This window comes from Streptomyces sp. NPDC034086 (genome assembly GCF_055575515.1).
Window position 1 is genome coordinate 345,202 of record NZ_JBVISM010000004.1, and the last position, 57,165, is coordinate 402,366.

Consider the following 57,165-nt stretch of genomic DNA (forward strand, 5'->3'; position numbering starts at 1 on the left):
CCGGCTCCGCGACGGCGTCGGCCGGTGCCGGGGCGGCCGCCGTCTTGGCCGCCACGGTCTTCGTCGTCGTCCGCTTCGCGGGAGTCTTCGCTGCGACGCTCTTACGGGGGGTGCGCTTGGGCGACTCCGCGGCACTGACCATCAGCGTCACACCCTCTTCCTCGAGGATCTGGTTGAGGCTGCGCAGAACATTTTTCCACTGGGTCGCTGGAATCTGGTCAGCCTCGAAGGCCCGACGCACGTCATCGCCGGCGATCTGCCCCTCGGCCTTGCCCCGCTCGATGAGCGCCATCACAGACTCGGAATCGGCGATCTCCGGCGGGAGCGTACGGGATGTGCTGGCCGACACGAACAACCTCTCGGAACGATGGGAACGGCTTCCGACCCCGGCGTGGTGCTGGACCGGAGCCGACGACCACCGACTGGGGATGGGCCGGGGGCGCGGGCAGGGGCCGGGGAGCTGCACAGCATCCCCAAGGGCTGCTGTCTTCCCTCCGTCGGCCATCACCTCTTAGTTCATCGCGTGACGTCGCGGAGCGTTACGCCCAATCTTCGTGTCCCGAGTGCGCCCCTCCGTGGCTTGCGTCACAGGGCGTGCGCTCCCCGTGCCGGTCGCGCGCCCGTACGGCCCGGGCCGGGGGCCGCTCCGGGGACCGCACGCCGATGTCGCCGGGCCCGAAGGACCCGGCGACCGGTGGTGCGCTCCCACGCCCCCGTGCGTCGGAGCGTCAGTGCTCGCGCGGTGCGGGGACCACGCGCTCTACCTCCGGGTGCACCGTCAGGAGCTGGCGCATGGCGTTCTCGGCACCCACGCTGTCGCCGGAGGCCAGGGCCTCGACCATGCGGGCGTGGTGCGCCACGCAGGTCTCGCTGGGGCGGTCGCAGGAGGTGACGGGGCTGCCGGAGACCTGGAGGGCGGCGGAGACGATGCCCGAGAGGTGTTCCAGCATGCGGTTGCCCGCGATCTGGATCAGGAGCGCGTGGAACTCGTTGTCGGCGCGCGCGAACGTGATCGCGTCCCCCTGCCCGAGGGCGTGGCCCATGATCTCGACCATGTCGGAGAGGCGCTGCTGGATGTCGGGGCGGTCGTGCCCGGCGGCGAGACGGGCGGCCAGCGGCTCGATCGTCCAGCGGAGCTCGTTGAGCTCGCGGCGCTGGTCGTCGCGCTGGGGGCCGAAGGCGCGCCACTCGATGATGTCCGGGTCGAGCAGGTTCCAGTCGGCGACCGGCCGGACCCGGGTGCCCACGTTGGGCCGGGCGCTCACGAGGCCCTTGGCCTCCAGGACCCGCAGCGATTCGCGGACGACGGTGCGGGAGACCTCGAAGCGCTGGCCGATCTCCTCGGGGACCAGGGGCCGGTCCGCGCCGAGGTCGCCGGAGACGATCATCTGGCCGAGCTGCTGGACGAGTTGGCCGTGGAGCCCGCGACCGCGGCTGCCGGTCGCCCGGCGGCCGACGCGGCTCAACTCGACGTCGCCCCCGTCCCAGTGGGGTGGCCCGACCCGGTCGGAGCCGGCGGCCTCCGCGTAGGGGTAGCGGTCGAGGTCGCCCGGGCCGGCGAGGCCGGTGTCGGCATGGCGGGCGGCGGTCATCATGGTGTGCGCAAGGGTACTCACGAATCCTTTGTCGGCCGTGCCTCCATGACCCTTGAGGTCTTTGCTGAAAAGCACACGAAAGGGTGATCGGTGCCCCCTACGCAATTGACGACTTATCGTAAGGATTCGGACCTCTTGCGGGGAGTTGTGGTCCGCTTCGCGTGATTTCGCGCGAAGCGGTCCCCTCCGGTCACCCGGCAGTCGCCTCCCGCATCGGAACGATCACCACCGGACTCGGGCGCGCAGTCCTGTGAACCCATAGGCGCACAACAGGACCATCAACGACAACACCAGCGCGGCGCCCACGGGTTGGGCCATCACCCGGAGGGCCCCCAGCACGAAGCGGTCCGCCTCCGCGGGCCAGGGCGCGGAGGCCAGGGCCCGCAGCCGGGAGGCCACCCCGCCCGCCGGGTACGCGGACCGCCCCTCCAGGGCTGCGCGCACCAGCGGGACGACCGCCACCGGTACGGCGATCACGGCCGCCATGCCCGCGAGGGAGGAGCGGAAGGCCCCGGAGGCGAGGACCCCGGCCCAGGCGCAGCCGACCAGCAGCCCGGCCCAGCTCGCGCCGGCGGCGGGCCAGCCGGCCGGCGCCCGCAGCGGTGCCGTGCCGAAGACGAGGCGCAGCGCCGCGGCGTCGACGGTGACCACGAGGGCTCCGAGCAGGAGGGCGAGGGCGGCGCACACCCCGAGCTTGGCCGTGAGCAGTCCCAGCCGCCGCGGCACGGTGCCGCGGTCGGCGGCGAGGGCGGGGTAGCGGTACTCCTCGCCGAAGGCCAGGGCGCCCAGCAGTCCGGCGCCGAGCGCCGCCGGGGGCAGCGGGAACGGCCGCGGCCAGGCGGCGAGGATCCGGTGGAGCGGGGTGTGGCCGGTGCGGGCAAGTACGAGGGCGGTGACGGCGGAGACGGCGACGACCAGGGCGGCCGTGAGGAAGGGGGTGGCGGTGCCGAAGACGCGGCGCAGCTCGTAGCGCAGCGGTCGCAGCGGGCCGCCCACACGGCGCACCGGCCGCGCGGGACGGGCGTGCCGGGCGCGCCCGGCCAGGGCCCGCCCACGCCCGGCGGACGGCTGGGCGAAGGCGGCGGCGGGGCCGGGGGCAGCGGCGGGGGTGGGCGGGGGTTCGGCGGGTGGTTCCGTACGGGGCCCGCCGGTGGGAACGGTGCCGGAGGCTCCGGGTTCGCGGTGGACGGCCGCGCCACCGCCGACCGCGGGGACGCCCGGTCCGGTGCGGACCTGGGCGGCGGCCTCCACCCGCGCCTCGGCGCGGGCTTCCACCCGTGCGCCGGAGCCGGCTCCGGTGCGGGCCTGCGGCACCGGGGGGACGGGCGCGCCGGTGTCACCGGTCTCGTCGGCGAGCTGGTGGACCAGCACGCCGTGCCGGAACGCGGCCTCGCCCACCTCGGCGCAGTTGCTCCCGTACACGGAGAGCCGGCTGCCGCTCTCCTCGACGATCTCGACCACCCGGTGCGCGGCCCTGGCCTCGCGGCCCAGTACGTCGGCCAGCCGGGCGGCGTGCGGGGTGCGCACGGCGACGCGGGGCCGCAGCCTGGTGCGCGCGAAGTCCGCGGCGTCCTGGTCGGCCACGAGCCGGCCCGCGGCGATGGAGACGACCCGGTCGGCGCTGCGGGCGGCCTCCTTCGCGTCGGCCGTGGTGAAGAGCACGGCTCCGCCGAGGGAGGCGTGACCGCGCAGCAGGCCGTGCAGCCAGGCCCGGTCCCGGGGGGCCAGTCCCGCCGTGGGCTCGTCGAGGATCAGGGTGCAGGGGTCGGCGAGCATGGCCGCGGCCAGGCCGACCCGGCGGTCCATGCCGGCCGAGAGGGAGCCGAGCCGTTGGTCGCGCAGGCCGCCGATGCCGACGACCTCCATCAGGGTGTCGGCCCGGGAGGCCGGGACGCCGACGGCGGCGCAGAGCATTCGCAGCTGGCCGCGGACCGTCCGCGACGGATGTCCGGGGACGTCGCCGAGGAGGACCCCGACCTCGCCGGCGGGATGCGGGATCCGGTGCAGCGGGCGGCCGCGGAAGTAGGTGACGCCGCGGCCCGGTTCGAGTTCGAGCATGAGCCGCAGTGCGGTGGTCTTGCCCGAACCCGGCTCTCCGAGCAGGGCGGTCACGCACCCCGGGCGGGCCTCGAAGGTGAGGTCGTCCACGAGGGGCGGGAGATCTCGACGGGGTGTGCTGGTGAGTCCGATGGCCTGGAGCATCGCTTCTCTCGCGGGGTGTGAGACCGCTCTGCGGCAGCGTGAGTACCGCACGCAAGATAACGCGATATGTCCGATTTTGTACGCAACCGGCCCGGGTCCGTGTCGCTACGACCGCCGGCAGACCCCCGGACGGCGCACGACGCCGCCGGCGCGGCTTCGGCCGATCAGACCTCGGGGCGCAGCATGGGCGGGTTGAGCAGGGTCGCGCCGCCGGCCCTGAAGAGCTGGGCGGGCCGCCCGCCCTGACGGGTCGTCGTCCCCCCGGCGGGGACCAGGAACCCGGGGGTCCCGGTGACCTTGCGATGGAAGTTGCGCGGGTCGAGCGCCACGCCCCACACGGCCTCGTACACCCGACGCAGCTCGCCCACGGTGAACTCGGGCGGACAGAAGGCGGTGGCCAGGGAGGAGTACTCGATCTTCGAGCGGGCCCGCTCGACACCGTCGGCGAGGATCGTCGCATGGTCGAAGGCGAGCCCGGCGGAGGCCTGGTCCGGGCCTTCCAGGAGTTCGTCGACGGGAGCCCAGCGGGCGCTGTTGGCGTCGCCGCCGGCCCTGGGGGCGGGCAGGTCGGGGGCGAGGACCAGATGGGCGACGCTGACCACCCGCATCCGGGGGTCGCGCTGCGGGTCGCCGTAGGTGGCGAGCTGCTCGAGGTGCGCGCCGTTGTCCACGCCGGGCGCGGCCGGGTCGTGCGCGCACAGCCCGGTCTCCTCGGAGAGCTCCCTGGCCGCGGCGCCGGCCAGGTCCTCATCCCCGCGCACGAAGCCGCCGGGCAGCGCCCAGCGTCCCTGGAACGGCTGCTCACCCCGCCGGACGACCAGCGCGCAGAGCGCGTGGCGCCGCACGGTGAGCACGACCAGGTCGACGGTGACGGCGAAGGGCGGAAAGGCCGACGGGTCGTAGGGAGACATGCCGCGATCATAGTCGTCTGCTTGACGATAAACAGTCCTTTGGTGATCCCGAGGAGGGTGATCCGGAGCCCGGACCGGATCCTCCGCAGCGCGCGGGCCCACCTCCCGGCCTCCGTCTCAGCCTCCCAGTTGCAGTCCATCGGCGGCCTCCTCCACCATGCCGACGCCGAGGCGGCTGACCCGGACGGTGAAGGGCTCCCCCGCGACCCGCAGGCCGGAGAGGCGCAGGGCGCCGAGCGGGGCGCCCGCCCGGGGGGCCACGGCGACGGTGCCCGCCGGGGCGTCGGGGCGGATGCCGGCGAGGGCGGTGAGGGCGTGGATCCCGGCGGCTGCGGCCACCGCGGCCGGCCGGCAGGCGGCGGGATGCGGCAGCGGGGCGCTGCCCGCCGTGCGCTGCTCGGCGGCGTACATCTCCGGCAGCCGGTATCCGAAGGCCTCGGCCGCGTCGAGCAGGCCCCGCAGCAATCCGGCGGCCTCCTTCTCGAAGCCGGACTGGGCCAGCCCGGCCACCGCGAGGGCACTCTCGTGCGCCCGGACCGCTCCCGACCGGTGGCCGAAGGGGTTGTGCCCCGGCTCCCTGGCAGCCATGCTCCGCAGCCCCCACCCCGAGTCCATGGCGGGGGCTCCGAGCAGCCGGGCGAGCTGTTCGGTACGGACGCCGTCCAGCAGCCCGGGGGCGAGCCGGCCCCCGCCGAGCAGGCCCGTGTCCAGCAGGTGCACGGCGGCTCCGGTCAGCCGGGGCAGCGGCCGGCCGTCCGGGTGCAGGGCGGCGGCGGGGCGGCCCCCGTCCGGACCGTCGATCCAGAACCGGTCCCGGAACCTCTCCCGCAGCGCGGCCGCCCACTCCCGCCACTCCCCCGCTCCGCCGCGCCCGCACCCCTCCAGCAGGTCGGCGCCGAGGAGCGCGGCCCGGTGGGCGTGGGCCTGGGTCTCGCAGCGCCGCGGACCGGGATCGGGATCGGCCAGGAAGCCGTCCTCCCCCAGCGCCCCGCGCAGCCAGTCCAGGCACCGCTCCGCGACGGGCAGCAGCCGGGCCACGTCCTCCTCGGGCAGGCCCCAGCGCCGGGCCTCCGCCAGCACCGCCGGGAAGCCGAGGGTGGCTTCGGTCCCGGTGCACCCGGGCGGCAGCTGCGGTCCGGCGGCCCGCAACGGACCCGGGATCTTCCCCGCCCCGGGGCCCCGTCCCCCGGTCTGCGCGCGGGCCAGGGTCCGCAGGGTGGCGGCGGCCAGCCCGGTGCCGAGCGGCAGCGCCATCCGCGCGGCCCACAGCGACTCCGCCGGGGCGAGTCCGAGCCGCCACGGCACTCCTGCGGCGGCGAAGGCGTCGCCCGGTGCCGCGGGGTCCCGCAGGAGCAGGGCCCGGAGGTCCTCGACGCTGGTGCGGAACCAGGCGTCGGCCCTCGGGTCGTCCCCCTCGGCGCGGGCCGCGGCCAGCGGGTTCGCCACCTGCCCGGCGGGGGCCCGCGTGAGGCGGTCGGGGGTGGTCCGCAGCTCGATGGTGCGGGACTCCCCGGGACCCAGCTCGAGTTCCCAGCGCAGGAGCCCGGCCGAGGCCAGGGCGTCGTCGGGGGCCGGTTCGGCGGTGGTGACGGCCAGGACGTCCCCGGCGCCCCAGCGCAGACCCGCCGCGTGCACCGCGGCGGCGAGTTCCGGACCGGCGCGCCCCTCGGCCACCGCGGCCAGGTCGGCCAGGTCGGTACCGAGGGAGACCTCGACGGGCAGGCGCAGCGGGCGGGCGGCGAAGCTGCGCACGGTGATGCGCTCGGTGCCGTCGGCGTGGCGGACCCGCTCCACCCCGATGTCGGGGTCCGGTCCGGGCTCGACCCCGGTGCGGACGGTGGCGGTGAAGGCGGCCCGGTCGGCGCCGAGGCTGCGGCCGTGGAGGGCGACCGGGTCCCGCCCGGCGACGCGCAGCACGCAGCGGGACAGCAGCCGGCGCCCGGAGCGGTAGATCCCGTCGGTCCCCCGCCCGGTCAGCTGGCCGTGCTCGGGCGAGATGGCCAGGCAGGGGGCGGCGACGCAGACGACCGCCCCGTGCACCGGAGGCAACTCGGCCCTGCGCCCTCCACCGCCACCGCCACCGCCACCGCCGGATGCCTGCCCGGGCAGCCCGGCTCCGCCGTCCCGCCCCTGCCCGAGCGGGCCCGCACCCGCTCCGGAGGGCTGCCCCGAAGACTGCCGTCCAGGAGCGACGGCCCCCGGTGGCGGGCCCGCGGGGCGCTCCGGCGCGTGGCCGGGAGCCGGTTCCGGTGGACGGGGCGCCGGGGTCGGAGGGGGCCCGGGCGGGCCGCTTCGGGGTACGGAGGGAGCCATGTGCCGCCTTGTCTGCGCTCCGGCCGGTTCTGCGGGGCGGCGGCGCGGCCGGGCCCCCGCCACCCTCCCCCTGAACGTCCCGGCCCCCGCCCGGGTCACGGGCCCCGGTGGCGGCTGCCCCCGCCGGTCGGGGCGATCGCCGGACGGGGCCGCGCCGGCAGCCTGCCGCTGGGCCGCGGCACGGACCTGACGGGGGCTCACTGCGCGCTCCCCTCGGGGCGGCGGGAGGCGCGCCGGTGCCGTCCCGTGCGGCGGCCGGGCGGACGGGTGGCGGCGGCGCGCCTCTTGCGGCCCGGTTCGCGGCGCCTGCGCTCCTCGCGCAGGCACTCCCGCAGCCCCTCGGGGTCGAGGCCCTCGTTGCAGGCGTGGTGGAGGAGCTGCGCGAAGCGGTATTCGGCGTCGGCGCGCAGGGCCAGCCCGAAGGCGATCCGGGCGGTCGGCTCGTCCCCGGTGGACCACGAGACCCAGCCGGCCAGGGTCAGCGGGGCGGCCGCGTGTTCCCCGTAGGCCCCGACGCAGCGCCGGGCGAGGGCCCGCCACAGCCTCAGGGCGGGGCCGGCCTCCTCGTCCTCCATCCACTCGGCGGCGATGTCGCGGATCTCCCGGTCCTGGAGCCCGAGGATCACGGCGGCGGCCTCGTCGTGGCCGAGCAGCGCGTCGTCCCAGTCGTCGGCGCGGGGGCCGCCCTCCACGGGCGGGGCGAGGGTCAGGCGCCGCATCAGGGTCCGGGCCAGGGCGAGGGTCTCCGCGCCGACCTCCTCCCTGGTCGCCCCGTCGAGGATCCTCGGCACGAGGGCGGTGGCGGCCCGCTCCAGGGCTTCCTCCTGTTCGACGGCCCAGCTCCCGCCGAGCGGGGTCAGCCGGCTTTCGATCTCCTTGAGGGACCCGCGGACCTGGAGCCCCGCGAAGGTGGCCGCGGCGGCCATCACCGAGGTGCCGGGCGGGGCCAGCGGATTGCCCTCGGCCGGACAGCATCCGTCATCCCCGCAGGTGTAGGACCAGTAGCGGCCGGCGGAGAGGCACAGGGCCTCCAGGACCGGCACGTCCAGGGCCCCGCAGGCGATCCGCAGCCGCTGGGCGAACGGCCGCAGCCGGGTCATGACGCGCTGCCCGCTCTCGCCGTCCCGGGGGTCCTGGCAGAGGAAGACCACGATGCCGTCGGCCTTGTCGCCGCGCCGTTCGCTGCCGCGGATCAGGCATTCGGCGACCTGCCGGGCGGTGTCCTCCCATTCCGCCGGGGCGACGGGGATGCCCACGCGGAGCCTGCCGCCGAAGCGGCCGTTCTCGCCGTGCACGGTGACCATGACGAGGGAGTCGGTGGGGTGGAAGCCGAGCATGTAGGGCAGCGCGTCGGCCAGTTCTGCCGGGCTGCGCAGGGTGATCTGGGATGCGGAGGGTGCTCCGGAAGGGCTGAGTGAGGGCCGTCCGGACGGGCTGGGTGATGCGCTGTTCGTCGTCATGCGTCGACGGTCCCGTGCCCCGTCCGAACCGGAAACCCCTGTGGATAACTCATTCGATCTTCAACATCCACAAGTGGGGGGCCGCGTTGGCGCGATGTCACAGGCATCGGGTTGCATGGGGGCATGAACGCAGACCTGAGGTCCTCCGCCGATTCCGTACTCGCCCGCCTCGTGGGCGACCCCACGGGCACCGCACGGCTGCGCGAGGACCAGTGGCGGGCGATCGAGGCCCTCGTCGCGCACAAGCGGCGGGCCCTGGTCGTCCAGCGCACGGGGTGGGGCAAGTCCGCGGTCTACTTCGTGGCCACCTCCCTGCTGCGGGCCGCCGGGGCCGGACCGACGGTCATCGTCTCCCCGCTGCTCGCGCTGATGCGCAACCAGGTCGAGGCCGCCGCACGGGCCGGTATCCACGCGCGCACCATCAACTCCGCCAACCCCGAGGAGTGGGAGGGCATCCAGGCCGAGGTGGCGGCGGGCGAGGTCGACGTCCTGCTGGTCAGCCCGGAGCGGCTCAACAACCCGGACTTCCGCGACCAGGTGCTCCCCAAGCTGGCGGCGGCCACGGGCCTGCTCGTGGTCGACGAGGCGCACTGCATCTCCGACTGGGGACACGACTTCCGCCCCGACTACCGCCGGCTGCGCACGATGCTCGCCGATCTGCCGCCGGGCGTTCCCGTGCTGGCCACGACCGCGACCGCCAACGCCCGGGTGACGGCCGACGTCGCGGAGCAGCTGGGTACCGGGGCCGGCACGGACGCGCTGGTGCTGCGCGGGCCGCTGGACCGCGAGAGCCTGAGCCTGGCCGTCCTGACGCTGCCCGACGCGGCGCACCGGCTGGCCTGGCTCGCCGACCACCTGGCCGAGCTGCCGGGTTCCGGAATCGTCTACACCCTGACGGTGGCCGCCGCCGAGGAGGTCACCGCCTACCTGCGCCACCGCGGACACACGGTCTCCTCGTACACCGGCAAGACCGAGAACGCCGACCGCGAGCAGGCGGAGAGCGACCTCCAGGCCAACCGGGTCAAGGCCCTGGTGGCAACGTCCGCCCTGGGGATGGGCTTCGACAAGCCCGACCTGGGCTTCGTGGTGCACCTGGGCTCGCCCTCCTCGCCCATCGCCTACTACCAGCAGGTCGGCCGCGCGGGCCGCGGCGTCGAGCACGCCGAGGTCCTGCTGCTGCCGGGCCGGGAGGACGAGGCGATCTGGCAGTACTTCGCCTCGGTGGCCTTCCCTCCGGAGGAGCAGGTCCGCCGGACGCTGGACGTGCTGGCGCAGGCGGGCCGCCCGCTGTCGCTGCCCGCTCTGGAGCCGCTGGTCGACCTGCGCCGGACCCGGCTGGAGACGATGCTCAAGGTGCTCGACGTCGACGGCGCCGTCCACCGCGTCAAGGGCGGCTGGACCGCCACCGGCGAGCCCTGGGCGTACGACGCCGAACGCTACGCCTGGGTCGCCCGGCAGCGGGCCGCTGAGCAGCAGGCGATGCGGGACTACGTGGCGGCCACCGGGTGCCGGATGGAGTTCCTGCGCAGCCAGCTCGACGACGAGGAGGCCGCTCCCTGCGGCCGCTGCGACAACTGCGCCGGCGCCCGCTTCACGGCGGAGGTCTCCGGGGCCGCCCTGGACACCGCCCGGGGCGAACTGGGCCGCCCCGGCGTGGAACTGGAACCGCGCAGGATGTGGCCGACCGGGCTCGCGGCGGTGGGCGTGGACCTCAAGGGGCGGATCCCGGCCGGGGAGCAGTCCTCGGCCGGCCGCGCCCTGGGCAGGCTGTCCGACATCGGCTGGGGCAACCGGCTGCGCCCCATGCTGGCCCCGCAGGCGGCCGATCAGCCCGTTCCGGACGATGTCGTCCAGGCCGTGGTGGCCGTGCTCGCCGACTGGGCCCGGGGGCCCGGCGGTTGGGCCTCGGGCGCGGCCGACGCCCCGGCCCGGCCGGTGGGCGTGGTGGCGCTGCCTTCGCGCAGCCGCCCCCAACTGGTCGGTTCCCTGGCCGCGCGCATCGCCGAGGTGGGGCGGCTCCCGCTGCTGGGGTCGCTGGAATACACCGATCAGGCGCCCGAGTTCGGGCTGCCGTCCTCGAACAGCGCCCAGCGGGTCCGGGCGCTCCATCAGGCGTTGACCGTGCCGCCAGGGCTGGCGGCCAGCCTTGCCGGGGTCCAGGGTCCGGTGTTCCTCGTCGACGATCGCGCGGAGAGCGGATGGACCCTCGCGGTGGCCGCCCGGCTGCTGCGGCGGGCAGGGGTCGAAGGGGTGTTTCCGCTGGTGCTCGCCCTCCAGCCGTAGCGGAATGCGTCATCTCCGGTGTGGCGGGGCAAGGATATGAGCGGCATACCGGCGAATTCCGGTCCGCGGCCGCAAATGCTCATTGCCCCATCCTCGCGGGCCGCGCGAGAATCGGAGTGCTCCCGCTCGGCTCGTCGGCACTCTCCTGGGCCGCGCCGCGGCGCGCCCACACCTCAGCCGTGCCCGTACGCGGGCGTGTACCCGAAGGGAGGACCGTGACCTTCGGATTCGCCCCGTCCTCGACCACGTCACTGGCAGCGGCGGCCGGTGGCACGAGCCGACACGGCAGACTGCTCGAGCCCTCCGAGTGGACGGCGGCGGGGGTTCCCCTGCTGCGCAGTCCGCGCGAGGTGGTCAGCGGGCTGCACTCCCGGCACGGCCCGGTTCCGGCCACGGCCGTCATAGCCGTGCTGGGCCCCGAGGAAGAGCTCGTCGCGAGCGCCTCGTTCGTCCAGAAGTCCGTTTCGGCGGATGGCTGGGAGTACCGCAACGCCCTGCTGTCGCGCCTGCGCCGGATCATCCCGCACGACCTGCGGCGACGGACCCCGGTCCGGACGGCGGTACTGATGTACTGCCGTGAGGGTGACGAGCGGTGGACCGAGGAGGACGGCGCCTGGATGTGGGGGCTGCGTGACGCCTGTACCCTGCACGGGCTGCGCTGCGGCGCGTACATCACGCTGACCCGCGGCGGCTGGCAGGTCCTCGGTGACGGCCGGGGCGGGCGGCGGCCCGGATCGGACTCGCGTCCGGAGCCGCTGGGTTCCGTGACCCCCGATCTCTCACCGCTCACCCTGAGCACCGTGGGCGGCGCCTCGGAGGCCCTGCGCCGGACCGCCGCGCGCTGAGGCCCGCGTGGGCGGGCTTCCGGCACGGCAGCGCCCCCGGAAGCCGCTCGGCACCACCGGCACCGGCCGGCCGGGGGCGGCCTTCAGCGGGGCCGGCCGAGCGGCCCGCCCCGCCCCTCACCCGTGCGGGATACGGAGCGTCAGACGCTCGCGTTCAGCACGGAGTTGATCTGCGCGACGTCGCCGCACACGATCAGCAGCGCACCCGCCCGGGCGAGCGCCACCGGCAGTGCGGTGGAGGTCGCCCCGGCCGGTCCGCCGTTGGCCGCGAAGACCACGACGGGGCGGCCGGAGGCGCGCTGCACGTGCGCCGCGTCCGCGTAGAAGACGTCGTCCCCGGCGTCGTGCTGGGCCCAGTAGGAGGCCTCGCCGAAGGACAGTTCGTGAGCGGCCCACGGGTGCGGGTCACCGGTGGTGATCACCAGGATCTCGCCGGGCGCGCGCCCGGTGTCGAGCAGCAGGTCCACGGCCTCCTCGGCCGCGTCCAGCGCGCCCTCGGCCGAGGCCGGGATCAGCTGGACCTGCGGAACCGCCGCCGAGACGGACGGCGCGGCGGGGGCTGCGGGGACGGGTCCGGGGGTGGCCTGTGCCGCACGCGGCGCGGGCGGGCCGGGCCGGGGGGCGACACCCGCGGGGCTCGCCGCCGCGGGAGAGGGACCGGGGCGCCCGGGCCGCGGAACGGCTACGGGACGCGGACCAGGTACAGGGCGGGGGGTCTGCGCGGTGCGGCTCGCGGCCGGCGTGACGCGGGGACCCTGGGCACTCTCGTGAATCTGAGGCTCCTCGATGGCGGGGGTGAGAGGCGGGAGTTGATATCTATCAAACACCGGTACGAAACGTACCGGTCGGTGGCACGTGGGTGCGATCAGAAATCGAAGCCGAGTTGGCCTCCGTTTTCCAGCTCCATCGCTTCCTCGCTGCGGCGCACCTTCTTCAGGTGCCGCCACCGGGGCAGCGCGTCGAGGTAGGACCACGAGAGCCGGTGGTACGCGGTGGGCCCGCGCACCTCCAGTGCGGCCCGGTGCACGGGCGAGGGGTAGCCGGCGTTGGCGGCGAAGGCGAAATCCTCGATTCCGTCGCCCAGTACGCCGAGTTCGGCCATCATCCGGTCGCGCCGGACCTTGGCGATCACCGAGGCCGCGGCCACGGCGACGCAGGACTGGTCACCCTTGATGACCGTACGGACCCGCCAGGGCGGGCCGAGGTAGTCGTGCTTGCCGTCGAGGATCACCGCGTCGGGCCGGACCGGGAGGGCCTCCAGCGCGCGCACCGCCGCGAGCCGCAGGGCCGCCGTCATGCCGAGTTCGTCGATCTCCTCCGGGGAGGCGTGGCCGAGGGCGTGTGCGGTGACCCAGTCCTCCAGCACCTCGAGCAGCACGTCGCGCCGCTTCGAGGTGAGCAGTTTGGAGTCGGTGAGGCCCTCGGGCGGCCGGCGCAGGCCGGTGATCGCCGCGCAGACGGTGACGGGGCCGGCCCAGGCCCCTCGTCCGACCTCGTCGACCCCGGCGATGACCTTGGCTCCGGTGGTTGCGCGGAGGGAGCGCTCGACGGTGTGGGTGGGTGCTTCGTACGGCATGGCGCCAGCAAGGTTACGCCGCCCCGCGCCGCCTGCACACCCCGGCCCGGGGCAAGCGGTGTCCGGGGGCGCCCGCGGGCCGGCGCGGCACGCGTACGCGGTGGCACGGCGGGCGCCTCCGCCGGCTTCGCGGGGTGCCCGCTCGGGTGCGCGGGCGGGCGCCGCCGAGGCCGTTCGGAGGCAGCCGCGGAGCGCGGCCGCGGGGCGCACGCGGGGCGTCGGCACCCTCGGCCCACCGGCCGTCTCGGGGATCTCGGCCTGGGAGCATTCGCTCTCGCACACCCTGGCGGGGCACCCGAGCCTCGCCGCGACCATGCCGCCGAGCATGGCCCGGTGACACTCCAGCCCGCGTGATTCCGCGGAACCGCCCGCCGGTCACCGCCACGCTCAGGCTCACCCTGCCCTTTCCGGACGACGTCACGGAGCAGGCCGGCGCGCGCGTGATCGCAGTCGTGAAGGACCGCGCGCGCGACCGGCGGAGCGGCTCACGGGCCGGGGTACGTCACCCGGGCAGGGCCGGCAGCCACGCCGGGAGGGCCTCGGTCCGGTCCAACCACGCCCGCGGCGGCACCGTGTCCCCGCGCCCGCCCAGCACTCCGCCGACGATCGCGCAGGTGGTGTCCACGTCGCCGCCCACCTGGGCGGTGGTCCAGAACGCCCGCTCGTAGTCGTCCAGCGCCCGGGCCGCCGACCACAGCGCGAAGGGCACCGTGTCGTGGGCGCTCGTGCGCCGCCCGCAGCCCAGCACCGCGGCCACCGTCGTCGCGTCGCCGTAGTCCAGCATGTCCCGAGCCCTGCGCACCCCCGCGCCCACGGCACTGCGCGGCACGAGCGCGATCACCCCGTCCAGCAGGTCCTCGGCGGTCGGCACGCCGGTCGGGGACGCCGCCAGCGCGGCCGCGGCGGCGACGGCCATCGCCCCGCACACCGCCTCGCGGTGCTGGTGGGTGGTGTAGGCGGAGATCTCCGCCTGGTGCGTGGCCTGCTCGGGGTCGTCCGCGTACCAGGCCCCGAGCGGAGCGATCCGCATGGCGGCGCCGTTGCCCCAGGAGCCCTGCCCGTTGAAGAGCTCGGCGGCCAGCGTGCGCCAGTCCTCGCCCTCCCGGACGAGGCGCAGCATCCGGTTCACGGCGGGCCCGTAACCGCGGTCGAAGTCGTGGTGCGCGGCGAAGGAAGCCGCCAGCGCGTCCTGGTCGATGCGCCCGTGCGTGGCCAGCACGGCCACCACCGAGCAGGCCATCTCGGTGTCGTCGGTCCACTTCCACGGCTCGCTGCCGGCCGGCAGCTCGCGCCGCTTCAGCAGCGGATAGTTGACGGGAACGAAGTACTGGGAGCCCAGGGCGTCCCCCAGCGCCAGCCCTCGGAGGCTGGACAGGGCGCGTGCGTAGCGCGTCTCGGGAGTGGAGTCAGCGGTCATCGCGCGTCACTTTAGCCGTCCAGGTCATAAGGCTCGGGTGTGGTCCACCGCTCAAACGGGCGGTCCAGCCGGTACCGGCCGTCGGGTCCGAGCCGAAGGACGCGGAATTCTCCGTTCCCCGGGTTGGACAGGGCCTCGAACTCGGCCACCGACCAGTGGAACCAGCGCATGCAGAACAGCCGCATGGTCAGCCCGTGGGTGACCAGCAGGACGTTCTCGGGATGGTCCGGCGCCTCGAAGCTGCGGTAGAGGCTCTCCAGGAAGGAACCGACGCGGTCGTAGACGTCCGCGCCCGACTCGCCTTGCGCGAAGCGGTAGAAGAAGTGGCCGTACGCGTCCCGGTACGCCTTCTGGAGCTTGACGTCGTCGCGGTCCTGCCAGTTCCCCCAGTCCTGTTCGCGCAGCCGGGGCTCCTCGCGCATGCGGACCCGCGCCGGGTCCAGCCCCAGCTCGCGGAAGGTCTGCAGGGTCCGGCGGTAGGGGGAGACGTACGCGCTGATGGTCTCCTCCCCGAAGAGCTCGCGCAGCCTCGCCCCGGCCGCCGCGGCCTGCTCGCGGCCGGCACGGGTCAGCCGCAGGGCGTGGTCGGGCTCCCGCTCGTACACCGTGTCATCGACGTTTCCCTCCGATTCCCCGTGCCGGACAAGGACGATGCGCCGTGGTCGAACCATCCCCCGACCCTATTCGGCCTCCGGGGCGGGGCTGGCCCGGGCACGCCGGACGGGGTGGACGGCGGTCCTACGGTCATACCGTCCAGCTGGACTCGAGGTCGACCACGTCCCCGGTCAGCGCCTCGACGTCCGCCTCGGTCTGGGCGCGCAGCGACAGCCGCTCCACCCTCTCCTGCCGGTACTTGCCGTGCTCCGCCGCCGCCCGCCACATCGACAGCACCAGGAACTCCCGGCCGGGCGCCTCCCCGAACAGGCCGCGGATCATGCCGGGCGATCCCGCCATGGCCGGGTTCCACACCTTCTCCTGCATCAGCGCGAAGTGGTCCACGCGCCCTTCCCGCACCCGGGTGTGGGCTACCCGGACCACGTCGGCGTCACTGAAGCGCGGCTCGAAGCCCGTCTTCACGTCGAAGCGGTGGTCGAAGAGCGTGACCCTCGCGTCGGTGTAGGTGCCGTTCTGCGCGGCCGCCAGTCTGTCGTGCGAGCGGGCCATGAAGGAGTCGTAGAAGGACCGGCTCTCCCAGAACGCGAAGACGTGCGCGACCCCCTGCCGGCCCCTGCTCCAGCCGCCGCCCTGCCCCCGGAAACCGGGTTCGCCGGGCAGCCCCGCCCACTTGCGCTGCCCGCGCTCGAACCCGCGTCGGTCCGTCACCGTGCAGCGAATCCACTTGACCAGCACCGCGCCATCGTACGGGCCGGACGCGGCCCCGGTCAGTCCCCGGAGCGGTGGATCCGTACCAGTTCCGCCGCATCCCGTTCGGGCAGCCGAAGCCCGAACTCCCGGCCGAGAAGAGCGAGCAGCCGATCGGAGGTCACGGTCTCCCGCTCGGTCCGCCCGTCCGGGTGCAGGCGCGTGAGCTCGTGGTCCACGAGCGTCTTGCGCACGGTGTCGCCCGGGAGCTGCACGAGGGTCCGGCCCGCGAAGGAGGAGCCGGGGTGGGTGGAGCTGTAGTGGTTCAGCACGACGTAGTCGACGGGGTGGTACCGCTGCGGGGAGAAGGCGTACAGGTCCCGCCACTCCTCACCGCGGCGGGTGCGGAGCACGAGGACCCCGTCCTCCTCCTCGTGGACGGCGTACGCCCAGGGGCCCTGGCGCACCTCCGCGCCGGGCCGCGCGAGCGGGACGGGCTCGCGCGGGCCCATGTAACCGAACCCGGCGTCACAGAGCCACGGTTCGCCCTGGACGGTGACGACGAGCATCGCGTGCGTCACCGCCGGCAGGGACTGTCCCCGGGTGCGGTTGCGTGCCCCGCGCCCGGAGACCTCGTACCCGATCCGCTCCAGGGCGGCGGCCAGGAGCGAGTTCTGCTCGTAGCAGTAGCCGCCCCTGCGGGCGCGTACGAGCTTGTCCTCGATGGCCTCGACCTCCAGCGCGACGGGGCGGCCGAGCAGGACGTCCAGGCTCTCGAAGGGGATGGCGGCGGTGTGGGCGCGGTGCACTTCGTACAACGTCGTGAGGTCCGGCCGCAGTTCCCGCGCCGTCCGTCCCGTCCCCGCCCCGAGCCCGATCCGCTCCAGGTACGCGTCCAGGTCCAGTTCGTCCCCGCTCCACATGGTTCCACGCTCCCCCGCCGAAATCCCCGTGCCCGCGCAGATCCGGGCCCGCACAATGATCACCATGACCGCCCTGCACACCAACCCGCTCTTCGACCGTCTCGCCACGGCCCGGCGGATCCTCGTCGCCGGTGCCGGAGGTGGCTTCGACATCTACTCGGGCCTGCCCATCGCGCTCTCGCTGCTCCACCAGGGCAAGGAGGTGCACCTGGCCAACCTCTCCTTCAGCACCCTCGCAGGCCTGCCCGCCGAGGACTGGGCGGCTCCCGACCTTGCCGTCGTCACCCCCGACTCCTCGCCCCACCTGGCCTACTTCCCGGAACGGACCCTCGCGCGCTGGCTCCGGCTGCACCGCTACCCCTCGACGGTGTACGCCTTCCCCCAGGTCGGGGTGCGGCCGCTGCGCGCCGCCTACCGGGCGCTGATCGACCTCCACCGGATCGACGCGGTGGTGCTGGTCGACGGGGGCACCGACATCCTGATGCGGGGCGACGAGGCCGGCCTGGGCACGCCCGAGGAGGACCTGACCAGCGTGGCGGCGCTGGCCGCGCTGGACGACGTACCGGAACGGCTCGTGGTGTCGGTCGGCTTCGGGGTGGACGCGTACCACGGGGTCAGCCACGGCCTGGTCCTGGAGAACATCGCGGCGCTGGAGCGGGACGGGGCGTACCTCGGCGCGTTCTCGATACCCCGGGCCACGCGGGAGGGCGCGCTCTTCCTGGACGCGGTGGCGCACGCCCAGGACCACACGCCGGACCGTCCGAGCATCGTGGCGGGTTCGATCGCGGCGGCCGTGCGCGGCTCCTTCGGCGACGTGCGGTTCACCGAACGCACCCGGGGCGGCGAACTCTTCGTGAACCCGCTGATGTCCCTGTGCTTCGCCTTCGAGCTGCGCGGGCTGGCCGACCGCTGTCTCTACCTGGACCGCATCGAGGACACCCATCTGATGCGCCAGGTCCACTCCAGGATCGCGGAGTTCCGCGAGGACCTGGTCACCCGCCCCTCCCGCGCGATCCCGCACTGACGCCGCCGGCGCCACGCCGCCGCCGGAACCGCCGCGGGCCGGGAACGGCGGAGAGGGAGCCGCCCCGGGGGGCGGCTCCCTCTCTCACCCGCGGGTCAACGACCGGCGCGGGGGTGTTCGATCACAGAACCGGAACCGGAACCGGAATGGGAACCGATTCCGCTCCTGCTCAGCTGCAGCCGCTGGTGGAGCCACAGCCCTCGCAGATGTAGCAGGAGCCGGCGCGCTGCATCTTCGTACCGCAGGAGAAGCAGAGCGGGGCGTCGGCGGAGACGCCGAGCTGCATCTCGACCAGTTCGGCGTTGCTGTGCGCCGTCTTGGGGGCCGGGACCGGGACGGTCGGGGCCGGCTTCGGGGCGGAAGCGGTCGGGACCGACGCGAGCGGCGCCGACTGGGCGAGGGACTCGGTGTCGAGCTCCTCGTCCTCGAGCGGCTCGTAGGAGCCGGTGTCGAGGTGGCGCTGACGCTCCTCGGCGGAGTGGATACCGAGCGCCGAGCGGGTCTCGAAGGGCAGGAAGTCCAGCGCCACGCGACGGAAGATGTAGTCGACGATGGACTGGGCCATGCGCACGTCCGGGTCGTCCGTCATACCGGCCGGCTCGAAGCGCATGTTCGTGAACTTCGCGACGTACGTCTCCAGCGGGACGCCGTACTGGAGGCCGACGGAGACGGCGATCGAGAAGGCGTCCATCATGCCCGCGAGGGTGGAACCCTGCTTCGACATCTTCAGGAAGACCTCGCCCAGGCCGTCGTCCGGGTAGGAGTTCGCGGTCATGTAGCCCTCGGCGCCACCGACCGTGAAGGAGGTGGTGATGCCGGGACGGCCCTTGGGGAGGCGCTTGCGGACCGGGCGGTACTCGATGACCTTCTCGACCGCCGTGCGGATGGTCTCCTCGGCCTTCTCGGTGATCTCGGCCTTCTCCTCCTCCTTCTTCTTGGCGGAGAGGGGCTGGCCGACCTTGCAGTTGTCGCGGTAGATCGCGAGCGCCTTGACGCCCAGCTTCCACGCCTCGAAGTAGATCTCCTCGATCTCCTCGACGGTCGCCGACTCCGGCATGTTGACCGTCTTGGAGATCGCGCCGGAGATCCAGGGCTGGATCGCGGCCATCATGCGGACGTGGCCCATCGGGGAGATGGAACGCTCGCCCATGGCGCAGTCGAAGACCTCGTAGTGCTCGGGCTTGAGGCCGGGCGCGTCGACGACGTTGCCGTGCTCGGCGATGTGGGAGACGATCACCTCGATCTGCTCTTCCGGGTAGCCGAGGCGGCGCAGGGCCTGCGGCACGGTGCCGTTGACGATCTGCATCGAGCCGCCGCCGACGAGCTTCTTGAACTTGACCAGGGCCAGGTCCGGCTCGACACCGGTGGTGTCGCAGGACATCGCGAGACCGATGGTTCCGGTCGGGGCGAGGACGGAGGCCTGGGCGTTGCGGAAGCCGTTCTTCTCGCCCAGGCGCAGGACGTCCTGCCAGGCCTCGGTGGCCGCGGCCCAGATGGCGTTGTCCAGGTCCTCGGTGCGCGGCGCGACGGCGTTGGCGTCGGCGTGCTGCTTCATGACGCGCTTGTGCGAGTCGGCGTTGCGGGCGTAGCCGTCGTACGGGCCGACGATGGCGGCCAGCTCGGCGGAGCGCTTGTACGCGGTGCCGGTCATCAGCGAGGTGATCGACGCGGCGAGGGTGCGGCCGCCGTCCGAGTCGTAGGCGTGGCCGGTCGCCATCAGCAGGGCGCCGAGGTTGGCGTAGCCGATGCCGAGCTGGCGGAAGGCGCGGGTGTTCTCGCCGATCTTCTGGGTCGGGAAGTCCGCGAAGCAGATGGAGATGTCCATCGCGGTGATGACGAGCTCGACGACCTTGGCGAAGCGCTCGGCGTCGAAGGACTGGTTGCCCTTGCCGTCGTCGTTCAGGAACTTCATCAGGTTCAGCGAGGCGAGGTTGCAGGACGTGTTGTCCAGGTGCATGTACTCGCTGCACGGGTTCGAGGCGGTGATGCGGCCGGACTCGGGGCAGGTGTGCCAGTTGTTGATCACACCGTCGTACTGGATGCCCGGGTCGGCGCAGGCCCAGGCGGCCTCGGCCAGCTTGCGGAAGAGCGCCTTGGCGTCGACCTCCTCGATGACCTCGCCGGTCATGCGGGCGCGCAGGCCGAACTTGGTGCCGTTCTCGACGGCCGTCATGAACTCGTCGTTCACGCGGACGGAGTTGTTGGCGTTCTGGTACTGGACGGACGTGATGTCGTCGCCGCCCAGGTCCATGTCGAAGCCCGCGTCGCGCAGGGCGCGGATCTTCTCCTCCTCCTTCACCTTGGTGGCGATGAAGTCCTCGACGTCCGGGTGGTCCACGTCCAGGACGACCATCTTGGCCGCGCGGCGGGTGGCGCCGCCCGACTTGATCGTTCCGGCGGAGGCGTCGGCACCGCGCATGAAGGAGACCGGGCCGGAGGCGTTGCCGCCGGAGGAGAGGAGTTCCTTGGAGGAGCGGATGCGGGACAGGTTCAGGCCGGCGCCGGAGCCGCCCTTGAAGATCATGCCCTCTTCCTTGTACCAGTCGAGGATCGACTCCATGGAGTCGTCGACGGCCAGGATGAAGCAGGCGGAGACCTGCTGCGGCTGGGGCGTGCCGACGTTGAACCACACCGGCGAGTTGAAGCTGAAGATCTGGTGCAGGAGGGCGTAGGTCAGCTCGTGCTCGAAGATCTCCGCGTCGGCGGGGGACGCGAAGTAGTCGTAGTCCTCGCCGGCCTTCGTGTACGTCTTCACGATGCGGTCGATGAGCTGCTTCAGACCGGTCTCGCGCTGCGGGGTGCCGACGGCTCCGCGGAAGTACTTGCTGGTGACGATGTTGACCGCGTTCACCGACCAGAAGCCGGGGAACTCGACGCCGCGCTGCTCGAAGTTGACCGAGCCGTCGCGCCAGTTCGTCATGACGACGTCACGGAGCTCCCAGTTCACCTCGTCGTAGGGGTGCACGCCGGGGGTGGTGTGGATGCGCTCGATCCGCAGGCCGCCCTTGGCGGCCTTGGTCCCCTTGGCGCGGGAACCACGTGCCGAGCTGCTCGCCGTCTCTGTCATGCCGCCTGCCTCCCATATGCGGGCAAAAACGCCCTAAAGTGCCAGCGATATTCCGCGGCACAGTGCTGTGTGTCTTCTATCTGCGAATCTCGCCGTGCCGACGGGCCTGGCCGCGCTGCGCTGCGGCCGGGCGGTCAGTCGGCGGCGGAGGCGGGCACGGGGACGACCGGGGGGGTCCCTCCGGGCTCGCACTCATGGGGGTGAGGCCGCGGCTCGCGCAGTTCCGCGATGGCGGTCTCGAAGTCTTCAAGGGTGTCGAACGCTCTGTAAACGGATGCGAACCGCAGGTACGCGACGAGGTCGAGCTCCTGCAACGGGCCGAGTATGGCCAGCCCCACGTCGTGGGTGGTCAGCTCGGCGCTCCCGGTGGCGCGCACCGCCTCTTCGACCCGCTGGCCGAGCTTGGCGAGGGCGTCCTCGGTGACCGGCCGCCCCTGGCACGCCTTGCGCACGCCGGAGATGACCTTGGTACGGCTGAAGGGTTCGGTGACCCCGCTTCGCTTGATCACCATCAGCGAGGCCGTCTCCACCGTCGTGAAGCGACGGGAGCAGTCGGGGCACTGACGGCGCCGGCGGATCGACGTCCCGTCGTCGGTGGTACGGCTGTCGACGACGCGGCTGTCGGGGTGCCTGCAGAAGGGGCAGTGCATGGTTCCCTCACCCTCCTCTTGGCACGGTCGAATCACCCCACGGAGCCCGTCGACGACGGAGAGCGAGTCTCCGCCGGGGGCTCGTGAAGCAGCCACCAGCATATGCGATCCCGAGGACCTCAGCGGACCCGGGACCACAACTTCTGGGTGGCCGCGCCCATCCAACCACTAGATCTTGGGTTGGGCCGGATTTACACCACTCCGCGTGTCGCGGTGCCCGATGGCCGGATACGGGGACTCCCGGTGCCACACTGGGCCCACCGCCGGGCCCCGCCCGGGCACGGCCGATCCAACCGGGAAGGGTACCGTAAGGAGCGGACGCGGAGCCGAACCCGCGTTCGGCCCGACCGGTCGGCCACACGCCTCCCGGCCGGCCCCCGGACCGGCCACCCACGCCGGTGAGCGGCCCCGATCCTCGGACCGGGTCACCCATACACCCGCCCATCTAACCCAGGTGGACGATCCGCGATTTTTCACTCGAACGTGTGTTTGGCGCAACCTTTCGAAAGCAACTACCGTTGTCCAGCTAGGGAGAACATTTCGAGAGGGGCCGACGACGTGACCACCACCGCAGACAGTGCCACCATCACTGCCCAGAACCGCTCCCAGAGCCGACTCGAGCCGGTGCATGCCATGAATGACGCAAGTCAGAACCAGGAGGCGGAGGCCGTACGCCCCGCACGCTCCCTGCCAGGGCGGCCTCCAGGCATCCGCGCCGACAGCTCCGGACTCACGGACCGGCAGCGGAGGGTGATCGAGGTCATCCGGGACTCCGTGCAGCGTCGCGGCTACCCGCCGTCGATGCGCGAGATCGGCCAGGCGGTCGGCCTCTCCAGCACCTCTTCCGTGGCGCACCAGCTGATGGCCCTGGAGCGCAAGGGCTTCCTGCGCCGTGACCCGCACCGGCCCCGCGCCTACGAGGTACGCGGCTCCGACCAGCCCAGCTCGCAGCCCACGGACACCACCGGCAAGCCCGCGGCCTCCTACGTCCCCCTGGTGGGCCGGATCGCCGCCGGTGGCCCGATCCTGGCCGAGGAATCCGTCGAGGACGTCTTCCCGCTCCCCCGCCAGCTCGTCGGCGACGGCGAACTGTTCGTCCTCAAGGTCGTCGGCGACTCGATGATCGAGGCCGCGATCTGCGACGGCGACTGGGTCACCGTCCGTCGCCAGCCCGTCGCGGAGAACGGCGACATCGTCGCCGCGATGCTGGACGGCGAGGCCACCGTCAAGCGCTTCAAGCGGGAGGACGGCCATGTGTGGCTGCTCCCGCACAACTCCGCCTACCAGCCGATCCCCGGCGACGAAGCCACCATTCTCGGCAAGGTCGTCGCCGTACTGCGCCGGGTCTGAGCCCGACCCGTCGCCCCTCAGCCAGCTCCGGGACCCACTGCGCCGGTCCCGGAGCTGTTGCATGCCCGGACAGGCCTTCCCGCACATCGGGCGTCCGCGCCTGCCTCGCGGGCCGCCACGGCGTTACGGGCCAAGGCCTCCCGGCCCTACTCGGCGTCGGCCTTCGCGCTCGCGTCGATGGCGGCCAGCGAGCGGCGGACCTGGTTGCGGTCCGTGGTGTACCAGAAGTCGGGCAGCGAAGCCCGCAGGAAGCTCCCGTACCTGGCCGTGGCCAGGCGGGGGTCCAGGACGGCGACGACGCCCCGGTCGCCGGAGGCCCGTACGAGCCGGCCCGCGCCCTGGGCCATGAGCAGGGCGGCGTGCGTGGCGGCGACCGCCATGAAGCCGTTGCCGCCGTTCTCCTCCACCGACTTCTGCCGCGCGCTCATCAACGGGTCGTCGGGGCGGGGGAACGGGATCCTGTCCATGATCACCAGCTGGCAGCTGGGGCCGGGCACGTCCACGCCCTGCCACAGCGAGAGCGTCCCGAACAGGCAGGTCCGCGGGTCCGCCGCGAAGGTCTTGATCAGCTCGCCCAGCGTCTCCTCGCCCTGGAGCAGGATCGGGTTGTCGAGCCGTCCGCGCAGCTCCTCCGCAGCCGCTTTGGCACCGCGCATGGAGGAGAACAGGCCCAGGGTGCGGCCTCCCGCCGCCTCGATCAGCTCCGCCAGCTCGTCCATCATGTCGCCGCGGGTGCCCTCCCGGCCCGGCGTGGCCAGGTGCTTCGCGACGTAGAGGATGCCCTGCTTGGGGTAGTCGAACGGGGACCCGACGTCCAGTCCCCGCCACACCGGCACCCCTTCGCCCTCGACGCCTTCCGGGGAGAGACCGAGCGAGGCCGCGACCCCGTTGAAGTCGCCGCCCAGCTTGAGGGTGGCGGAGGTCAGGACCACCGAACGGTCCTCGAAGAGCTTCTCGCGGAGCAGCCCGGACACCGAGAGCGGGGCGACCCGCAGGGTCGCGCCGAAACGGTCGTGGCGTTCGTACCAGACGACGTCGTACTCGGAGCCGTTCGTGATCCGCTCCGCCACGGTGTGGACGCCCTCCACCGCCGCGAGGGCCTGTTTGCGGACGGCGTCCTCGTCGTGGACGGACTTGTCGCGGGTGGCGCCGATCGCGGAGATCACGTTGCGCGCGGAGTCACGCAGCGACATCAGGGCGTAGCCGAGGTCCTCGGGGATCTCCTCCAGGCGACCGGGCAGCGCCAGCTCCATCACCCGCTCGAAGGTTTCCGAAGCGGTCTGCAGGGCGTCCGCGGTCTTCTCGTCGACCAGCTTCGCGGCCCGCTTCACGGCCCGGTTGACCTGGCCGGGGGTGAGCTCGCCGGTGGCGACGCCGGTGACGCGGGACACCAGCTCGTGCGCCTCGTCCACGATCAGCACCTCGTGCTGCGGCAGCACGGGGGCGCCCTCGATGGCGTCGATGGCGAGCAACGCGTGGTTGGTGACGACCACGTCCGCGAGCTTCGCGCGCTCCCGGGCCGCTTCCGCGAAGCACTCCGCACCGTACGCGCACTTCGTGGCGCCCAGGCACTCGCGGGAGGAGACGGAGATCTGGCTCCAGGCCTTGTCCGAGACGCCGGGGGTGAGGTCGTCGCGGTCACCCGTCTCGGTCTCGTCCGCCCAGTCGCGCAGGCGCAGCAGGTCCTTGCCCAGCTTGCTGGTCGCGGCGGCGGCCTCGAACTGGTCGAAGAGGCCCTCCTCCTCGTCCTGAGGGGCCCCCTCGTGCAGGCGGTGCAGGCACAGGTAGTTCGACCGGCCCTTGAGCATGGCGAACTGCGGCCGCCGGCGCAGCTGCGGATGCAGCGCCTCGACCGTGCGCGGCAGGTCCCGCTCGACGAGCTGGCGCTGGAGGGCGAGCGTCGCCGTGGCGACGACCACGCGCTCGCCGTGCGCGAGGGCCGGCACCAGGTAGCCGAGGGACTTGCCGGTGCCGGTGCCGGCCTGGATCAGCCGGTGGGAGTTGTCGTCGATCGCTTCGGCGACGGCTTCGGCCATGGCCACCTGGCCGGGCCGCTCCGTACCGCCGACGGCGGAGACGGCGGCGTGCAGCAGGTCGGGGAGGGAGGGCTTCGTCATAGCACTGCCAACCCTACGGGGCGCCACCGACAGCGACCGCATCGATCACTCTTCAGGGGCTGTGCAGGGGGTTGGGGACGGTTCCGTGGACGACGGCGCTCGGCCGGTCCGGCCGGTCGCGGTAGCCGTCCGCGTGGAGCCGGTTGCGGTTGAGGCAGAGCCGGTCGATCCGTTCCGTCAGCAGGTCGAAGAGGCGGTGGCGGTCCTTGTCCTCGGGGAAGCGGGCCTGGTAGCGGAGGATCTCCGCCCGTACGAGGACCCAGAACCGGTTCTCGGGCACATCGAGCCGGTCCTCGCACACGGCCGACAGGTAGCGGAAGACGCCGACGAACAGCCCGGAGTGGATGTACTGGGTGAGGAAACCGGGCGGCTCCGTGAGCAGCGCCGCCCGGACCTCCTCGGGCATGGCCGCGTGCTCGGGCAGGGGCGTGGCGCTGATGTTGACGTCGTCCACGAAGTCCTTGACCGCGAGGCGGACCGGGACGTCCTGTTCGTCGAAGATCACGACGGTGTTCTCGCCGTGCGGGGAGAACACGGTGCCGTAGCGGTAGAGGAAGTGGAGCAGCGGCGGCAGCAGGGCGGCGAAGAGCCGGCGCAGCCAGGCTTCGGGGGTGAGGCCCGAGCGGGCGACGAGCTCGGCGGTGAAGGAGCGGCCGCGCGGATCGACGTGGAGGAGGCAGGCGAGGGTGCGGGCCCGCTCTCCCGGGGCGAGCCGGCCGGCCAGCGGCTCGCGCCAGATCGCTCCGAGGAGTTCCTTGTACTGGTAGGGGACCTCGGGGAGCCGGTCGTACACGGGGTGGCGGACGGTGACCGAGGCGACCTCGCCGAGCAGGACGACCCGGCATTCGTCGCGCAGGAAGGCATCGGAGTCGCGCAGCGAGTGGATCCAGGCGGTGACGGCGGGAGCGGCCAGGCTGAGGTCGCTGGGCAGGCCGCGCCAGACGGTGGTGTTGAAGACCGACAGCGGGAGTTTGACGCTGTGGCGGTCGGGCCGCGTGAGGTTGAGGAAGGTGCGGATCGACTGCTGCGGGATCCTGTCGTCGGGGTCGGCGGGGAGCGGCACCAGGGCGCCGGAGGCGAGGTCGGGGGCGAAGAGGGGGAGGACGATCTCGTCCCACTGCCAGGGGTGGACGGGCAGGTAGAGGTAGCGGAGCGGGTCGAGGCCCCGGTCGCGGAGGATCCGGTCGAACGCCGCCCGGGTGACGGGGTCCAGCTCGGCCGCGTAGAGCCGCGCCGGATCCTCGAGTCCGGCGGTGCCCCGGTACTCCGCCAGGGAGGTGTGGGCCGCGAGCCACGGCAGCCGCTGCCGGGTGCGCGCCTCGGGGGCCCAGGCGGCGGCGTCCGCGGCGGACCATCCGACCCGGCCCTTGTTGAGGACGAGCCAGGGGTGGCCGGTCTGGTGGCCTTCGAGCGCCGCGTAGTCCAGGTCGGCGAGGACGTCCGCGGTGAGCGCGTGGTGGTCGAGGCGGGCGTCGGCGGCCAGGGTGGAGCCGAGCTCGTGGATCAGGTGGCCGAGGGTCGGCCCGTCGAGCCGCAGGAGGGTCCGGGCACGTACGAGGAAGTCGTACGGGTCCCCGAACGCGAGCGGCGGCTCCGCCGCGGGGCCCGGCGGTGTCAGCGTGATCGTGTCCGGGCTGACGTGCCAGCTTCCGTAGGCGCGGCGGCGGGCCCGGAAGCCCAGGTCGCTGCCGTCGTCGAGGCTGAGGGTCCAGGCGTCGCCGGCGGTCGAGGGGGCCGGGACGGGGCTGATGATCTCCTCGTACGCGAACTCGCCGAGCATCTTGGCCAGGAGCCGGCGCGCCGCGAGGTCCCAGGTGGGCCGGTTGAGTTCGGGCGGCGTGCGGGGATGTTGCGGCGACGGGGGAACGGCGTCTTCGAAGGAGCCGGGGGCTGCGGGGAAATTCGGCACGGGACTCCTCGAATATCGGGAACCTTGCTGCGGGCCGTGAAGTTCTTGAGATGAGAGCTGGGAAAACCGAAGACGCGAACTGGTCCTGGATAAAGGGAACGAGCGGAATGGGCCCGATATCCGGGAGGACCGTATGACCGTATGACCGGGCTGCCGATCAGAGCAGATGGCGCAGCGCCCGCTCACGGATCATCAGGGCGGCTCGCTTCTCGGGAAGGTCGATTTCCGTGGAATAGCGGAAACCGGCGTTCATGAAGGCTGAGACGGAGGGGGTGTTGCGCATGTCCGGTTCCGCGATGACGCGCGTGCAGCGGGGGCGGTTGTCGAAGACGAGCTCGGTGACGGCGCGCAGCAGCATGCTGCCCAGGCCCTTGCCCCGGTTCGTGCCGTCTCCGATGAGCAGGTGGATACCCGTGTCGTGGGAGTGCGCCGGGTAGTAGAGGCACACCGGGTCCAGGTCGGCCCGGTAGATCTCCCAGTAGCTCATGGGGCTGCCGTCGAGGAGGCCGAGGCAGGGGACGCTGTGGCTGTCGGCGTCGAGCTGGGCGCGCAGGTGTGACGCGGTCACGGCGGCGGATCCGCTCAGCTCCCAGTAGGCGGCCACCTCGGGGTCGTTCATCCAGCCGGTGAGCAGTTCCAGGTCCCGGCCCGGCCGTACGGGTTCGAGGCGGAAGTCTCCGGCCGGTGTGGCGGCCACGCCCCAGCTCGCCGGTGAGTCGAGGAGGTCCGCCTCGGCGAGCAGCGGCAGCAATCCGATGGTGAAGCGGTGCGCGGTGACCTCGTGGGAGGCGGGGCCGCCGAGGGGGGTCGTCGTGGTGTCCGTGGGAGGCATCGTGGCTCTTCTCGGTGTCGGTGGAAGCGCGTCAGTCGTGGAGGGGGTTGGTGAGGGTGACGTAGACGGACTGGCTGTCGACGGGGCCCACGAGTTCGTCGAGGCCGCTCAGGCGGGTGAGCAGGTTCGCCTTGCAGCGGAGGGTGGGCGAGTCGAGCAGCTGCGCGGGGACCGGTCCGAGGCGGGAGGCCTTGCCGAGGAAGCGGCGGAAGGCGGCGAGGAGCACGCGCTCGTCGGCGAGCCGTTGGGATCCGAAGGCGCCGATGAGGCCGATCACGTTGTTGATGCCGAGGTAGTAGGCGAAGCGTTCGTCGGCGACGGCGTCAGGGACGAAGGTGTCACTGGCGCCGCCGATGCCGGGGAGGCGTCGTTCCAGTTCGGCCCGCCGGGAGTCGCGGAAGTAGTAGCCCTGGTTGTCGCGGAAGCGGCCGCCGACGGGCCAGCCTGACCGGTCGAGGAGGACCAGGGTGTTCTGCTGGTGCGCTTCGAGGGCGATGCCGGCGAGCGCGTCGAAGGCGAGGACCGGCAGGACGACGTGGTCGAGGTAGCGCAGGAACCACTCGGTGGCGACGGCGGAGACGGGGCGGCCGGTGGTGAGGGCGAGCCGGGAGAGGGTGTCGGCGAGCCGGGAGCGCATCGTGGTCCGGCCGGGCCATGGGCGGAGGGAGGTCAGTGCGGCGACGCAGACGGCGTCGTCGTCGGAGCGGAAGGGGTTGTGGCGCAGTACCGCGTCGAATCCCCGGACGGGAGTGCCGTCCAGGGCGTCGACGGCGACCCAGGCGGGGTCGCGCACGATGTCGAAGCCGGGGTGGGCGGTCTGCCACTGCTCGGCGAGGCCGGTGCGCAGCAGCCGGTGGACCTCGACGCCGCGGTGGAGTTCCTTGCGGAGGTTCTCGCGGCGGCTGTTGGTGATGCGCAGGCCGAGGGAGAGCTTGAGCATCGCGGGGGCACCGGGGCGGTGGACGGTGCGGACGGAGGAGGTGGGGTACCAAGGTGCGCCGTGCGGGCCCAGGTCGGTGATGAGTCCCGCGTCGCGGAGGGCGGTGACGGCGGGGCGGTGGAGGAGGTCGCGGGCCTGCCAGGGGTGCAGGGGAAGGGCGGTGGTGCCGGGGGGCAGCGGGAGTCCGGGTGCGAGCCGGGTGAGGAGCTCGGTGGCGGAGACGGGGCGGCCGCGTTCGGTCCATGAGGAGTCGGTGGCGAGGGCGTCGGGCGCGACCGCGATCCAGTGCAGGGGGAAGGAGCCGTGGAGTTCGGGTGAGTAGAGGCGTACTTCGGTTTCGGAGAGTCCTTCGCGGCTCTTGGGGTCCGGTTGGAGGGGGTGGCCGAGGAGGAGCGACTGTTCGGCGGTGAGGAAGAGGTCCGCGGCGACGGGGGCCGGGACGGCGGGGCGCCGGCGCCGGTCGGCGATGAAGTCGGCGGTGCGGCGCACGGAGTCGGCGACCCGGCCGACGAGGTCGGTGCCGCTGCGGCCGTCGCCCTGCCGGGCGAGGAGGGCCGCGAGGGTGACGGCGTCCACGGCCGGGGCGTGGTCCGGGGCGCCTTCGAGGCGGGCGGGACCGAAGCGGTGCCAGCCCGCCGGGGACCAGTACCGCACGGGTACGAGCAGGGCGGCCGCGGACGCGGGGAGGGGGATGCGGAGCAGGGTTCCGACGGGCCCGTCGGGGCGGCCGATGCCGCTTTCCCGTACCCAGCACCGCAGCAGGTTCTCCACCGTCGCGGATTCGGCGGCGGTGGCCGGGTCGGGGTGGTCCAGCAGGTCGGGCAGCGCCGCCGGGTCGGGGCCGGCGGGTCCGGGGCCGCCCAGGCGGGGGCGGAGGGTGCCGTCCTTCTGCCGGGGCACGGTGCCCGCCGGGGGGTGGGCGGGAGTGGCCTGCGCCGCCGGGAGTCCGGACGAGGGCGCGGGCACCGCTGCGGTGCGGTGCGGTCCGGGATCGGCCGGCTCCGGGTCCGCCACCGGGGGTACGGCCGGCCCCTGGGGCCGTACGGAGTCCGGGCGGGGGTCCGTCGGCGCCTGCGCGGCGGCGGGCGCCTCGGGCTCCGCGGGGCCGGCGGGGTGCGCCGGGCGCGGCGCGGCCGCCGGGCCGGTATGGCCGGAGGTGGCCACGGGCTCCGCCGGGTCCGGACCGGGCCCGCCGGGAGGCGGCGCCTGGGCCGGGGCGGGACGGTGGACGGGGCCGGGCGCCGGGTGGCCCGGAGCAGCCGCGGTCGCGGGGGCGACGGCGGCGGAGGCCGTCTGCCCGGGGCCGGGAGCGGGCGGCGGCACCGCCGAAGCGGCGGTCGCCTCCGCCGGGCGGGCCGGGGTGGGAGGGAGGGGGGCGGGGGCCGAGGGGGCGGGGGCGTTCGGTGCCACCGCCGGGGCCGGCGGGAGGGGGGTGGGGGGCGGGGTGGCCGGGCCGGCGGGGCGGGGGCTGGTGGAGGGGTCGGGCATCGGGGGTCCTTCGCGTGCGGTCAGTGGGGCCGGCGGGCGGCGGCGGGGACGGAGTCGGCCAGCCGGTCCAGGACGGCCGCTGCCTGTTCGTCGGTCAGGGTCAGCGGCGGCAGCAGTCGGACGACACTGGAGTGGCGGCCCCCGAGTTCGACGATCAGGCCGCGGCCGAGGCACTCCTCGCGCACGGCGGCGGCGAGGGCGGGCGCGGCGGCACCGGTCTCGGGGTCGACGAGTTCGACGCCGATCATCAGGCCGCGGCCCCGGACGTCGCCGATGCAGGGCTGGTCCGCCGCCAGGCCGCGCAGGGCCGTCAGCATCCGCTCGCCGAGGGCCGCCGCACGCTCGGCGAGCCCGTTGCGGCGGACGTAGGCGAGGGTGGCGGTGCCCGCGGCCATGGCGAGCTGGTTCCCGCGGAACGTTCCGGCATGGGCTCCCGGGGCCCAGACGTCCAGTTCGGCCCGGTAGACGATCACGGCCAGGGGCAGGCTGCCGCCGATCGCCTTGGACAGGACCATCACGTCGGGGACCACCCCGGCGTGGTCGACGCCCCAGAAGGCGCCGGTACGGCCCACCCCGGTCTGCACCTCGTCCGCGATCAGCGGGATGCCCCGGGCGGCGGTGATCTCCCGCATCCGGCGCAGCCAGGCGTCCGGGGCCGGGTGCACCCCGCCCTCGCCCTGCACGGGCTCGACGATCATGGCGGCGGGCGCCGGTACCCCGCCCTTGGGGTCGTCGAGCAGGCTCTCGGTCCAGCGGGCGCCGAGCCGCGCGCCCTCGGCCCCGCCCACCCCGAACGGGCAGCGGTGGTCCTGCGGGTAGGGCAGCCGGGTCACCCGTACGTCACCGGCACCGCCCGACACCTCCAGCGCCCCGGCGGTCATGCCGTGGTACGCGCCGGTGAAGGCGAGCAGCCCGGTCCGCCCGGTGGCCGAGCGGACCAGCTTCAGGGCGGCTTCGACGGCGTCGGTCCCGGCGGGCCCGCAGAACTGGACGCGGGCGTCGGCGGCCAGAGCGGCCGGCAGGTTCTCGAAGAGCTCGGTGGTGAAGGCGTCCTTGACCGGGGTGGCCAGGTCGAGGACGTGCAGCGGAGCCCCCGAGTCGAGGACTCCGCGGATGGCTTCGAGGACGACGGGGTGGTTGTGGCCGAGGGCGAGGGTGCCCGCGCCGGAGAGGCAGTCGAGGTAGCGCCGCCCGTCCGCGCCCTCGATCGTCAGCCCGCGGGCGCGCACGGGGACGATGGGCAGGGAGCGGGCGTAGGTCCGGGCGGCGGACTCCCGCAGCGACTGCCTGCGCAGGATGCCCTCCGCCGAGGCGGGTCCCCGCCCGCCCTGCGCCGGGACCTGCGCCGGGACCTGCGGCGGGACCGCCGGCACCCGCGTCGCCGCGGCCGCGGGGGCCGGCGGTGCGGGGGCGGTCGGGGGCTGCGGGGGCGTCTGTGCCGCGGCTGCGGTCGGTTCGGTCACGGCCACGACTGTCGGTCCTCCCGCAGGCTGGTCTTCCGGATCGCGCGTCGAACACGCGCGCTGCTGCACCATCCCCCGTACGTACCAACGACGGTGACCGCTTCGGATCACGGTTCGTCCGAAGATCCTTGCGGTCCGGACGCCGGGCGCCGGGCTCCGGGGCGGCCGCGGCAGGAACCACCGACCCGGAGACGGCCGTCCTAGGCCTCGGCGGCATAGTGGGGGGTCTGCGATCCACCTCGATCGACTCCGTCTCGACACCTCGAAACTCCAGGGGGACTCACGAATGCGACCGAACCGACCGGTCACCGCGCTCCTCAGTGCGGCCGCGCTCGCGCTGACCGCCTCGGCCTGCGGACCCGGCGACGGTGAGGCCGGCTCCGACGCCAAGCCGACCGTGGCCGCGAGCCTGCCGTCCGGTGCGGCGGACGGGCTCAAGATCCCGGACGAGCTCAAGGACAAGCTCAAGCAGCACGGCTTCGACCTGGAGAAGTGGAAGGGGGGCGCGTGGAAGAACTGGAAGAAGGAGGACTGGCTCCGCGAGGCGGGCGACTACGTCAACCCGATCATCGACGGTCTCTGGGATCCGGACCGGATGCGTGACGCGGAGCAGCCGCAGCGCCCGGCCGTCGACCCGGACGCGGGCAAGGACCAGGGCGTCACCGACCCGACCCCGGCCCCGGTGGCCGCCAAGCCGGCCGCCGTGCCGTACCACACGAGCGTTCCGGCGTCCGGCAAGGTCTTCTTCGACGGTCCCGAGGGCTCGATGGTCTGTTCGGCGACCGTGGTGAAGGACCCGGCCCACCCGGGCAAGTCCAACATGGTCTGGACGGCGGGCCATTGCGTGCACGCGGGCAAGGCCGGCGGTTGGTACCGCAACATCGCCTTCGTCCCGTCCTACAACAACGCGGGCAAGCCGGCGGCGGCGCTCAAGGGCGCGCCGCGCGAGCAGGTGGCCCCGTACGGCGTGTGGTGGAGCGACTGGGCGCAGACCTCGGACCAGTGGATCGCGACGGGCGGTCCGACGGGTGGCGCGGGTGCCCCGTACGACTTCGCGGTGCTGCACGTGACGCCGGAGAAGGGCGGCGGCAAGTCGCTGGAGGAGACGGTCGGTACGGCGCTGCCGGTGGAGTTCAACGCCCCGGCGGTGGGGAAGGTCGCGGGCGTGACGGCGACGGGCTACCCGGCGGCGGCTCCGTTCGACGGGCAGAAGGCGTTCCAGTGCGCGGACAAGCCGGGACGGCTGGCGCTGCGGCCGGCGGACCCGGTGATGTACCGCATCGGTTGCACGATGACGGGCGGTTCCTCCGGGGGCGGCTGGGTCGCGGCGGGTGCCGACGGCAAGCCGGCGCTGGTGTCGAACACCTCGATCGGTCCGGCGAAGGCCGGCTGGCTGGCCGGTCCGAAGCTGGGCCCGGAGGCCAAGGGCATCTACGACGCGGTGAGCGCCAAGTTCAAGTAGGCACCTGAGCGGAGCGGACTCGTCCGCCCATGACGGAGGGCCCCCGCTCGTTGCGGGGGCCCTCCGCCATGTGGGCGTGTCGTCGTGCCGTTACCGCTTGGCGGGCACGTACGGCGTCAGCTCCGCCGCCAGTTCCGCGTGGACCCGCGCCTTGAGCAGGGTGCCCTCCGGGGTGTGCTCCTCGGAGATCACCTCGCCCTCGGCGTGCGCCCGCGCGACCAGCGCGCCCCGGGTGTACGGCACGAGTGCCTCCACCTCGACCGCGGGCCTGGGCAGCTCGGCGTCGATGAGCGCGAGGAGTTCCTCGATGCCCTGGCCGGTGCGGGCCGACACGGCGATGGAGTGCCGCTCGATGCGCAGCAGCCGCTGGAGGACGAGCGGGTCGGCGGCGTCCGCCTTGTTGATCACCACGATCTCGGGCACGTCGACCGCGCCGACCTCGCGGATGACCTCGCGCACCGCCGCCAGCTGCTCCTCCGGTGCCGGGTGCGAGCCGTCCACGATGTGCAGGATGAGGTCGGAGTCGCCGACCTCCTCCATCGTGGAGCGAAACGCCTCGACGAGGTGGTGGGGCAGGTGCCGGACGAAGCCCACGGTGTCGGCCAGGGTGTAGACGCGGCCGGAGGGGGTTTCGGCCCGGCGCACGGTCGGGTCGAGGGTGGCGAACAGCGCGTTCTCCACCAGGACGCCCGCGCCCGTGAGGCGGTTGAGGAGCGAGGACTTGCCTGCGTTGGTGTAGCCGGCGATGGCGACCGAGGGGACCTTGTTGCGGCGGCGTTCCTGCCGCTTGATGTCCCGGCCGGTCTTCATCTCGGCGATCTCCCGGCGCATCTTCGCCATCTTCTCGCGGATGCGGCGCCGGTCGGTTTCGATCTTGGTCTCACCGGGGCCTCGGGTGGCCATGCCGCCACCGCCGCCGCCACCCATCTGCCGGGAGAGCGACTGGCCCCAGCCGCGCAGTCGCGGCAGCATGTACTGCATCTGCGCGAGTGCAACCTGCGCCTTGCCCTCTCGGGACTTGGCGTGCTGGGCGAAGATGTCGAGGATGAGGGCGGTCCGGTCGACGACCTTGACCTTGACCACGTCCTCGAGCGCGATGAGCTGGCCGGGGCTGAGCTCGCCGTCGCAGACGACGGTGTCGGCCCCGCTCTCGAGCACGATGTCGCGCAGCTCGCGGGCCTTGCCGGAACCGATGAAGGTGGCCGGGTCGGGCTTGTCGCGTCGCTGCATCACACCGTCGAGTACGAGGGCGCCCGCCGTCTCGGCGAGGGCCGCGAGCTCCGCGAGGGAGTTCTCGGCGTCGCTGACCGTGCCGGAGGTCCAGACACCGACGAGGACCACGCGCTCCAGGCGGAGCTGGCGGTACTCGACCTCGGTGACGTCCTCGAGTTCGGTGGAGAGACCGGCCACGCGGCGCAGGGCCGCGCGCTCGGAGCGGTCGAACTGGTCGCCGTCCCGCTCTCCGTCGATCTCGTGGCTCCAGGCGACGTCCTCTTCCATCAGGGCATCGGCCCGAAGGCTCTCGGTGAAGCTCTGCGAGTCCCGCACGTTCTGCGCGTCCCGCGGGTCCTGGGAAGGGGAAGAAGAGGAGGTCATTGGATCCTTACGTCGATTCGATGGTGTCGCGCCGGCCGGTTCCGACGCCCGGCCGGTTCAGCCAGGGCCAAAGGTACCGCTGTGCGTGACATAACACTGTCACTTCCAACGCGTGGTCCGGTCCGGTGATTCCCGGGGGTGGCTCCCGGAGCGGGAACCCGCCGGGTTCCCGGTCGGACTCGTCGATGGTGTCATGCCCGTTCCCCGCCCGTCATACCGTTTTCCGCCGCTACGGCTTCCCCGGGGCCCCTGCCGGTGCGGCCGGGGAGGGCGCGGGGGCGGCCTTGGCGGACGCCGGGCCGCCCCACTCCGGGTGTCCCGGCATCGCCGGGGTGGTCTCCCCGTACAGCCACGGCCGCAGGAAGGCCGTGAGGTCGCGTCCGGCCTCCTGTGAAGCCAGCCGTACGAAGTCCTCCGTGCCCGCGATGCCGTCCCGGTGTTCCGCCACCCAGCGCCGCTCGACCCGGTCGAAGGCCGCGGCGCCGATCTCCTGGCGCAGGGCGTAGAGGATCAGCGCGGCCCCGTCGTAGACGACGGGGCGGAAGAGGCCGATCTTCTCGCCGGCCGGGGCCGCCTTCGGGGCGGCCGGGGGGCCGCCCTGGGCCCGCCACTGGTCGGAGCGCTGGTAGGCCTCGCGCATCCGCCGCTCCAGGGGGTACTTGCCGAGCCCGTCGGCGTACAGGGCCTCGTACCAGGTGGCGTGCCCCTCGTTGAGCCACAGGTCGGACCAGGTGCGGGGGGTGACGCTGTCGCCGAACCACTGGTGGGCGAGCTCGTGGACCATGACGGACTCCACGTACCACTCCGGGTAGCCGGCCGCCTCCCCGGCGAACAGGCCGTGCTCGAAGAGCGAGAGGGTCTGGGTCTCCAGCTCGAAGCCCGTCTTCGCCCGGGCGATGAGCACCCCGTAGTTCTCGAAGGGGTAGCGGCCCACGCGCTCCTCCATCCACGCCACGTGCCCCGCGGTCTTCGCCAGCCAGGGCTCCAGCCGCTCCCGGTCACCGGCGGGCACCACGTCGCGCAGCGGCAGGCCGTGCGGTCCGGTGCGGTGGAGGACGGCGGAGCGGCCGATGGAGACCTGGGCCAGTTCGGCCGCCATCGGGTGCAGCGTCCTGTACGTCCACTCGGTGGCGCCTCCGGCGCGGGCGGCGGGGAGGGCGCCGGGCAGCCCGTTGGCGACGGCCGTGTAGCCGTGGGGGGCGGTGATCCGGAAGGTGTAGTAGGCCTTGTCGGCGGGGTGGTCGTTGCAGGGGAAGACCCGGTGGGCGGCGTCGGCCTGGTTGGCCATGGCGAGGCCGTCCTCGGTGGTGACCCACCCCCCGTCGGAAGCCCTGCCGCGCGGGTCGCTGGTGTGCCGGACGGTGATGCGCAGCGGGGTGCCGGCCGGGACGGGGTGCGCGGGGGTCAGTACGAGGTCCTCCCCGGCGGACTCGAAGCGCGCGGGCTGCCCGTTGACCTCCACGGAGGAGACGGTTCCGTGCGTGAAGTCGAGGTTGACCCGCTCCAGCGGCTCCAGGGTGCGGGCTTCGATGGCGGTGGTCGCGTCGAGGGGGCTGCGGTTGTCCTTGAACGTGAAGGAGAGGTCGTAGGAGAGGACGTCGTAGCCGGGGTTGCCCAGCTCGGGGAAGAGCCGGTCGCCGATGCCCAGCGGTTTCGGCGGGGGCAGCACGGCGGCGACGAGGGTGAGGGAGGCCGCGGCGAGCAGGGAGGCGCGCAGGCGCGGGGAGGTGAGCTGCATCCACCATCGCTTACCAGCGCGTCTCGCGGGCCCGCGAGCGGCGCGCGACGACTCCACCCGAACGAGGCGCCCGAGCCGGGCACAGGACTGCGTACGCCTTCACGCGGCGCGTCCGGCGCGGGTGCCCGCGCGAGCCCTCACCGGGCCGGACCTCACCCCCTGGTGCTCCCCCGGTACGCCCGTCCCCCGCGCCCCCCGCGCGCCCCTGGACCCCCCTGCACGCCCCCGCGCGCCCCCGAACCGCCCCCGGTCTTCCCCCGAAGCCTTCCCCAGCCCCCTGAGCCCCACCCTGCCCCGTCCCTCCCGCGCAGCGGCTCCTACACCCGGCTCACGTCGTACACGCCGGGCACGTCGCGCATCGCCCGCATCAGCGCGGGCAGGACCGCCGCGTCGGGCAGTTGCAGCGTGTAGCTGTGCCGGACCCGCTGTTCCACGGGCGGCTCGACGGTGGCGGAGACGACTTCGACCCCCAGCCGGGCGATGGCCTCGGTCAGGTCGGCCAGCAGGTGCGGGCGCCCGAACGATTCGGCGTTGAGGGTGACCCGGCAGTCCGCGGTGGCCCGCCAGTGCACGGCGACCGAGGTCCGGCCCAGGGCGCGCATCTGGTCCACGGCCGGGCAGTGGACGCGGTGGACGGTGACGGCACCGCCGCGTACGACGAACCCGGCGACCGCGTCCGGCGGTACGGGGGTGCAGCATCCGGCGAGGCGGACGTGCGCGTCGGGCAGGTCGGCGACGGCGTTGCCCCCGCCGCCGCGCAGCCCGGGCACCGAGAGCGGCGCGCGGGGCGCGGCGCTGTCGGGTCCGGGGCCGTCGGGGTGGGCCTGGAGCCAGCTGCTGATGGCGATCCGGGCGGCCGGGGTCCTGGCGTGCTCCAGCCAGTCGGGGGCGGGCCCGGAGGTGGCGTCCTGCGCGAGGAGCAGCTGGACGGTGTCCCCGTCGGAGAGCGGCGAGGAGAGGGAGGTGAGGCGCCCGTTGACGCGGGCGCCGATACAGCTGTGTGCCGCCTCGCCGTGCTGCGCGTAGGCGGCGTCGATACAGCTGGCTCCGGCGGGCAGGCCCAGCGTGCCGCCGTCGGCGCGGAAGACGGTGATCTCGCGGTCCTGGGCGAGCTCGGCGCGCAGCACGCTCCAGAAGGTGTCGGGGTCGGGTGCGGACTGCTGCCAGTCGAGGAGCCGGGAGAGCCAGCCGGGCCGGGTGGGGTCGACGCGTTCCTCGTCGCAGTCGGCGGTCTCGCCCCCGGTGGCGTAGGGGTTGCCGAGGGCGATGACGCCGGCTTCGGCGACGCGGTGCATCTGGCGGGTGCGGACGATGACTTCGGCGACGTACCCCTCGGGGACGGCGACGGCGGTGTGCAGCGACTGGTAGAGGTTGAACTTCGGGACGGCGATGAAGTCCTTGAACTCCGAGACGACCGGGGTGAAGCAGGTGTGGAGTTCGCCGAGCACCCCGTAGCAGTCGGCGTTCTCGGCGACGAGGACGAGGATGCGGCCCAGGTCGGAGCCGCGCAGTTCGCCGCGTTGCCGGGAGATGCGGTGGACGGAGACGAAGTGCCGCGGCCGTACCTGGACCTCGGCGGTGATGCCGGCGTCGCGCAGGACGGTGCGTACGGATTCGGCGATGGCGGCGAGGGGGTCGTCCTCGCCGGCGTGGGCGGCGATGAGGGCGCGGGTGTGCTCGTACTCGTCGGGGTGCAGGATCGCGAAGACGAGGTCTTCCAGCTCGGTCTTGAGGGCCTGCACGCCGAGGCGTTCGGCGAGGGGGATCAGGACGTCGCGGGTGACCTTGGCGATGCGCGCCTGTTTCTCGGGGCGCATCACGCCGAGGGTGCGCATGTTGTGGAGCCGGTCGGCGAGTTTGATGGACATCACGCGGACGTCGTTGCCGGTGGCCACGAGCATCTTGCGGAAGGTCTCCGGTTCGGCGGCGGCTCCGTAGTCGATCTTCTCGACCTTGGTGACGCCGTCGACGATGAAGCAGACCTCGTCGCCGAACTCCGCCCGGACCTGTTCGAGCGTCACATCGGTGTCCTCGACGGTGTCGTGGAGCAGGGAGGCCGTCAGGGTGGTGGTCTCGGCGCCGAGTTCCGCGAGGATGAGGGTGACGGCGAGGGGGTGCGTGATGTAGGGCTCGCCGCTCTTGCGCATCTGGCCGCGGTGGGAGTGCTCGGCGAGCAGGTAGGCCTTCCGCAGAATGGACAGGTCGGCGTCCGGATGGTGGGCGCGGTGGGCTTCTGCTACGTGTCCGATGGCGTCCGGCAGGCGGTCGCGGGACGTGGGTCCGAGCAGGGCCGCCCGGCCCAGGCGGCGCAGATCGAGTCGGCTCCGGCCTCGTCTGCGCAGCTCAGGACGGATCTCGGGGTGTGCTTCTGGGTTCGTGGCCTCTGCACTCATGGGCACCTCCGGCGGCTTCGACCGGCGGTGGCGGGCATGGGGTGAGCCCTCAGGGCCGGTGCCTGATGTTACCGACCCCACCACGTGGCGCAGTCCACCTCTTGCTCAGCGTGAAACGGATCACCCATGAGAGGGAATCTTCAGGCGAAGGCCGTTTCCGTCAGCCAGGCCGCCTCGAACTCGCCGGAGGCCACGATGACGGCCGGTCCGGTCATGTCGACGCTGCCGTCGGGGTGTTCGGTGATGACGAGGGTGCCGCCGGGGAGGTCGACGGTGTACGAGACGGGCCGGCCGGTCCCGGCCGGGTCGGCCCCGTCGCGCCGGATGGCGGCCACGGCGACGGCGCACGCGCCGGTGCCGCAGGAGCGGGTCTCGCCGGAGCCGCGCTCGTGGACGCGCATGGCGACGTGCCGGGGGCCGCGGTCGACGACGAACTCGACGTTGACCCCGGCGGGGTAGGCGGAGGCCGGGCTGACCGGCGGGGGGCCGTACAGCGTGCCGGCGTGGTCGAGGCTTTCGACGAACGCGACGGCGTGCGGGTTCCCCATGTTCACGTTGCGCGCGGGCCAGGAGCGTTCGCCGACGGAGACGGTGACCTCGCCCTCGGGGAGCAGGGCGCGGCCCATGGAGACGGTGACGTCGCCGGTCTTGTCGAGGTGGACGCGCTTGACGCCGCCGCGGGTGGCGATGGCGAGGTCGCCGGGCTCGACGTGGCCGGCGTGCTGGAGGTAGCGGGCGAAGACGCGGACGCCGTTGCCGCACATCTCGGCGATGGAGCCGTCGCTGTTGCGGTAGTCCATGAACCACTCGGCCTCGCCGGCCAGGTGCGCGGCCTCGGGGTGGGCGGCGGAGCGCACCACGTGCAGCACACCGTCGGCCCCGATGCCGGCCCGGCGGTCGCACAGGGCGGCGACGGCGGTGGCGGGCAGCTCGATGGCGTTGTCCGGGTCCGGGACGATCACGAAGTCGTTCTCGGTCCCGTGGCCCTTGAGGAAGGGGAGGCTGGTGTGCGTCACCCGGCCATGGTACCGAGCGGGTCACCGCCCAGGCCTGGGGGACCGGCCCGCGGCGGGGCCGTCGCCGGTGGGCTGCCGCCGCCGGCCGGCGCGGTCAGCGCAGCCTGGCGACCCGGTACACGGCGAGCGCTACGACGGCCAGTGCGGCCAGCGCGTACAGCGCGGCCATGCGCCAGTCGGGGCGGCGGCCGCTGCCGCGCGGCGGCAGCCCGGGCCAGGTGTAGCCGACGCGGCGCGCGGCCATCATGCCCCAGCCGCCCGCGCAGCAGCTGATGAGGAAGCCGAGCATGGCGACGACGGCTCCGCCGTCCCCGAACTCGAAGGCGAGGGGGAAGGCGAACATCAGGGAGCCGGCGGCGGCCAGCATCACGATGGGGGCGATCTGCCAGATGCGCAGGCGGCGCTGCGGCCGCAGCTCGACCTCGAAGGCGGGTCCGGCGTCCTCGGTGCCCGGCTCCGGGGCGTCAGGGCCGTCGGGGCTCAGGCTGGCCGGTTCGGCGGGCAGCCCGAGGCCGTCGCCGACGGGGTCGGCAGCCGCGGGGGTGCCGCGTCCGCCGGAGCCCGCCGGGGCGTCCGGCACACCGGCGCCGGCGGACGCGCCCGGCTCACCGGCCCCGCCGCGGAGCATCCGGTCCGCTTCCCGCCCGGTGTCGTCCCGCCCCGTGTCACGAGGGCCGGCCTCCATAGCCACGCGCCCTCCCCACTCGGACTTCGTACGCAACTGTTCAGAAGTTTGATGATGGCACGGACCCGGGCCCGCAACGGGCACACGGGGCTTCCCGATGCAATCACGTGATCAGGCTGTGACCGCTCGTTCGACCAACGACTGCGCGAGTCCGGGGAGTTCCGCCCGGTCGGCGGCGGCTCCGCTGAGCCAGTGCACGCGGGGATCGCGGCGGAACCAGGAGTCCTGGCGGCGGGCGAAGCGCTTGGTGGCGCGTACGGTCTCGGCCCTGGCCTCGTCCTCGGTGCACTCCCCCGCGAGGGCGGCCAGCACCTGCTGGTAGCCCAGCGCGCGGGAGGCGGTGACGCCCTCGCGCAGTCCCCGGGCCTCCAGGGCGCGGACCTCGTCGACCAGCCCGGCCTCCCACATGCGGTCCACGCGCAGCGCGATCCGCTCGTCGAGCTCGGGGCGGGCCACGTCGACGCCGATCTGGACGGTGTCGTAGACGGATTCGTGGCCGGGCAGGTTGGCGGTGAAGGGCTTGCCGGTGATCTCGATGACCTCGAGGGCCCGGACGATGCGGCGGGTGTTGCTGGGCAGGATCGCGGCGGCGGCGGCCGGGTCGGCGGCGGCGAGGCGGGCGTGCAGGGCGCCGGGGCCGCGCAGGGTGGCCTCCTCCTCCAGGCGGGCCCGGACCTCCGGGTCGGTGCCGGGGAACTCCATGGCGTCGAGCGCGCCGCGCACGTAGAGGCCGGATCCGCCGACGAGGACGGGGGTGCGGCCCTGGGCGAGCAGCGCGTCGATCTCGGCGCGGGCCAGGCGCTGGTACTCGGCGACGCTGGCGGTCTCGGTGACGTCCCAGACGTCGAGGAGGTGGTGCGGGACCCCGCCGCGCTCCTCGGGCGTCAGCTTGGCGGTGCCGATGTCCATCCCCCGGTACAGCTGCATGGAGTCGGCGTTGACGACCTCGCCGTCGAAGTGGCGGGCCAGGGCGACGCCCAGGTCGGACTTTCCGGCCGCGGTGGGTCCGACGACGGCGATGACCCGCGGTGCGGGGGCTGTGTTGCTCACCGGAACAGTCTCGCAAACCCGGTGGCATGAACCCGATCGGGTGAGGTGACGGGGTGCGGGCGGGGTCGTTGCCCTGAAGAGGTCCGGCCCGGCGTGCGCCTGGCGCGCAGGTGGTGGAGGCCGGTCCGGCCAGGGCGGAACTTCACCCGCACGAGTAACGTTATGGGAGTAGACATGGGCGTTTTTGACCGGATTTTTCGCCGCAAGGAACAGGTAGGGGCCGACCAGGCCGCCACCGAGGCCGGGGCGGCGGAGGCGCTGGAGGCGGAGACCGAGCCGGCCGAGGAGGCCGGGAAGGCCGAGGAAACCGGGACTGCGGTGGCCGGGGCCCCCGCGGCGGAGGCCGTGGAGATCCCCAAGCAGCAGTCGGCGGAGGCCGCCGCGGACAGCGAGTCCGGCGAGGGCGCCCGTACCTAGTCACGCCACTGGAAGGTGCCCCATGGGGTTCATGGACAATCTGAAGGCCAAACTCGCTCCCGCGAAGGAGAAGGTCGGTGACCTCGCGCAGCAGCACGAGGGCAAGATCGGCGAGGGCCTGGACAAGGTCGCCAGGGTCGTGGACTCCAAGACCCACGGCAAGTACAGCGCCAGGATCACGACCGGCGCCGACAAGGCGAAGGACGCCCTGGGCAAGATCGCGCACAAGGACACCCCCGGCGGGCCGACGCCGCCGGCCGCCTCCTGACGCGGTACCGAGGGGGGCGCGGGACCGGCTGGTCCCGCGCCCCTTCGTCGTGCGCGCGTACGGTGCCCGCGGGCGCGGACTAGGACCAGGCGGCCACGAAGTAGCCGACCCCGTAGGGGGCGGCCTCGTACAGGAGCCGGCCGTCCAGGCCCGCGCCCTCGGCGGCCCCGGCGAGCACCTGCCAGGGCGCCCGGCCGGCGGCCAGCAGCTCGGCGGCCAGCGCCGGGTCCAGCGCGGCGAGCGCGGCGGTGTCGGCGGCGCCCAGGGCGCGCGCGGCCCCGGCGTCGAAGGCGGCGGCCCGTTCGTCCAGGTAGCCGGGCGCCTTCAGGGTCCGGCAGGCGCTGCCGTCGCCCATGACGAGCAGCGCGACGCGCCCGGCCCGCGCTGCGGTCTCCCGGCCGGCCAGCAGGCAGTCCCCGGTCTCCAGCGTCTCCCCCACCGCGAGCCCCTCGACGGGGGCGGCGCCCCAGCGGGCGCGGCCCAGCAGCCAGGCGCCTACGGCCAGTGGGGCGGGAAGCGGGCGCCCGGCCCCGTCGTCCCCGGGAGCGCCCTCGAGACGGTCGCTGAGCCGGACCTCGGTGTCGACTCCGAAGCCGCGGAAGCCGCCCCGTGAGCCCTGGGGGTAGGCGCCCGCGCGGTCGGCTTCGGCGGCGCCGACCACGACGAGCAGGTCGGGCCGCGCGGCGGCGAGCACGGCCAGCGCGTCGGAGCAGGCGGTGCGGGCGTCGTCGAGTTCGGCGGCGGCGCCCGCGGCGACCTCCGGCACGAGGAGCGGCGGGGCGGGGCAGACGGCGGCGGCTACGAGCATGATCCGCAGCCTAGCCGTCCCGGGTGGCGCGTGGTCAGCCGATCGCGCAGCCCGGGGTGGCCACCGGCAGCGGGGCGGGGACGCCGATGGCGGGGATGCCCAGCATGACGCCCGCCGGCTGGGCAGGGGCGGCGTTGCGCTTCTCCCAGGCGTCGCCGGCACGGGTGCGGCGCACCGCCCGCGTCGGGCCCTCGGCGAGCAGGTGGTGCGGGGCGGCGTAGGTGATGTCCACGGTCACCACGTCGCCGGGACGGACGTCCTCGTCGGGCTTGGTGAAGTGCACCAGGCGGTTGTCGGGGGCGCGGCCGGACAGGCGGGCGGTGGCGCCGTCCTTGCGGCCCTCGCCCTCGGCGACCATCACCTCGAGCGTGCGGCCGACCTGCTTCTTGTTCTCCTCCCAGGAGATCTCCTCCTGGAGGGCGACCAGGCGCATGTAGCGGTCCTGGACGACCTCCTTGGGGATCTGCCCCTCCATCTCGGCGGCGGGGGTCCCGGGGCGCTTGGAGTACTGGAAGGTGAAGGCGTTGGCGAAGCGGGCTTCGCGCACGACGTGCATCGTCTGCTGGAAGTCCTCCTCCGTCTCGCCGGGGAAGCCCACGATGATGTCGGTGGAGATCGCGGCGTGCGGGATCGCGGCGCGGACCTTCTCGATGATGCCGAGGAACCGCTCCTGCCGGTACGACCGGCGCATGGCCTTGAGGACGGGGTCCGAACCGGACTGCAGGGGCATGTGGAGCTGCGGCATCACGTTCGGGGTCTCGGCCATGGCGGCGATCACGTCGTCGGTGAAGTCGCGCGGGTGCGGGGAGGTGAAGCGGACCCGCTCCAGCCCCTCGACCTGGCCGCAGGCGCGCAGCAGCTTGGAGAAGGCCTCGCGGTCGCCCAGGTCGGAACCGTAGGCGTTCACGTTCTGGCCGAGCAGGGTGATCTCGGAGACGCCCTCGGCGACCAGGGCCTCCACCTCGGCGAGGATGTCGCCGGGACGGCGGTCCTCCTCCTTGCCGCGCAGCGCCGGGACGATGCAGAAGGTGCAGGTGTTGTTGCAGCCGACGGAGATCGAGACCCAGGCGGCGTACGCGGACTCGCGGCGGGTCGGGAGGGTGGAGGGGAAGGCCTCCAGCGACTCGGCGATCTCGATCTGGGCCTCCTCCTGGACGCGGGCGCGCTCCAGGAGGACGGGCAGCTTGCCGATGTTGTGCGTACCGAAGACGACGTCGACCCAGGGGGCCTTCTTGACGATGGTGTCGCGGTCCTTCTGGGCGAGGCAGCCGCCGACGGCGATCTGCATGCCGGGGCGCTTCGTCTTCATCGGGGCGAGCCGGCCGAGGTTGCCGTACAGCTTGTTGTCGGCGTTCTCGCGGACGGCGCAGGTGTTGAAGACGACCACGTCGGCGTCGCCGTCGGACCCCTCGGGCGCGCGGACGTAGCCCGCGTCCTCCAGCAGACCGGAGAGCCGCTCGGAGTCGTGCACGTTCATCTGGCACCCGTAGGTGCGCACCTCGTAAGTTCCCTTGGGGTCCACCACTGCCGTGCTCCGGTCGCTGCTGCTGGTCATGTCACAAGGGTAGGCGGTACCGGGGAGCCCTCCGGCCCGTGTGGCGAGCCCCACCGGCGGCGCTGTGGTGACGGCCGGGCGATGTGGTCCCGGGCGACCCGCAGTCCATAAGGAGGGCGGCCGGTTGTCCCGCGATCTAGAATGCGCGGTTATGGAGCTGGCTCAGTTGCGGTACCTCGTGGCGGTGGCGGACGAGGGCGGCTTCACCCGCGCCGCGGAGCGGCTGCACGTGTCCCAGCCCGGGGTGAGCGCGCAGGTCAGGCAACTGGAGCGGGAGCTGGGGCAGCGGCTGCTGGACCGCTCGGGCAGGCGGGTCACCCCGACGGAGGCCGGCGCGGCGGTACTGGCGTACGCGCGGGCCGCGCTGGCGGCGGTGGAGGGGATCCGGCGGACGGCGGACGAGTTCTCGGGGCTGCTGCGGGGGCGCGTGGCGCTGGGACTGATCCCGGGGGCGGCGTCGGCGGCGGTGGACGCCTTCGACGTGGTGGGACTGCTCGGCGATTTCCACGAGGCCCATCCCCAGGTGGAGATCTCGCTGACCGAGGACACCTCGGAACGGATGCTGGGCGCGCTGCGGCGCGGGGAGCTGGACCTGGCGGTGGTCGGCCTGGCCGGGGAGCCGCCGCAGGGGATCACGGCGCGGGTGGTGCTGGACGAGCCCCTGGTCGCGGTCGTCCGGGCCGACGACCCCCTCGTACGGTCCGCCGTCGACGGCCGCGTCCCCCTGGCGGAACTGCGGGGGCGGGCACTGATCGCCCTGCCGCCCGGGACGGGGCTGCGCGGGGTGCTGGAGCGGGCCTGCGCGGAGGCCGGTTTCACCCCCCGGGTGGACTTCGAGGCGGCCGCGCCGGCCGTGCTGGCCCGGCTGGCGGCGAGGGGGCTGGGGGTGGCGGTGGTGCCCGGCGGGGCGGAATCGGCGGCCGGGCCCGGAGTGCGGGCGCTGCGGCTCACCGACCCGGAGCTGAGCGGCCGGGTCGCGCTGGCGTGGCGCACGGACGGCCCGTCCGGTCCGGCGGCCCGCCGCCTGCTGGCCCGCCTGCGCACGGCCCTCCCGGCCGCCGCGGTCCCCGGGTAGGGGCGGGGGCCACTCCGGCACCCGCGCGGGCGTTCGGGGGCACGGCCCGGCGGCGGCGCCCGGGGCCGGCGGCCCGGGGCGGGCGGGCGGTCCGGGCCGGCCGTGACAGGACGGCCGAGGGGGTGCGAGGATCCCGGCATGCCCCTCGTACCTCCCCGCATCAGCCGGCGCCGCCTCCTGCTGGGCCTCGTCGCCCTGCTGGTCGTGCTCGGCGGGCTGCTGTGGTGGCCCAGGCCCTTCTGGGAACCGGAGCTCAAGGGCGAGCTGACCTTCAGCACGGGGGTGCGCAACGGTGTCTACCACCTTTACGGACAGCTGCTGGAGGAGGCCCTCGCGCAGGACATGCCCGAGGTGCGGGTCCGGTTGCAGACCAGCGAGGGCTCGCAGCAGAACCTCCAGCGGGTGGCCGCCGGGCAGGCGGACTTCACGGTGGCCACGGCGGACGCGGTCGCCAAGTACCGGGCGGACGGGAAGCCGGGCGCCGACCGGCTGCGCGGCTGCGCGCGGCTCTACGACGACTACGTCCAGCTGGTGGTGCCGGCGGGTTCGCCGGTGCAGTCGGCCCGTGACCTGCGGGGCAAGCGGGTCGCGGTCGGTCAGGACGGCTCGGGGGTCCGGCTGGTGTCGGAGCGCCTGCTGACGGCGGCCAAGCTCAACCCGAAGAAGGACGTCACCGCCGTCGGGATCGGCATCGACACCATGCCCGCCGAGCTCGAGGCGGGGCGGATCGACGCCTTCTTCTGGTCGGGCGGACTCCCGACGAACTCCGTGCGCGAGCTGTCGGAGCGCTTCGACATCCGGCTCGTGCAGCTGGGCGACCTGGTCGAGCAGCTCCAGGACACCGGCAGCCCGGCCCGGTACTACCGCGCGGCGGTGATGCCGCAGGACGCGTACGCACGGGCCCGCAACACCTCGTCGGTGGCCACACTGGCCGTGCCGAACCTGCTGGTCACCCGGGAGGACACCGGCGCGGAGCTGACGGAGCGTTTCACCCGGACGGTGATCCTGAGCCGCGACCGGATCGGGCACCAGGTGCACGCCGCGCAGCTGGTGGACCTGCGTACGGCGATCTACACGGACCCGCTCGACCTGCACGAGGGCGCCGGGCGGTACTACCGCTCGGTCAAGCCGTAGGCAGCAGCATCGTCGCGGCGGCGGCCGCGCCGATCAGTCCGGCGTGGGTGCCGAGGGCGGCGGGGACGACCTGGAGGTCCCGGACGAAGGACAGGGCCGCGTACGAGGCCAGGTGCCGCCGGATCGGCTCGAAGAGGGTGTCCCCGCTGGCGGCGACCCCGCCGCCGATGACCGCGATGTCGGTCTCCACGAGGGTGGCGGTGGCGGCGATGGCCGCGGCCAGGGCCCGCCCGGCGCGGTCGAAGGCGGCCAGCGCCACCGGGTCGCCGGCCGCCGCGGAGGCGGCGACGCCCGCCGCCGTGGGGTCGGGACCGGTCCAGCCCCGGGCGAGGGCCCAGCGGGCGATGGCGGTCCCGGAGGCGAGGGACTCGACGCAGCCGTGGCCCCCGCAGACGCACCGCTCGCCGTCGAACGCGACGCTGATGTGGCCGATGTGACCGGCGTTGCCCGTGGGTCCGGGGTGGAGCCGGTTGTTCAGGATCAGGCCGCCCCCGACCCCGGTGGAGACCACCATGCACAGGGCGTTGGCGTGCCCCCGGGCGGCGCCCAGCCAGTGTTCGGCGGCCGTCATGGCCACGCCGTCGCCGGCCAGGACGGCCGGGATGCGGGCCCCCCGCGCGCTCAGCTCGGCGGCGACCCGCTCCTGGACGGGGAAGTCGCGCCAGGCCCCGATGTTGACCGGGCTCACGGTGCCCCGCGAGGTGTCCACCGGGCCCGCGCTGCCGATGCCGCAGCGGACGACCCGCGCCCACAGGGGGGACCGCGCCAGTTCTGCGACGACCTCCGCGACCGCCGCCATCACCCCCTCGGCGTCCGTCCCGCGCGGGGTCGGCCGTCGGGTGACCGCGGTCATGGCGCCGTCGGGGTGGACCAGCGCCCCGGCGATCTTCGTACCGCCGATGTCGATCGCGACGGTCGGGCCGGCGAGGGCGCCGGCCGCGGTCGCGCGCGGCGTGGGGAGGGCTGAGGTGGGGGTGGTCACGGGGGCTCTCCTGCGAAGGGGTCGGATTTCAGTATGCGGCCGGCGGCGGAGCCGTACTCCCGGGGGGCTCCGGCCGCGGCAGCTCGCTCGCCGGTCGGAGCCGCCCCGGCCCTGGCCTACGACAACGACGTGAGAGCGATGGCCGGCAGGGCGGTCACCCGCCGGGCAGGGCCGGGGAGACCGGCGGGTGGCGGCGCCCTCGGAGTCGGAGCGGCCGGCGGCCGGGCAGGCCGGCGATGTGCGCGATCCGGTGGTGCCCGAGGCCGTGGAGCTGCTCGAGCACCGCGGTCATGGCGGGGGTTTCGTCGGCCCAGTCGGACGGCAGCGGCGGCGGCCCCGTCCCTGGCGTCGGCTCCGGCGACTCCTCGGACCCGGCCCGCGCCGGCCGGACCGCCACCGGTTCGCCCGCTCCCGCGACGTGGGTGTCCTCGGAAGCGCCCGGTCTGCCGTTGAGGGCGAAGGAGGCGGCGGTCTCGGACACGTGGACTTCGACGCGCGGACCGTACGCGGTCCCGCCCCGGGAGGCCGGCCCCCCTCACCCGGCCGCACCGCTCGCGGCAACTACGGGGTCGGCAGCGGGCCTTGAGGCCGGCTCACCGTCAGGTCCACCAGGAACGCGTCGCGGAGGAGATCCCCGGAGCCGCGTGGCCACGAGGGCACCCGCCCCGCCTCGAGCGCCCGAGCGGAGCACCCCGCCGGAATCCGGCCGCCCGGCCGCCGAGGCGCTGTTGACTCCCTCCTGCCCGCCCCGGCAGGTTGGGGCCGTCCGGCGCATTCCCCAAGACTCCGGGACCCTCCATGCACCGTGCCTCCTCCCGCACCCTCCCGCGCTTCGGCGCCCACTGCACCCCGGTACGCGGCTGGTTCGGCGCGGCGCCGGAGCATGCCGCGCGGTTCATCCGGGCCACGCTGGCGGCGGCCCTGGACTGTCCCAGGCTGTGGGGGTGACGTGGTGGTGCTCGCACGAGGTGTCCCGGGAACTCGCGGACTTCCCGGAGCTGGCGTACGGCCTCGGCCTGCTCACCGACGACCGGCGCGGCAAACCCGCCGGGACCGCCGTGGCCGAGGTCGCCGCGGCCTGGGCGGCACTGACGGCCCGTGGTCTGCGGCCGGCGGTGGTCCTCGCGGACCGCGCGGCGGACCGGGCCCACCTCGAGGTCCGGGGCATCACCGCGTACGCCCTGTCCCCGGATAGGTCCTGTCCCTGTCCCTGTCCCCCACCCCTCCCCCGCCCGAGCCGTCCCGTGAGGAGCTCCGATGTCCGAGTCCGGTGCCAGCGTCCCCTTACCGCCGACCAGACGCGCCATCCTGGCCGTGGGCGCCGCCGGCGCCGGAGCGGTGCTCCTCGGGGCGCCCGCCCCGGCGTCGGCCGCCCCCGCCGCACCGGACAGCGCCGCACCGGACAGCGCCGCGACCGCGCCGGGCCTGGCTCCGTACGCCTCCTACTGGTTCCCGGACACCCTGCCCTCCGGCAGCCCCGAGCCGGGCGTCGTGTGGCGCTCGCTCAGCGGCTGGACCCCGGAGTCGGACCCGGACCTCGCCCACAACACCGCGACCGTGCCGCTCGCCCCGCGCTTCACCCCGGTGCCGGTGCACCGCGGCGCCCGGGCCGGCCAGGCGCGGATCTCGGCGCTGGTCTCCTTCGGGCCGACCTCCCGCAACCCCTCCCAGGGGTCGGCGACCGCCGACTCCTACGCGCTGACGCACTGGGCCTACCTCGACGAGCTGGTGTTCTGGGGCGGCTCGGCCGGCGAGGGCATCCTGCTGGCCCCGAACGCGCCCGTCGTCGACGCCGCCCACCGCAACGGCGTCCGGGTGCTGGGCAACGTCTTCCTGCCGCCCGTTGCCTACGGCGGCGACCTCCAGTGGACGCGGGACCTGGTGCGGCGGGAGGCGGACGGCCGGTTCCCGATGGCGGAGCAACTGGTGCGGGTGGCGCGGGCGTACGGCTTCGACGGCTGGTTCGTCAACGCCGAGACGGACGGCGGGGACAGCGCCCTCGCCACCCGGATGCGGGAGTTCCTGAGGGCGCTGCGGGCGGCGGGCGCGCCGCACGGGCTGCGCATCACCTGGTACGACGCCATGAACAGCACCGGCGGGGTCGGCTGGCAGGGCGCGCTCAACGCCCTGAACGAGGAGTTCCTCGAGGACCGGTCGGGCCGGGTCGCGGACACGATGTTCGTGGACTTCCGGTGGACGGCGCGCTCGCTCGCCGAGTCCGGCGTCCGCGCCGGGCGGCTCGGCCGCAGCCGGTACGAACTGTGGGCGGCGGTGGACGTGGAGTCCAGGGGCTGGGATTCCGACGTCCGTTGGGACGCGATCGTCCCCCGCGACCGCGGCCATGTGGTCAGCCTCGGCCTGTACCGGCCGGAGTGGACCCGCAACCACCTCACGGACCGTTCCCCGGGCGCCTTCCACCGTGCCGACGACCGGTTCTGGACGGGCGGCTCCCTCGACCCGGCCCGGCCCGCGCCGGAGTCCGGCTGGCGGGCCCCGGCCACCTTCGTCGCGGACCGCTCCACCGTCGCCGGGCTCCCCTTCGGCTGCTCCTTCAACACCGGGCACGGGCTGCGCTGGTACGAGGAGGGCGTGGTCACCTCCGGGGACCCCTGGAGCCACCTCGCGCTCCAGGACCGGCTTCCGGGACGGCGCTGGGTGGTGGACACCGCCGGGGCGCGGCCCTCCGTGACCCTGGACTTCGCGGACGCCTGGCGCGGGGGTTCCAGCCTGCTGGTGGCGGGCCCGCTGACCGCGCCGGCCGCGGTCGGCCTGCACGCGACGCGGCTGCCGCTGACCGGTTCGGCCGTCGCGGAGCTGGTCCACGCGAGCGGTGCGGGGCCGGTGGCGGTCGAGCTCGGGGTCGCCGTCCGAGAGCCGTCGGGGCCGGGGGCGCCCGTGCCGTACACCTGGCTGGCGGCCGGGGCGGCGGATGCCGGCCAGGGCTGGCGGACCTCCCGCGTGCCCCTCGCGCGCCTGGCGGGGAGGACCGCGTACGCCCTCGCCGTACGGATCACCGCGCCCGGGAAGGCCCCGGTGTCCTGGCGGCTCGGGGCCCTGACGGTACGCGACGCCCCCGCGCGGCGGCGGCCGGCCCCGCCCGCCCGCCTGAGGGTGGAGGCCGTGGCCGGGCAGGGCGACGGGCGTGCCGAACTCCGCCTGCGCTGGGACCGCGCGGCCGGGCCCGTCCGGCACTACGAGCTCCACCGCCTGCTCCCCGACGGCACCCGCCGCTTCCTGGCCGGCACCTGCGCGGCCGCCCTGCACCTGCCCTCCGTCGGCCGGGCGGGCGGGGAACCGGCGGCCGTCTTCGAGCTGCGGGCGGTGGACGAGGCGTACGCCGCCTCCGCACCGGCCCGCACCGAGCTGCCCTGGCCGCGGTAGCCCCGGGCTTCAGCTGCCGTGGGGGTCGGTGCGCGGGACGGCGACCGTCACGCGCAGCCCGTGCGGCGGGTTCGTCTCGTAGGAGAGGGATCCGCCGCCCGAGGCGAGCAGGGCGCGGGAGATGGACAGGCCCAGCCCGGAGCCCTTCACGTTCTGGTGGCGGCCGCTGCGCCAGAAGCGGTCGCCGACGCGCTGCAGTTCCTCCTCGGTCAGGCCCGGCCCGCGGTCGGCGACGACAACGAGCGCGCTGCGCCCCTCGGCGGAGACGGACACCTCGACCTCCTCCCCCGCGGGGGTGAACTTCAGGGCGTTGTCGATGACGGCGTCGAGCGCGCTGGACAGGGCGATGGGGTCGGCCCAGCCGGTGACGGCGGAGCGTCCCGTCTCGGTGAGCCGTACGCCCTTCTCCTCGGCGTAGGGCCGCCAGGCCGCGACGCGCTCGGCGGCGAGACCGCCGATGTCGGTGAGGCTGATCTCGGCGGAGGCGTGCTCGGCCAGGGCCAGGTCCAGCAGGTCGTCGAGGACCTGGGCGAGGCGTTTGCCCTCGGTGCGCACGGAGGCGATCTCCTCGTTGCCCTCGGGGAGTTCGAGGGCGAGGAGCTCGATGCGCAGGAGCAGCGCGGCGAGCGGGTTGCGCAGCTGGTGGGAGGCGTCCGCCACGAACGCCCGCTGCTGCTCCAGTACCTCTTCGACGTTGTCGGCCATCTCGTTGAACGAACGGGCCAGGCGTCTGAGTTCCGGCGGGCCGCTCGCGGCGGCGACGCGGGAGTTCATCCGTCCGGTGGCGATGCCGTGGGCGGCCGCGTCGAGGGTGCGTACGGGTTTGAGCACCCAGCTGGTCAGGCGGAGGGCGGCACCGAAGGCGACGAGCATGGCGGCGGCGAGTCCGGCGGCGATGACCAGCCAGCCGCGCAGGATCCGGGCGCGCATCCGGTCGGTGGGGGATTCGGTGGCGACGACGGCGACCACGTCACCGTCGAGGACGACCGGGGAGACGACGAGGAGTTTGCCGTTGATCTGCCACGGCCAGACCTGGCCGGGGTCGTGGCTGCGCCGCCCGGCGAGGGCCTCCTTGAAGGCCTCCCGGCCCTCCCCGGACTGGGGCAGCTGCCACCAGCCGGGGGCGCGGGCCATGGCGTTGTCGTCGCGGTAGAAGATGCCGACGCGGATGCGGTACAGCTCCTGGTAGCGGGCGAGTTCGAGCTGGAGCGTCTCGCGGCGCTCCTGGGCGCCGGTGGCCCCGGACCCCTCGGCGTCGATCACGAACTGGGCGAGGGCGGCGAAGCGGGCGCTGTCGTCGATGCGGTCGACGACCACCCGCTGCTGCTGGGCGGCGGCCAGGCTGACGGCGAGCGGCAGGCCGAGCGCGATCAGCACGCCCGCCATCAGGACGACCAGGAGCGGGAGGAGCCGGGTGCGCACGGCGGACCGCTAGGGTGCGATCGGGGTGACGAGCCGGTAGCCCACCCCGCGGACGGTCTCGATGAGCGCGGGCATGCCCAGCTTGGAGCGCAGTGAGGCGACGTGCACCTCGAGGGTGCGGCCGGTGCCCTCCCAGCTGGTCCGCCACACCTCGCTGATGATCTGCTCGCGGCGGAAGACCACGCCGGGCCGCTGCGCGAGGAGGGCCAGGAGGTCGAACTCCTTGCGGGTCAGCGGTACGTCGGTCCCGTTCACGGTGACGCGGCGGGTGGGCAGCTCGACGGCGACCGGGCCGAGGCGGACCGTGCCGGGGGCGCCCTCGGGGGTGGTGGCGGCGTCCTCGGGGGCGCCGGTGCGGCGGGCCACGGCGTGGATGCGGGCGAGGAGCTCCCCGGTGTCGTACGGCTTGACCACGTAGTCGTCGGCGCCCATGTTCAGGCCGTGGATGCGCGAGCGCACGTCACCGCGGGCGGTCACCATGATGACGGGGGTGGAGGTGCGCTTGCGGATCTTGCCGCAGACCTCGTAGCCGTCCTGGTCGGGCAGGCCCAGGTCGAGGAGGACCACGCCGAAGGGCTTGGCCCCGGCCGGCAGGAGCGCCTGGAGGGCCTCCTCGCCGTTGCGGGCGTGGGTCACCTGGAAGCCGTGCCGGGCGAGGATCGCGGAGAGCGCGGCGGCGACGTGGTCGTCGTCCTCGACGAGCAGCAGCCTCATGGGGTCCCCCTTCCCGCTCGTTCCGCTTCAGCTTCCGTACACATGGTCACCACGCATCCACGCCCATGGGAGAGTCCCACGTCAAGAGGGTTCCGGTCCGGCGGGTCTTCCGTTATGCACCCGGTACGAGTACATCGCGCCCTTCGTGGGTACAGCGTACGGAGCGTATCGGTGCGAGGCCGTTTCGTTATGCTCAATTCTCCCTCAGATGTGGTGACGGTGTGCACACCTCGTCACTACTGTCCTCCCAACCGACGGAGGACGGAGCAAGAAGCCGATGAGCGGAGTATCAGTGACCAAGGACGTGCAGGATGCGGCCGGTGCCGCGGACGGCCTGGTCGTACTGAGCAACGTCAACAAGCACTTCGGCGCGCTGCACGTGCTTCAGGACATCGATCTGAGCATTGCCCGCGGTGAGGTCGTCGTGGTGATCGGACCCTCGGGCTCGGGCAAGTCGACGCTGTGCCGGACCATCAACCGGCTGGAGACGATCGACTCGGGCAGCATCACGCTGGACGGGAAGCCGCTTCCGGCGGAGGGCAGGGAACTGGCCCGGCTGCGCGCCGACGTGGGCATGGTCTTCCAGTCCTTCAACCTGTTCGCGCACAAGACGGTGCTGCAGAACGTGATGCTGGGTCAGCTCAAGGTCCGCAAGGCGGACCAGGCGACGGCCCTGGAGAAGGCGAAGGCGCTGCTGGACCGGGTGGGTGTCGGCGCACAGGCCGACAAGTACCCGGCGCAGCTGTCCGGTGGTCAGCAGCAGCGCGTGGCGATCGCCCGGGCGCTGGCGATGGACCCGAAGGTGATGCTCTTCGACGAGCCCACCTCGGCGCTGGACCCGGAGATGATCAACGAGGTGCTGGAGGTCATGCAGCAGCTCGCCCGCGAGGGCATGACGATGGTGGTCGTCACGCACGAGATGGGCTTCGCCCGTTCGGCGGCCGACCGGGTCGTCTTCATGGCGGACGGGAAGATCGTCGAAGAGGCCACTCCGGAGCAGTTCTTCAGCAACCCGCGGAGCGACCGTGCCAAGGACTTCCTGTCGAAGATCCTGCACCACTGACGCCCGCGTCTGGTAGTGATCCGACCGACGGCACTCGCCGTCGCCCACGACGTGTCCAGCTCGTCGTTCAACAACGTCTCACCCGAGGGAAGTTCACCATGAAGGTTCTGAAGGCCGGCGCGGCCGTGGCCACGGCCGCCGTTCTCGCCCTGACGGCGACCGCCTGTGGCGGCGGCAAGGACACCGCGAGCGACGCGGGCGCCTCCGGCGGCACCAAGTCGGACAAGATCGTCATCGGCATCAAGTTCGACCAGCCGGGCCTCGGCCTGAAGACCCCGGACGGCAAGTTCGAGGGCTTCGACGTCGACGTGGCCACGTACGTGGCCAAGGAGCTCGGCTACCAGCCGGACCAGATCCAGTTCAAGCAGGCCGTCAGCGCCGAGCGCGAGAACCTGATCTCGAACGGTGACGTCAAGCTCGTGGTCGCCACCTACACGATCAACGAGAAGCGCAAGGCGAAGGTCGACTTCGCGGGCCCGTACTTCCTCGCCCACCAGGACCTGCTGGTCCGCGCCGACGAGACCTCGATCACCAAGGCCGAGGACCTGAACAGCAAGAAGCTGTGCTCGGTCGCCGGATCCACTTCCGCGCAGAACGTCAAGACCAAGCTCGCCCCCGAGGCGGACCTGAAGGAATACCCGGGCTACTCCGAGTGCCTGACCGGCCTGGAGAACAAGGCCGTGGACGCGCTCACCACGGACGGCTCGATCCTCGCCGGCTACGCCGCGCAGGAGAAGAACAAGGGCAAGTTCAAGCTGGCCGGCCTGAAGCTCAGCGACGAGCCGTACGGCATCGGCCTCAAGAAGGGCGACAAGGACCTCCAGTCCAAGGTGAACGCCGCGCTCAAGAAGATGGTGGAGGACGGCTCCTGGCAGAAGGCGGTGGACGCGAACCTCGGCCCCGCCGGCTACAAGGCCGATCCGGCCCCGCAGATCACCGAAGGCAGCTGATCCATCGGTGAGGGGAGCCGCCGCCCGCGACAGGCGGGCGGCGGCTCGCCTCACCGACCATCCTGGGGAGAGCGCAGGGCAACGTGTTCGACTTTCTTAATTCCGGGCAGTACGACGTGCTCGGAGCCTTCTGGGTGACGGTGCAGCTCACCCTCTACTCGGCTATAGGTTCCCTGGTCTGGGGCCTGATGCTGGCCGGGATGCGGGTCAGTCCCGTCCCGCTGATGCGGAGCTTCGGGACGGCGTACGTCAACACCGTGCGCAACACGCCGCTGACCTTGCTGATCCTCGGCTGTTCACTGGGCCTGGACCAGACCTTGGGCATCACCCTCGCCGGCGGGACCTCCAAGGAGGTCGGCTTCCGGCTGGCGGTCCTGGGCCTCATCGCCTACACCGGCACCTTCGTCTGCGAGGCGCTGCGCTCGGGCATCAACACCGTGCCGGTCGGCCAGGCCGAGGCGGCTCGTGCGCTGGGGCTGAGCTTCTTCCAGGTGCTCACCCTGATCGTGCTCCCCCAGGCCTTCCGGGCGGTCGTCGCGCCGCTCACGAACGTACTGATCGCCCTCACCAAGAACACCACGGTGGCGGCGACCATCGGCGTGGCCGAGGCGGCCCTGCTGATGAAGGAAATGCTGGAGAACGAGGCGCAGGCGCTCTTCGCGGTCTTCGCGGTCTTCGCTCTCGGCTTCATCCTGCTGACCCTGCCCACCGGCCTGCTGCTGGGCTGGGTGGCCAAGCGAGTGGCGGTCAAGCGATGAGCTCCGTTCTGTACGACACCCCCGGCCCCAAGGCCAAGGTCCGCAACTGGATCTACACCGGCGTCTTCGCGGTACTCGTCGCGCTGGCCCTGTGGTGGATCCTCGACCGTATGGCCGAGAAGAACCAGCTCGAGGCCGACAAGTGGACTCCGTTCGTCAACGACAGCCAGATCTGGACGACGTTCCTGCTGCCGGGCCTCGGTGAGACCCTCAAGGCCGGCCTGATCGCCATGGTGATCGCGCTGCCGCTCGGCGCGCTCTTCGGCATCGCCAGGCTCTCGGACCACGCGTGGGTGCGCATCCCGGTCGGCGCGGTCGTGGAGTTCTTCCGCGCCATCCCGGTCCTGATGCTGATGATCTTCAGTTCCGCCCTGTACGTGCTGCTCGGCACCGTCAGCTCGGACCTGCGTCCGCTGTACGCGGTGGTCACCGGACTCGTCCTGTACAACGCCTCGGTCATCGCCGAGATCGTTCGGGCCGGAATCCTGTCCCTCCCCCGCGGCCAGACGGACGCGGCCAAGGCCATCGGGATGCGCAAGGGCCAGACCATGGTCCACGTGCTGATCCCGCAGGCCGTCACGGCGATGCTGCCGGCCCTGGTCAGCCAGCTCGTGGTGATCCTCAAGGACACGGCGCTCGGAGGTGCCGTCCTCGGCTTCGCCGACCTGATGTCGATGAACCGCCAGATCTCCGCGAACTACAGCAACACCATCGCGACGATGGTCGTCATCGCCGTGATCTACATCGCGGTGAACTTCGCCCTGACCACGCTGGCCTCCCAGATGGAGAAGCGGCTGCGCCAGTCGAAGAAGGGCACCGGAGCCGTGGTCGAGGCCGACGTGGCCGAGGTCGACGCGGGCGGCGCGCCCGGCGTGGGCAAGGCCCCCTGACAGCGGCTGCCGGCAGGCGTTGAGCTTCCGCTCCACGGGAGCGGAGCGGAAACCCGTCAGGAGATGTCGAGGCGTGTGGTGTGGGGGGGGGGGCCGGGGACCACAAAAGAGTGGTTTGTGCCGACAAGCAACCTAGGCCGG

At 73.6% G+C, this 57,165-nt stretch carries 45 protein-coding genes and 1 pseudogene (1 of these 46 only partly in view); 15 read left to right on the forward strand and 31 right to left on the reverse strand.

Annotated features, from left to right (window positions below):
- The 6 genes from ACZ514_RS14260 to ACZ514_RS14285 all read right to left on the reverse strand — a co-directional run.
- A protein-coding gene (locus tag ACZ514_RS14260; RefSeq protein ID WP_468170772.1) for an RNA polymerase sigma factor crosses the window boundary here: on the reverse strand, positions 1–349 show its beginning. 1,220 nt of this gene lie to the left of the window's left edge; 349 of the gene's 1,569 nt are visible here — the first part of the coding sequence; its start codon is at positions 347–349; its stop codon lies beyond the left edge, outside the window.
- A 379-nt stretch (positions 350–728) separates the two neighbouring features.
- A complete protein-coding gene (locus tag ACZ514_RS14265; RefSeq protein WP_468696960.1) occupies positions 729–1,670 on the reverse strand; it encodes a FadR/GntR family transcriptional regulator in 942 nt (313 codons plus the stop codon).
- Between the two features lie 147 nt (positions 1,671–1,817).
- Positions 1,818–3,797 (reverse strand): ATP-binding cassette domain-containing protein, encoded by a 1,980-nt coding sequence (locus tag ACZ514_RS14270; RefSeq protein ID WP_469124815.1) that lies wholly within the window; start codon positions 3,795–3,797, stop codon positions 1,818–1,820.
- A gap of 164 nt (positions 3,798–3,961) precedes the next feature.
- Positions 3,962–4,708, reverse strand: coding sequence for an NUDIX hydrolase (locus ACZ514_RS14275; RefSeq protein WP_468170763.1), 747 nt, complete (start codon positions 4,706–4,708; stop codon positions 3,962–3,964).
- Positions 4,709–4,825: 117 nt separating this feature from the next.
- Positions 4,826–7,021 carry an amylo-alpha-1,6-glucosidase gene (locus tag ACZ514_RS14280; RefSeq protein WP_469124816.1) on the reverse strand — a complete coding sequence of 732 codons (2,196 nt, stop codon included), beginning with the start codon at positions 7,019–7,021 and terminating at the stop codon, positions 4,826–4,828.
- A gap of 197 nt (positions 7,022–7,218) precedes the next feature.
- Positions 7,219–8,481 carry a DUF4192 domain-containing protein gene (locus ACZ514_RS14285; protein ID WP_468170757.1) on the reverse strand — a complete coding sequence of 421 codons (1,263 nt, stop codon included), beginning with the start codon at positions 8,479–8,481 and terminating at the stop codon, positions 7,219–7,221.
- A 123-nt stretch (positions 8,482–8,604) separates the two neighbouring features.
- Here ACZ514_RS14285 and ACZ514_RS14290 point away from each other — a divergent pair, with 123 nt between their 5' ends.
- Both ACZ514_RS14290 and ACZ514_RS14295 read left to right on the forward strand, forming a co-directional pair.
- A complete protein-coding gene (locus ACZ514_RS14290; protein WP_469124817.1) occupies positions 8,605–10,764 on the forward strand; it encodes a RecQ family ATP-dependent DNA helicase in 2,160 nt (719 codons plus the stop codon).
- A gap of 215 nt (positions 10,765–10,979) precedes the next feature.
- Positions 10,980–11,609, forward strand: a complete 630-nt coding sequence (locus ACZ514_RS14295) for a hypothetical protein (protein ID WP_468170751.1) — start codon at positions 10,980–10,982, stop codon at positions 11,607–11,609.
- Between the two features lie 140 nt (positions 11,610–11,749).
- On the opposite strand, the gene ACZ514_RS14300 is transcribed toward ACZ514_RS14295, so the two are convergent.
- The 6 genes from ACZ514_RS14300 to ACZ514_RS14325 all read right to left on the reverse strand — a co-directional run bounded on the left by ACZ514_RS14300 (position 11,750) and on the right by ACZ514_RS14325 (position 16,827).
- The gene (locus ACZ514_RS14300; protein ID WP_468170748.1) at positions 11,750–12,436 is read right to left on the reverse strand and encodes a hypothetical protein; all 687 of its coding nucleotides are present in this window, start codon (positions 12,434–12,436) and stop codon (positions 11,750–11,752) included.
- A gap of 38 nt (positions 12,437–12,474) precedes the next feature.
- On the reverse strand, positions 12,475–13,185 hold the full coding sequence (locus ACZ514_RS14305; RefSeq protein WP_469124818.1) for a ribonuclease HII: 711 nt from the start codon (positions 13,183–13,185) through the stop codon (positions 12,475–12,477).
- 502 nt (positions 13,186–13,687) lie between these two features.
- On the reverse strand, positions 13,688–14,602 hold the full coding sequence (locus tag ACZ514_RS14310) for an ADP-ribosylglycohydrolase family protein (RefSeq protein WP_469124819.1): 915 nt from the start codon (positions 14,600–14,602) through the stop codon (positions 13,688–13,690).
- Between the two features lie 11 nt (positions 14,603–14,613).
- Complete coding sequence (locus ACZ514_RS14315) at positions 14,614–15,273, reverse strand: histidine phosphatase family protein (RefSeq protein WP_468170739.1); 660 nt, start codon at positions 15,271–15,273, stop codon at positions 14,614–14,616.
- Between the two features lie 73 nt (positions 15,274–15,346).
- Entirely contained in the window at positions 15,347–15,952 is a 606-nt protein-coding gene (locus tag ACZ514_RS14320) for a YdbC family protein (RefSeq protein ID WP_468170736.1), read from the reverse strand.
- A 32-nt stretch (positions 15,953–15,984) separates the two neighbouring features.
- Entirely contained in the window at positions 15,985–16,827 is an 843-nt protein-coding gene (locus ACZ514_RS14325) for an arylamine N-acetyltransferase family protein (RefSeq protein WP_468170734.1), read from the reverse strand.
- 64 nt (positions 16,828–16,891) lie between these two features.
- Here ACZ514_RS14325 and ACZ514_RS14330 point away from each other — a divergent pair, with 64 nt between their 5' ends.
- Entirely contained in the window at positions 16,892–17,851 is a 960-nt protein-coding gene (locus ACZ514_RS14330) for a DUF1152 domain-containing protein (RefSeq protein WP_468170732.1), read from the forward strand.
- 169 nt (positions 17,852–18,020) lie between these two features.
- On the opposite strand, the gene ACZ514_RS14335 is transcribed toward ACZ514_RS14330, so the two are convergent.
- Both ACZ514_RS14335 and nrdR read right to left on the reverse strand, forming a co-directional pair.
- Positions 18,021–20,918 carry a vitamin B12-dependent ribonucleotide reductase gene (locus ACZ514_RS14335; protein ID WP_469124820.1) on the reverse strand — a complete coding sequence of 966 codons (2,898 nt, stop codon included), beginning with the start codon at positions 20,916–20,918 and terminating at the stop codon, positions 18,021–18,023.
- Between the two features lie 134 nt (positions 20,919–21,052).
- Entirely contained in the window at positions 21,053–21,568 is a 516-nt protein-coding gene (gene nrdR / locus ACZ514_RS14340) for a transcriptional regulator NrdR (RefSeq protein WP_388938244.1), read from the reverse strand.
- 558 nt (positions 21,569–22,126) lie between these two features.
- Between nrdR and lexA the strand changes: the two genes are divergently transcribed.
- Positions 22,127–22,918: a transcriptional repressor LexA gene (lexA, locus tag ACZ514_RS14345; RefSeq protein ID WP_467892883.1), complete on the forward strand. Its 792-nt coding sequence runs from the start codon at positions 22,127–22,129 to the stop codon at positions 22,916–22,918.
- A 146-nt stretch (positions 22,919–23,064) separates the two neighbouring features.
- On the opposite strand, the gene ACZ514_RS14350 is transcribed toward lexA, so the two are convergent.
- From ACZ514_RS14350 to ACZ514_RS14370, 5 genes are all read right to left on the reverse strand, one after another.
- Positions 23,065–25,035 (reverse strand): ATP-dependent DNA helicase, encoded by a 1,971-nt coding sequence (locus ACZ514_RS14350; protein WP_468170726.1) that lies wholly within the window; start codon positions 25,033–25,035, stop codon positions 23,065–23,067.
- 52 nt (positions 25,036–25,087) lie between these two features.
- On the reverse strand, positions 25,088–26,944 hold the full coding sequence (locus ACZ514_RS14355) for an IucA/IucC family protein (protein ID WP_469124821.1): 1,857 nt from the start codon (positions 26,942–26,944) through the stop codon (positions 25,088–25,090).
- Between the two features lie 157 nt (positions 26,945–27,101).
- On the reverse strand, positions 27,102–27,776 hold the full coding sequence (locus tag ACZ514_RS14360) for a GNAT family N-acetyltransferase (protein WP_468170720.1): 675 nt from the start codon (positions 27,774–27,776) through the stop codon (positions 27,102–27,104).
- Positions 27,777–27,807: 31 nt separating this feature from the next.
- Positions 27,808–29,730: an IucA/IucC family protein gene (locus ACZ514_RS14365; RefSeq protein ID WP_469124851.1), complete on the reverse strand. Its 1,923-nt coding sequence runs from the start codon at positions 29,728–29,730 to the stop codon at positions 27,808–27,810.
- Positions 29,731–30,224: 494 nt separating this feature from the next.
- Positions 30,225–31,667 carry a diaminobutyrate--2-oxoglutarate transaminase family protein gene (locus tag ACZ514_RS14370; RefSeq protein WP_469124822.1) on the reverse strand — a complete coding sequence of 481 codons (1,443 nt, stop codon included), beginning with the start codon at positions 31,665–31,667 and terminating at the stop codon, positions 30,225–30,227.
- Between the two features lie 286 nt (positions 31,668–31,953).
- Here ACZ514_RS14370 and ACZ514_RS14375 point away from each other — a divergent pair, with 286 nt between their 5' ends.
- The gene (locus tag ACZ514_RS14375; protein ID WP_468170711.1) at positions 31,954–33,129 is read left to right on the forward strand and encodes a trypsin-like serine peptidase; all 1,176 of its coding nucleotides are present in this window, start codon (positions 31,954–31,956) and stop codon (positions 33,127–33,129) included.
- Between the two features lie 90 nt (positions 33,130–33,219).
- On the opposite strand, the gene hflX is transcribed toward ACZ514_RS14375, so the two are convergent.
- The 6 genes from hflX to miaA form a co-directional block, all read right to left on the reverse strand.
- A complete protein-coding gene (gene hflX / locus ACZ514_RS14380; protein WP_468170708.1) occupies positions 33,220–34,725 on the reverse strand; it encodes a GTPase HflX in 1,506 nt (501 codons plus the stop codon).
- Positions 34,726–34,954: 229 nt separating this feature from the next.
- Positions 34,955–36,463 carry a M1 family metallopeptidase gene (locus tag ACZ514_RS14385; protein WP_468696912.1) on the reverse strand — a complete coding sequence of 503 codons (1,509 nt, stop codon included), beginning with the start codon at positions 36,461–36,463 and terminating at the stop codon, positions 34,955–34,957.
- Between the two features lie 317 nt (positions 36,464–36,780).
- On the reverse strand, positions 36,781–38,856 hold the full coding sequence (locus ACZ514_RS14390; protein WP_469124823.1) for a RelA/SpoT family protein: 2,076 nt from the start codon (positions 38,854–38,856) through the stop codon (positions 36,781–36,783).
- A 140-nt stretch (positions 38,857–38,996) separates the two neighbouring features.
- Positions 38,997–39,872, reverse strand: coding sequence for a diaminopimelate epimerase (dapF, locus tag ACZ514_RS14395; RefSeq protein ID WP_469124824.1), 876 nt, complete (start codon positions 39,870–39,872; stop codon positions 38,997–38,999).
- Between the two features lie 94 nt (positions 39,873–39,966).
- Positions 39,967–40,557: a hypothetical protein gene (locus ACZ514_RS14400; protein WP_469124852.1), complete on the reverse strand. Its 591-nt coding sequence runs from the start codon at positions 40,555–40,557 to the stop codon at positions 39,967–39,969.
- A 111-nt stretch (positions 40,558–40,668) separates the two neighbouring features.
- Positions 40,669–41,607, reverse strand: coding sequence for a tRNA (adenosine(37)-N6)-dimethylallyltransferase MiaA (gene miaA / locus ACZ514_RS14405; protein WP_468170696.1), 939 nt, complete (start codon positions 41,605–41,607; stop codon positions 40,669–40,671).
- Between the two features lie 174 nt (positions 41,608–41,781).
- On the opposite strand from miaA, the gene ACZ514_RS14410 reads away from it, so the two are divergent.
- The gene (locus ACZ514_RS14410; RefSeq protein ID WP_468170693.1) at positions 41,782–42,024 is read left to right on the forward strand and encodes a hypothetical protein; all 243 of its coding nucleotides are present in this window, start codon (positions 41,782–41,784) and stop codon (positions 42,022–42,024) included.
- A 22-nt stretch (positions 42,025–42,046) separates the two neighbouring features.
- A complete protein-coding gene (locus tag ACZ514_RS14415) occupies positions 42,047–42,292 on the forward strand; it encodes an antitoxin (RefSeq protein WP_388938219.1) in 246 nt (81 codons plus the stop codon).
- A gap of 79 nt (positions 42,293–42,371) precedes the next feature.
- Here the strand turns inward: ACZ514_RS14415 and ACZ514_RS14420 are convergent, their stop codons facing one another.
- The gene (locus tag ACZ514_RS14420; protein ID WP_469124825.1) at positions 42,372–43,100 is read right to left on the reverse strand and encodes a class III extradiol ring-cleavage dioxygenase family protein; all 729 of its coding nucleotides are present in this window, start codon (positions 43,098–43,100) and stop codon (positions 42,372–42,374) included.
- Between the two features lie 34 nt (positions 43,101–43,134).
- On the reverse strand, positions 43,135–44,655 hold the full coding sequence (gene miaB, locus ACZ514_RS14425) for a tRNA (N6-isopentenyl adenosine(37)-C2)-methylthiotransferase MiaB (protein WP_468699064.1): 1,521 nt from the start codon (positions 44,653–44,655) through the stop codon (positions 43,135–43,137).
- 151 nt (positions 44,656–44,806) lie between these two features.
- Between miaB and ACZ514_RS14430 the strand changes: the two genes are divergently transcribed.
- Together ACZ514_RS14430 and ACZ514_RS14435 are read left to right on the forward strand one after the other, a co-directional pair.
- The gene (locus ACZ514_RS14430) at positions 44,807–45,730 is read left to right on the forward strand and encodes a LysR family transcriptional regulator (RefSeq protein WP_469124826.1); all 924 of its coding nucleotides are present in this window, start codon (positions 44,807–44,809) and stop codon (positions 45,728–45,730) included.
- 138 nt (positions 45,731–45,868) lie between these two features.
- Positions 45,869–46,864 carry a TAXI family TRAP transporter solute-binding subunit gene (locus tag ACZ514_RS14435; RefSeq protein ID WP_468170681.1) on the forward strand — a complete coding sequence of 332 codons (996 nt, stop codon included), beginning with the start codon at positions 45,869–45,871 and terminating at the stop codon, positions 46,862–46,864.
- Here the strand turns inward: ACZ514_RS14435 and ACZ514_RS14440 are convergent.
- Entirely contained in the window at positions 46,854–47,771 is a 918-nt protein-coding gene (locus ACZ514_RS14440; RefSeq protein ID WP_468171025.1) for an ROK family protein, read from the reverse strand. The two genes, ACZ514_RS14435 and ACZ514_RS14440, sit on opposite strands and share 11 nt — an antisense overlap.
- Positions 47,772–48,000: 229 nt before the next feature.
- Positions 48,001–48,327, reverse strand: coding sequence for a hypothetical protein (locus tag ACZ514_RS14445; protein ID WP_469124827.1), 327 nt, complete (start codon positions 48,325–48,327; stop codon positions 48,001–48,003).
- 398 nt (positions 48,328–48,725) lie between these two features.
- On the opposite strand from ACZ514_RS14445, the pseudogene ACZ514_RS14450 reads away from it, so the two are divergent.
- Both ACZ514_RS14450 and ACZ514_RS14455 read left to right on the forward strand, forming a co-directional pair.
- Positions 48,726–49,033, forward strand: a pseudogene (locus ACZ514_RS14450) (glycosyl hydrolase); the annotation flags it as partial.
- Positions 49,034–49,103: 70 nt separating this feature from the next.
- On the forward strand, positions 49,104–51,227 hold the full coding sequence (locus ACZ514_RS14455) for an endo-beta-N-acetylglucosaminidase (RefSeq protein WP_469124828.1): 2,124 nt from the start codon (positions 49,104–49,106) through the stop codon (positions 51,225–51,227).
- Between the two features lie 9 nt (positions 51,228–51,236).
- Here ACZ514_RS14455 and ACZ514_RS14460 read toward each other — a convergent pair whose 3' ends face one another.
- The gene (locus ACZ514_RS14460) at positions 51,237–52,649 is read right to left on the reverse strand and encodes a sensor histidine kinase (RefSeq protein ID WP_469124829.1); all 1,413 of its coding nucleotides are present in this window, start codon (positions 52,647–52,649) and stop codon (positions 51,237–51,239) included.
- A 9-nt stretch (positions 52,650–52,658) separates the two neighbouring features.
- A complete protein-coding gene (locus ACZ514_RS14465) occupies positions 52,659–53,363 on the reverse strand; it encodes a response regulator transcription factor (protein WP_468170668.1) in 705 nt (234 codons plus the stop codon).
- 277 nt (positions 53,364–53,640) lie between these two features.
- Between ACZ514_RS14465 and ACZ514_RS14470 the strand changes: the two genes are divergently transcribed.
- The 4 genes from ACZ514_RS14470 (at position 53,641) to ACZ514_RS14485 (ending at position 57,024) form a co-directional block, all read left to right on the forward strand.
- Complete coding sequence (locus ACZ514_RS14470) at positions 53,641–54,426, forward strand: amino acid ABC transporter ATP-binding protein (RefSeq protein ID WP_388938198.1); 786 nt, start codon at positions 53,641–53,643, stop codon at positions 54,424–54,426.
- Positions 54,427–54,524: 98 nt separating this feature from the next.
- Entirely contained in the window at positions 54,525–55,376 is an 852-nt protein-coding gene (locus tag ACZ514_RS14475) for a glutamate ABC transporter substrate-binding protein (protein WP_468699076.1), read from the forward strand.
- An 83-nt stretch (positions 55,377–55,459) separates the two neighbouring features.
- Entirely contained in the window at positions 55,460–56,134 is a 675-nt protein-coding gene (locus ACZ514_RS14480; protein ID WP_468699081.1) for an amino acid ABC transporter permease, read from the forward strand.
- On the forward strand, positions 56,131–57,024 hold the full coding sequence (locus ACZ514_RS14485) for an amino acid ABC transporter permease (RefSeq protein WP_468699084.1): 894 nt from the start codon (positions 56,131–56,133) through the stop codon (positions 57,022–57,024). The genes ACZ514_RS14480 and ACZ514_RS14485 overlap by 4 nt, the downstream gene beginning before the upstream one ends.
- Positions 57,025–57,165: the final 141 nt, after the last annotated feature.

What these genes read in the sequence shown, in the direction of transcription:
- ACZ514_RS14270 (WP_469124815.1), bottom strand. Translation starts at nt 3,797, where the DNA reads ATGCTCCAGGCCATCGGACTCACCAGCACACCCCGTCGAGATCTCCCG.
- ACZ514_RS14275 (WP_468170763.1), bottom strand. Translation starts at nt 4,708, where the DNA reads ATGTCTCCCTACGACCCGTCGGCCTTTCCGCCCTTCGCCGTCACCGTC.
- ACZ514_RS14280 (WP_469124816.1), bottom strand. Translation starts at nt 7,021, where the DNA reads ATGGCTCCCTCCGTACCCCGAAGCGGCCCGCCCGGGCCCCCTCCGACC.
- ACZ514_RS14285 (WP_468170757.1), bottom strand. Translation starts at nt 8,481, where the DNA reads ATGACGACGAACAGCGCATCACCCAGCCCGTCCGGACGGCCCTCACTC.
- ACZ514_RS14290 (WP_469124817.1), top strand. Translation starts at nt 8,605, where the DNA reads ATGAACGCAGACCTGAGGTCCTCCGCCGATTCCGTACTCGCCCGCCTC.
- ACZ514_RS14305 (WP_469124818.1), bottom strand. Translation starts at nt 13,185, where the DNA reads ATGCCGTACGAAGCACCCACCCACACCGTCGAGCGCTCCCTCCGCGCA.
- ACZ514_RS14310 (WP_469124819.1), bottom strand. Translation starts at nt 14,602, where the DNA reads ATGACCGCTGACTCCACTCCCGAGACGCGCTACGCACGCGCCCTGTCC.
- ACZ514_RS14315 (WP_468170739.1), bottom strand. Translation starts at nt 15,273, where the DNA reads ATGGTTCGACCACGGCGCATCGTCCTTGTCCGGCACGGGGAATCGGAG.
- ACZ514_RS14325 (WP_468170734.1), bottom strand. Translation starts at nt 16,827, where the DNA reads ATGTGGAGCGGGGACGAACTGGACCTGGACGCGTACCTGGAGCGGATC.
- ACZ514_RS14330 (WP_468170732.1), top strand. Translation starts at nt 16,892, where the DNA reads ATGACCGCCCTGCACACCAACCCGCTCTTCGACCGTCTCGCCACGGCC.
- ACZ514_RS14335 (WP_469124820.1), bottom strand. Translation starts at nt 20,918, where the DNA reads ATGACAGAGACGGCGAGCAGCTCGGCACGTGGTTCCCGCGCCAAGGGG.
- nrdR (WP_388938244.1), bottom strand. Translation starts at nt 21,568, where the DNA reads ATGCACTGCCCCTTCTGCAGGCACCCCGACAGCCGCGTCGTCGACAGC.
- ACZ514_RS14350 (WP_468170726.1), bottom strand. Translation starts at nt 25,035, where the DNA reads ATGACGAAGCCCTCCCTCCCCGACCTGCTGCACGCCGCCGTCTCCGCC.
- ACZ514_RS14360 (WP_468170720.1), bottom strand. Translation starts at nt 27,776, where the DNA reads ATGCCTCCCACGGACACCACGACGACCCCCCTCGGCGGCCCCGCCTCC.
- ACZ514_RS14375 (WP_468170711.1), top strand. Translation starts at nt 31,954, where the DNA reads ATGCGACCGAACCGACCGGTCACCGCGCTCCTCAGTGCGGCCGCGCTC.
- hflX (WP_468170708.1), bottom strand. Translation starts at nt 34,725, where the DNA reads ATGACCTCCTCTTCTTCCCCTTCCCAGGACCCGCGGGACGCGCAGAAC.
- ACZ514_RS14385 (WP_468696912.1), bottom strand. Translation starts at nt 36,463, where the DNA reads ATGCAGCTCACCTCCCCGCGCCTGCGCGCCTCCCTGCTCGCCGCGGCC.
- ACZ514_RS14390 (WP_469124823.1), bottom strand. Translation starts at nt 38,856, where the DNA reads ATGAGTGCAGAGGCCACGAACCCAGAAGCACACCCCGAGATCCGTCCT.
- ACZ514_RS14400 (WP_469124852.1), bottom strand. Translation starts at nt 40,557, where the DNA reads ATGGAGGCCGGCCCTCGTGACACGGGGCGGGACGACACCGGGCGGGAA.
- ACZ514_RS14410 (WP_468170693.1), top strand. Translation starts at nt 41,782, where the DNA reads ATGGGCGTTTTTGACCGGATTTTTCGCCGCAAGGAACAGGTAGGGGCC.
- ACZ514_RS14415 (WP_388938219.1), top strand. Translation starts at nt 42,047, where the DNA reads ATGGGGTTCATGGACAATCTGAAGGCCAAACTCGCTCCCGCGAAGGAG.
- ACZ514_RS14420 (WP_469124825.1), bottom strand. Translation starts at nt 43,100, where the DNA reads ATGCTCGTAGCCGCCGCCGTCTGCCCCGCCCCGCCGCTCCTCGTGCCG.
- miaB (WP_468699064.1), bottom strand. Translation starts at nt 44,655, where the DNA reads ATGACCAGCAGCAGCGACCGGAGCACGGCAGTGGTGGACCCCAAGGGA.
- ACZ514_RS14430 (WP_469124826.1), top strand. Translation starts at nt 44,807, where the DNA reads ATGGAGCTGGCTCAGTTGCGGTACCTCGTGGCGGTGGCGGACGAGGGC.
- ACZ514_RS14435 (WP_468170681.1), top strand. Translation starts at nt 45,869, where the DNA reads ATGCCCCTCGTACCTCCCCGCATCAGCCGGCGCCGCCTCCTGCTGGGC.
- ACZ514_RS14455 (WP_469124828.1), top strand. Translation starts at nt 49,104, where the DNA reads ATGTCCGAGTCCGGTGCCAGCGTCCCCTTACCGCCGACCAGACGCGCC.
- ACZ514_RS14465 (WP_468170668.1), bottom strand. Translation starts at nt 53,363, where the DNA reads ATGAGGCTGCTGCTCGTCGAGGACGACGACCACGTCGCCGCCGCGCTC.
- ACZ514_RS14470 (WP_388938198.1), top strand. Translation starts at nt 53,641, where the DNA reads ATGAGCGGAGTATCAGTGACCAAGGACGTGCAGGATGCGGCCGGTGCC.
- ACZ514_RS14475 (WP_468699076.1), top strand. Translation starts at nt 54,525, where the DNA reads ATGAAGGTTCTGAAGGCCGGCGCGGCCGTGGCCACGGCCGCCGTTCTC.
- ACZ514_RS14485 (WP_468699084.1), top strand. Translation starts at nt 56,131, where the DNA reads ATGAGCTCCGTTCTGTACGACACCCCCGGCCCCAAGGCCAAGGTCCGC.